General features: G+C 67.9%; 41 protein-coding genes and 12 pseudogenes. 27 read left to right on the top strand and 26 right to left on the bottom strand.

The annotated features are described in order from the left end of the window. Window positions 1–496 precede the first annotated feature (496 nt). Window positions 497–1,324, top strand: coding sequence for an alpha/beta fold hydrolase (locus ACFYY1_RS40660; protein ID WP_388594917.1), 828 nt, complete (start codon window positions 497–499; stop codon window positions 1,322–1,324). Window positions 1,325–1,814: 490 nt separating this feature from the next. Here ACFYY1_RS40660 and ACFYY1_RS40655 read toward each other — a convergent pair whose 3' ends face one another. After that, window positions 1,815–2,315 (bottom strand): helicase associated domain-containing protein, encoded by a 501-nt coding sequence (locus ACFYY1_RS40655; RefSeq protein WP_388594915.1) that lies wholly within the window; start codon window positions 2,313–2,315, stop codon window positions 1,815–1,817. Between the two features lie 310 nt (window positions 2,316–2,625). Between ACFYY1_RS40655 and ACFYY1_RS40650 the strand changes: the two genes are divergently transcribed. Further along, entirely contained in the window at window positions 2,626–3,192 is a 567-nt protein-coding gene (locus ACFYY1_RS40650; protein WP_388594914.1) for a hypothetical protein, read from the top strand. Window positions 3,193–3,334: 142 nt separating this feature from the next. Here ACFYY1_RS40650 and ACFYY1_RS40645 read toward each other — a convergent pair whose 3' ends face one another. Beyond that, window positions 3,335–3,634 carry a hypothetical protein gene (locus ACFYY1_RS40645; protein WP_388594913.1) on the bottom strand — a complete coding sequence of 100 codons (300 nt, stop codon included), beginning with the start codon at window positions 3,632–3,634 and terminating at the stop codon, window positions 3,335–3,337. 93 nt (window positions 3,635–3,727) lie between these two features. Here ACFYY1_RS40645 and ACFYY1_RS40640 point away from each other — a divergent pair. Continuing rightward, window positions 3,728–4,168, top strand: a pseudogene (locus tag ACFYY1_RS40640) (transcriptional regulator); the annotation flags it as partial. 353 nt (window positions 4,169–4,521) lie between these two features. Here ACFYY1_RS40640 and ACFYY1_RS40635 read toward each other — a convergent pair. Beyond that, window positions 4,522–6,708: a tetratricopeptide repeat protein gene (locus ACFYY1_RS40635; RefSeq protein WP_388594912.1), complete on the bottom strand. Its 2,187-nt coding sequence runs from the start codon at window positions 6,706–6,708 to the stop codon at window positions 4,522–4,524. A gap of 182 nt (window positions 6,709–6,890) precedes the next feature. Beyond that, window positions 6,891–7,319 (bottom strand): hypothetical protein, encoded by a 429-nt coding sequence (locus ACFYY1_RS40630; protein WP_388594911.1) that lies wholly within the window; start codon window positions 7,317–7,319, stop codon window positions 6,891–6,893. A gap of 732 nt (window positions 7,320–8,051) precedes the next feature. Between ACFYY1_RS40630 and ACFYY1_RS40625 the strand changes: the two genes are divergently transcribed. From ACFYY1_RS40625 to ACFYY1_RS40610, 4 genes and pseudogenes are all read left to right on the top strand, one after another. Beyond that, the gene (locus ACFYY1_RS40625) at window positions 8,052–8,219 is read left to right on the top strand and encodes a hypothetical protein (protein ID WP_388594909.1); all 168 of its coding nucleotides are present in this window, start codon (window positions 8,052–8,054) and stop codon (window positions 8,217–8,219) included. 20 nt (window positions 8,220–8,239) lie between these two features. Further along, window positions 8,240–8,764 carry an MOSC domain-containing protein gene (locus ACFYY1_RS40620; protein ID WP_388594908.1) on the top strand — a complete coding sequence of 175 codons (525 nt, stop codon included), beginning with the start codon at window positions 8,240–8,242 and terminating at the stop codon, window positions 8,762–8,764. Between the two features lie 83 nt (window positions 8,765–8,847). Beyond that, window positions 8,848–9,646: pseudogene (locus ACFYY1_RS40615) on the top strand (helix-turn-helix domain-containing protein); the annotation flags it as partial. Window positions 9,647–9,897: 251 nt separating this feature from the next. Then, window positions 9,898–10,182, top strand: coding sequence for a hypothetical protein (locus ACFYY1_RS40610; protein WP_388594906.1), 285 nt, complete (start codon window positions 9,898–9,900; stop codon window positions 10,180–10,182). Between the two features lie 368 nt (window positions 10,183–10,550). Here the strand turns inward: ACFYY1_RS40610 and ACFYY1_RS40605 are convergent. From ACFYY1_RS40605 to ACFYY1_RS40590, 4 genes and pseudogenes are all read right to left on the bottom strand, one after another. After that, window positions 10,551–11,225, bottom strand: a pseudogene (locus tag ACFYY1_RS40605) (pentapeptide repeat-containing protein); the annotation flags it as partial. A 117-nt stretch (window positions 11,226–11,342) separates the two neighbouring features. Then, on the bottom strand, window positions 11,343–11,549 hold the full coding sequence (locus ACFYY1_RS40600) for a hypothetical protein (RefSeq protein ID WP_388594905.1): 207 nt from the start codon (window positions 11,547–11,549) through the stop codon (window positions 11,343–11,345). A 129-nt stretch (window positions 11,550–11,678) separates the two neighbouring features. Next, window positions 11,679–12,599, bottom strand: coding sequence for a helicase associated domain-containing protein (locus ACFYY1_RS40595; protein ID WP_388594904.1), 921 nt, complete (start codon window positions 12,597–12,599; stop codon window positions 11,679–11,681). 91 nt (window positions 12,600–12,690) lie between these two features. Then, complete coding sequence (locus ACFYY1_RS40590; RefSeq protein ID WP_388594903.1) at window positions 12,691–13,098, bottom strand: MerR family DNA-binding protein; 408 nt, start codon at window positions 13,096–13,098, stop codon at window positions 12,691–12,693. Window positions 13,099–13,183: 85 nt separating this feature from the next. Between ACFYY1_RS40590 and ACFYY1_RS40585 the strand changes: the two genes are divergently transcribed. The 3 genes and pseudogenes from ACFYY1_RS40585 to ACFYY1_RS40575 all read left to right on the top strand — a co-directional run. Next, window positions 13,184–13,528 carry a hypothetical protein gene (locus tag ACFYY1_RS40585; RefSeq protein ID WP_388594901.1) on the top strand — a complete coding sequence of 115 codons (345 nt, stop codon included), beginning with the start codon at window positions 13,184–13,186 and terminating at the stop codon, window positions 13,526–13,528. Continuing rightward, window positions 13,516–13,647 (top strand): annotated as a pseudogene (locus ACFYY1_RS40580) (IS3 family transposase); the annotation flags it as partial. The gene ACFYY1_RS40585 and the pseudogene ACFYY1_RS40580, both read left to right, overlap by 13 nt. Before the next feature lies 1 nt (window position 13,648). Continuing rightward, window positions 13,649–13,981: pseudogene (locus ACFYY1_RS40575) on the top strand (transposase family protein); the annotation flags it as partial. A gap of 29 nt (window positions 13,982–14,010) precedes the next feature. Here ACFYY1_RS40575 and ACFYY1_RS40570 read toward each other — a convergent pair. From ACFYY1_RS40570 to ACFYY1_RS40555, 4 genes are all read right to left on the bottom strand, one after another. Continuing rightward, window positions 14,011–14,772, bottom strand: a complete 762-nt coding sequence (locus tag ACFYY1_RS40570; RefSeq protein ID WP_388594900.1) for a hypothetical protein — start codon at window positions 14,770–14,772, stop codon at window positions 14,011–14,013. Window positions 14,773–15,063: 291 nt separating this feature from the next. After that, window positions 15,064–15,747, bottom strand: coding sequence for a DUF899 family protein (locus tag ACFYY1_RS40565; RefSeq protein ID WP_388594898.1), 684 nt, complete (start codon window positions 15,745–15,747; stop codon window positions 15,064–15,066). A gap of 495 nt (window positions 15,748–16,242) precedes the next feature. Next, window positions 16,243–16,683, bottom strand: a complete 441-nt coding sequence (locus tag ACFYY1_RS40560; protein ID WP_388594897.1) for a hypothetical protein — start codon at window positions 16,681–16,683, stop codon at window positions 16,243–16,245. Next, window positions 16,683–17,045: a hypothetical protein gene (locus tag ACFYY1_RS40555; RefSeq protein WP_388594896.1), complete on the bottom strand. Its 363-nt coding sequence runs from the start codon at window positions 17,043–17,045 to the stop codon at window positions 16,683–16,685. Before ACFYY1_RS40555 ends, ACFYY1_RS40560 begins: the two co-directional genes overlap by 1 nt. 15 nt (window positions 17,046–17,060) lie before the next feature. On the opposite strand from ACFYY1_RS40555, the gene ACFYY1_RS40550 reads away from it, so the two are divergent. Together ACFYY1_RS40550 and ACFYY1_RS40545 are read left to right on the top strand one after the other, a co-directional pair. Then, window positions 17,061–17,435: a hypothetical protein gene (locus ACFYY1_RS40550; protein WP_388594895.1), complete on the top strand. Its 375-nt coding sequence runs from the start codon at window positions 17,061–17,063 to the stop codon at window positions 17,433–17,435. Window positions 17,436–17,703: 268 nt separating this feature from the next. Then, window positions 17,704–18,210: a hypothetical protein gene (locus ACFYY1_RS40545; RefSeq protein ID WP_388594893.1), complete on the top strand. Its 507-nt coding sequence runs from the start codon at window positions 17,704–17,706 to the stop codon at window positions 18,208–18,210. Window positions 18,211–18,363: 153 nt separating this feature from the next. On the opposite strand, the gene ACFYY1_RS40540 is transcribed toward ACFYY1_RS40545, so the two are convergent. Together ACFYY1_RS40540 and ACFYY1_RS40535 are read right to left on the bottom strand one after the other, a co-directional pair. Then, window positions 18,364–18,711: a hypothetical protein gene (locus ACFYY1_RS40540; protein WP_388594892.1), complete on the bottom strand. Its 348-nt coding sequence runs from the start codon at window positions 18,709–18,711 to the stop codon at window positions 18,364–18,366. Window positions 18,712–19,051: 340 nt separating this feature from the next. Then, a complete protein-coding gene (locus ACFYY1_RS40535; protein WP_388594890.1) occupies window positions 19,052–19,705 on the bottom strand; it encodes a TetR/AcrR family transcriptional regulator in 654 nt (217 codons plus the stop codon). 423 nt (window positions 19,706–20,128) lie between these two features. On the opposite strand from ACFYY1_RS40535, the gene ACFYY1_RS40530 reads away from it, so the two are divergent. Next, complete coding sequence (locus ACFYY1_RS40530; RefSeq protein ID WP_388594888.1) at window positions 20,129–21,421, top strand: MFS transporter; 1,293 nt, start codon at window positions 20,129–20,131, stop codon at window positions 21,419–21,421. 202 nt (window positions 21,422–21,623) lie between these two features. Here the strand turns inward: ACFYY1_RS40530 and ACFYY1_RS40525 are convergent, their stop codons facing one another. Continuing rightward, a complete protein-coding gene (locus tag ACFYY1_RS40525) occupies window positions 21,624–22,232 on the bottom strand; it encodes a TetR/AcrR family transcriptional regulator (protein WP_388594886.1) in 609 nt (202 codons plus the stop codon). Window positions 22,233–22,464: 232 nt separating this feature from the next. Beyond that, window positions 22,465–23,223 (bottom strand): IS6 family transposase, encoded by a 759-nt coding sequence (locus ACFYY1_RS40520; RefSeq protein WP_388594920.1) that lies wholly within the window; start codon window positions 23,221–23,223, stop codon window positions 22,465–22,467. A 233-nt stretch (window positions 23,224–23,456) separates the two neighbouring features. Here ACFYY1_RS40520 and ctaD point away from each other — a divergent pair, with 233 nt between their 5' ends. Then, window positions 23,457–25,100 carry a cytochrome c oxidase subunit I gene (ctaD, locus tag ACFYY1_RS40515; protein ID WP_388594918.1) on the top strand — a complete coding sequence of 548 codons (1,644 nt, stop codon included), beginning with the start codon at window positions 23,457–23,459 and terminating at the stop codon, window positions 25,098–25,100. Continuing rightward, window positions 25,097–25,486 (top strand): cytochrome c oxidase subunit 4, encoded by a 390-nt coding sequence (locus ACFYY1_RS40510; RefSeq protein ID WP_351265461.1) that lies wholly within the window; start codon window positions 25,097–25,099, stop codon window positions 25,484–25,486. Before ctaD ends, ACFYY1_RS40510 begins: the two co-directional genes overlap by 4 nt. Window positions 25,487–25,495: 9 nt before the next feature. On the opposite strand, the gene ACFYY1_RS40505 is transcribed toward ACFYY1_RS40510, so the two are convergent. Beyond that, window positions 25,496–27,136, bottom strand: coding sequence for a cytochrome bc complex cytochrome b subunit (locus ACFYY1_RS40505; protein WP_388594885.1), 1,641 nt, complete (start codon window positions 27,134–27,136; stop codon window positions 25,496–25,498). A gap of 303 nt (window positions 27,137–27,439) precedes the next feature. Then, window positions 27,440–27,763, bottom strand: a complete 324-nt coding sequence (locus tag ACFYY1_RS40500; protein ID WP_388594883.1) for a DUF6479 family protein — start codon at window positions 27,761–27,763, stop codon at window positions 27,440–27,442. 639 nt (window positions 27,764–28,402) lie between these two features. On the opposite strand from ACFYY1_RS40500, the pseudogene ACFYY1_RS40495 reads away from it, so the two are divergent. The 5 genes and pseudogenes from ACFYY1_RS40495 to ACFYY1_RS40475 all read left to right on the top strand — a co-directional run. Continuing rightward, window positions 28,403–28,588: pseudogene (locus ACFYY1_RS40495) on the top strand (MFS transporter); the annotation flags it as partial. A gap of 292 nt (window positions 28,589–28,880) precedes the next feature. After that, a complete protein-coding gene (locus ACFYY1_RS40490) occupies window positions 28,881–29,837 on the top strand; it encodes a type II CAAX prenyl endopeptidase Rce1 family protein (protein ID WP_388594882.1) in 957 nt (318 codons plus the stop codon). Further along, window positions 29,786–30,079, top strand: coding sequence for a tetratricopeptide repeat protein (locus ACFYY1_RS40485; RefSeq protein WP_388594880.1), 294 nt, complete (start codon window positions 29,786–29,788; stop codon window positions 30,077–30,079). Before ACFYY1_RS40490 ends, ACFYY1_RS40485 begins: the two co-directional genes overlap by 52 nt. Window positions 30,080–30,265: 186 nt before the next feature. After that, a complete protein-coding gene (locus ACFYY1_RS40480; RefSeq protein ID WP_388594878.1) occupies window positions 30,266–30,577 on the top strand; it encodes a hypothetical protein in 312 nt (103 codons plus the stop codon). 138 nt (window positions 30,578–30,715) lie between these two features. After that, window positions 30,716–30,961 carry a hypothetical protein gene (locus ACFYY1_RS40475; protein ID WP_388594876.1) on the top strand — a complete coding sequence of 82 codons (246 nt, stop codon included), beginning with the start codon at window positions 30,716–30,718 and terminating at the stop codon, window positions 30,959–30,961. A 92-nt stretch (window positions 30,962–31,053) separates the two neighbouring features. Here ACFYY1_RS40475 and ACFYY1_RS40470 read toward each other — a convergent pair whose 3' ends face one another. Further along, window positions 31,054–31,251: a hypothetical protein gene (locus tag ACFYY1_RS40470; RefSeq protein ID WP_388594874.1), complete on the bottom strand. Its 198-nt coding sequence runs from the start codon at window positions 31,249–31,251 to the stop codon at window positions 31,054–31,056. 214 nt (window positions 31,252–31,465) lie between these two features. Further along, on the bottom strand, window positions 31,466–31,669 hold the full coding sequence (locus ACFYY1_RS40465; RefSeq protein WP_388594872.1) for a hypothetical protein: 204 nt from the start codon (window positions 31,667–31,669) through the stop codon (window positions 31,466–31,468). A 279-nt stretch (window positions 31,670–31,948) separates the two neighbouring features. On the opposite strand from ACFYY1_RS40465, the gene ACFYY1_RS40460 reads away from it, so the two are divergent. Next, complete coding sequence (locus ACFYY1_RS40460) at window positions 31,949–32,455, top strand: RICIN domain-containing protein (protein ID WP_388594871.1); 507 nt, start codon at window positions 31,949–31,951, stop codon at window positions 32,453–32,455. A gap of 242 nt (window positions 32,456–32,697) precedes the next feature. On the opposite strand, the gene ACFYY1_RS40455 is transcribed toward ACFYY1_RS40460, so the two are convergent. Next, on the bottom strand, window positions 32,698–33,084 hold the full coding sequence (locus ACFYY1_RS40455) for a hypothetical protein (RefSeq protein WP_388594870.1): 387 nt from the start codon (window positions 33,082–33,084) through the stop codon (window positions 32,698–32,700). Window positions 33,085–33,112: 28 nt separating this feature from the next. After that, window positions 33,113–34,323: pseudogene (locus ACFYY1_RS40450) on the bottom strand (IS110 family transposase). 231 nt (window positions 34,324–34,554) lie between these two features. Between ACFYY1_RS40450 and ACFYY1_RS40445 the strand changes: the two are divergent. From ACFYY1_RS40445 to ACFYY1_RS40435, 3 genes and pseudogenes are all read left to right on the top strand, one after another. Beyond that, a complete protein-coding gene (locus tag ACFYY1_RS40445) occupies window positions 34,555–35,310 on the top strand; it encodes an SDR family NAD(P)-dependent oxidoreductase (RefSeq protein ID WP_388594869.1) in 756 nt (251 codons plus the stop codon). Between the two features lie 44 nt (window positions 35,311–35,354). Then, a pseudogene (locus ACFYY1_RS40440) lies at window positions 35,355–36,184 on the top strand (IS5 family transposase). A gap of 216 nt (window positions 36,185–36,400) precedes the next feature. Further along, the gene (locus ACFYY1_RS40435) at window positions 36,401–37,192 is read left to right on the top strand and encodes an SDR family oxidoreductase (RefSeq protein ID WP_388594868.1); all 792 of its coding nucleotides are present in this window, start codon (window positions 36,401–36,403) and stop codon (window positions 37,190–37,192) included. A 289-nt stretch (window positions 37,193–37,481) separates the two neighbouring features. On the opposite strand, the pseudogene ACFYY1_RS40430 reads toward ACFYY1_RS40435, so the two are convergent. Continuing rightward, window positions 37,482–37,733, bottom strand: a pseudogene (locus tag ACFYY1_RS40430) (IS630 family transposase); the annotation flags it as partial. A 205-nt stretch (window positions 37,734–37,938) separates the two neighbouring features. Here ACFYY1_RS40430 and ACFYY1_RS40425 point away from each other — a divergent pair. After that, a pseudogene (locus tag ACFYY1_RS40425) lies at window positions 37,939–39,306 on the top strand (alkaline phosphatase D family protein). Between the two features lie 138 nt (window positions 39,307–39,444). Here the strand turns inward: ACFYY1_RS40425 and ACFYY1_RS40420 are convergent. Further along, entirely contained in the window at window positions 39,445–39,765 is a 321-nt protein-coding gene (locus ACFYY1_RS40420; RefSeq protein ID WP_388594867.1) for a hypothetical protein, read from the bottom strand. 5 nt (window positions 39,766–39,770) lie between these two features. Here ACFYY1_RS40420 and ACFYY1_RS40415 point away from each other — a divergent pair. Next, a pseudogene (locus ACFYY1_RS40415) lies at window positions 39,771–40,136 on the top strand (IS5/IS1182 family transposase); the annotation flags it as partial. Window positions 40,137–40,341: 205 nt separating this feature from the next. Here ACFYY1_RS40415 and ACFYY1_RS40410 read toward each other — a convergent pair. After that, window positions 40,342–41,058: a hypothetical protein gene (locus ACFYY1_RS40410; RefSeq protein WP_388594866.1), complete on the bottom strand. Its 717-nt coding sequence runs from the start codon at window positions 41,056–41,058 to the stop codon at window positions 40,342–40,344. Window positions 41,059–41,359: 301 nt separating this feature from the next. On the opposite strand from ACFYY1_RS40410, the gene ACFYY1_RS40405 reads away from it, so the two are divergent. Next, window positions 41,360–41,527: a DUF6225 family protein gene (locus tag ACFYY1_RS40405; RefSeq protein WP_388594865.1), complete on the top strand. Its 168-nt coding sequence runs from the start codon at window positions 41,360–41,362 to the stop codon at window positions 41,525–41,527. 247 nt (window positions 41,528–41,774) lie between these two features. On the opposite strand, the pseudogene ACFYY1_RS40400 reads toward ACFYY1_RS40405, so the two are convergent. Next, window positions 41,775–42,274: pseudogene (locus ACFYY1_RS40400) on the bottom strand (IS5 family transposase); the annotation flags it as partial.

Raw genomic sequence — 42,274 nt, 5'->3', positions numbered from 1 at the left:
CAACCTGATCATCAGCATGCACGGACACATCGTTCCAGACGCCCCGAACTCACACCCGACCAGCTTGACCAAAGACATAGGGGCACCCCCCCCGGGCCGAGACCGCCCGGGGCCGCCCAGTATCCGGATCCGGGAGGCCGCTCTCGCAGCAGGCCCCGCAGATCAGGAAGCGCACGAACTCCGTGCGGCGACTGCGACCCATTCCAGGTGGACCATCGGCCACCTCCCGTCCCCTTCGAGGGCCCAGGGCACACGGGGGGAAACTCTCCGCGTGGCCGACCGGCTTCGTGTCCTCCGCTTCCCGGCCGCATACCGGGATCTCCCGCGTGGGTCGAAATGCAGGCACTCCGGGCCTGTGAAGAATGATCTGTGGGGGCCGAGCGAAAGGCGTCGCACGTCGCCGCACGCACCACGGCAGTTGGCGGTGATCGCGCGAGATCGTGTGCCCTGCCACGCCGTGGCCGGGCTGTCGCAGACCAGGAGGAGGACGCACGCCATGCCCATCTGCACCACACGTGACGGTATCGAGATCTTCTACAAGGACTGGGGCCGCGGACGGCCGGTGGTCTTCATCCACGGTTGGCCGCTAAACGGTGACGCCTGGCAGGACCAGCTCAAGGCCGTGGCGGACGCAGGCTTCCGGGGGATCGCGCATGACCGGCGTGGTCACGGGCGGTCAACGCCGGTGTATGACGGGTACGACTTTGACACGTTCGCGGACGACCTGCATGACCTGATCACCCAGCTCGACCTGCGCGACGTGACCCTGGTCGCCCACTCGATGGGTGGTGGCGAACTGGCCCGGTACATCGGCCGCCACGGAACCGACCGCGTCAAGTCCGCCGTCCTGCTCTCCGCAGTGCCGCCGCTGATGCTGCAAACGCCGGACAACCCCGAGGGCGTGCCGCAGAGCGTCTTCGACGACATCAAGAAGGGCATCCTGACGGAGCGCTCGCAGTTCTGGAAGGACACCGCCGTCGGCTTCTTCAACGCCAACCGGGACGGCAACAAGGTCACCCAGGGCAACAAGGACGCCTTCTGGTACATGGCCATGGCCCAGACCATCGAGGGCGGGGTCGACTGCGTCGACGCCTTCGCGTCCACGGACTTCCACGAGGACCTGAAGAAGTTCGACGTGCCGACGCTGATCGTGCACGGCGACGATGACCAGGTCGTCCCGATCGACGCGACCGGCCGTAAGTCCGCGAAGATCATCCCGAACGCCACCCTCAAGGTCTACGAGGGCGGCTCCCACGGTATCGCCCTGGTGCCGGGCGACAAGGACAAGTTCAACCAGGACCTTCTGGAGTTCCTCAAGAGCTGACTCCGCCGCAGGCCACCGGCAGGTCGGATGAGGGGTCTGCCTCGCCGCCCTGCCGGTTCTCGGCGGGTTCCTGACCGCAGGCATCCTGCTTGAGGTCGGTAGCCCGCCGGCGGTTGTTCCAGCATGTGGTGCCGGAGGCACCCCCGCGGCCTCAGGGGGGGGCGGTCGGCGTCGGCATAGCGACCGTGCCCTGGGCCCGCCGATGTCCCGGAGCCAGAATTTCCTGCGGCACCTGTTGCGTCATGCCCCACGGGTTCTCCTCCGGTATCTGTTGCACCCACTTTTCGTGGCGTCGGGTGTTTATGCAGGTGAGCCGGCACAGGTCAGCGCACCGGCGCGCCGGGCCCAGTGGGATCCCGCCAGGCTCACCCCACCAGGAACGCCAGGCCGGTCGGTGGACTTTCGCGATGCACACCCCCAGGGGCGGCTGCCTACGGTTACCTGGGACAGGGGGAGCCCGTTCGTCCCACTCAACCGTAAACACCGCAGGTCAGAGCACCACCAGGCCCACGGTTACCTGGGACAGGACAAGAGAGGCCTGTTCGAGGTCTGCCCGGCGTTGTTCGGGGAGTTTCGCGGCGCGTTTGCGGGCGTTGTCCAGCCACGTGCCGAGCTTGACCACCACAGGCCCGTCGGCGCCGCCCTGACGGCCTGACAGTGCGTCTTCCGTCTCCAGAGGGTGCTCGACGTGCTTGCGCGGGACTCTCAGGTGTCCTTCACAGGCGTGGAACTGCCGTGCTGCCGCGAGGTTGAGGGCCCACATGGTGTCCTGCGTCCGCCTCACCAGCCGCACACCATCCCCGGCCGCCCGGAGCCCAAGGGTGTTCTCCGGCAGCCACTGCTGTACGGGCAGGAGCTGCTCCCACCCGATCCGCTGCGCCGTGACCCAGCGCCCGATGTCCTCACCCTGGACGACGATGTCGCCGTCGGCTGTGGGAAGCGTGGCACCGGCCTGGACGTGGTGCTGGACCAGTCGTAGCAGCGCTGCCACCTGGTGTCCCGCACCGGGCACCACCCCGGATCGATCGCGTCCAGCTCATCCCGACGCGCCTTGGCCATGGCCCCGGTCGCCGAGGGGACGGGACGGTCGGCCGCGCGTCCAGCATCCGCCGTGCCGTGTGTGCTCTTTCAGCCTGGTCAGTGCCTGTTTTCGGTCATGGGCTCCGTGGTGTGCCACTCGATCGGGTGGCCCGGTACGAGAAGCCCACCGCCCGGGGGTGCGGGGTGCGGATGATCGGTCGGGCCGCTTGCCTCGCGGGCGGCTCCGCATACTCACCTCCTCAGGATTGAAGGACTCTTTCATGGCTGAAGCACTGAAGTACGGCGACCGGGTCCACCTGCAGAACGGATACGGCACCGGGGGTGGCGGTTACCTCGACACGAACGGAGCGAGTTCCGCGAACGGGGCCGTCTACGGGGTCTCCACCGCAGACAGCCCGAACCGTGGTGCCGGGACAGGGACGTGGGAGATCGGCTCCGCGCAGGGCAAGGCAACCGGCACACCGGTGGCCAGCGGGGATCTGATCACCCTGCGGAACCTGTACTCGGTCGGCAGCTACCTGGACACCAACGGGCACGCCACAGAGGCCCAGAAGAAGGCCGGCGGCAAGTACGACGTCCTGACCGCCAAGAACGCCGACCGCGGCACCGGCACCGCCGAGTGGCGCATCTTCGCCCAGACCTCCACCCCGCAGGACACCGTCGTCCACATCGGCGACACCGTCCACCTCTGGAACACCTACGGTGGCAACGGCGGCTTCCTGGAGACCAACGGTCACGGCCCCACCGGCGGCAAGTACGACGTGTGCACCAACGCCTACTACAACCGCACCGGCAACGTCGCCGACTGGCGCATCACCACCGCCTGACTCCACCCCAGCCGGCCTCTCGAACCACCACGGTTCGAGAGGCCGGCTGACACCGCCAACCCATCGATGCCATCCACGGGTAGACACCACCGGGCGGCTGCCTTTCCGCCGCTAGGCGGCGCCGGCCGGGCTGGTTGGTCACCTACGGGGCAGGGATTTCCCTGATGAGGCGCGAGGTCCAGTCGCACCAGACCAGGCCGGGCAGGAAGGCGCCGCCGGCTTCGTCGAGGTTGTCTTCGACGTACGGGATGGTCGCGTCACAGACTTCGAAGGCCTGGTCGAAGAATTCCGTGATGTCGGGGTTGTTGTGGTAGCTCCAGCGCGGGTTGTAGGGGGCCTGCCGCTTGAGAATCCGCGTGATCGGGTGGGGAAGGTCGGTGGTCTCCCCGCTGACGAGGCCCCGGGCGTGCTCGATGTCCTTGGGCCTAGTCGGCTTGACCATGAACTCCCTCCCGAGTGATGTCGGTCATCACGAACGTAGTGATTGTGTTGAGGTGCGGCCCGCGCCGCGGCGGTTGAGGACAGCGCGAACGCCGTGGCCCGCTTGCACTACCTGACGAGGACGGACCACAGCCGTAGGGCGGCCAGGGACGCCGGGCTGACAGTGACCGACCAGACGTTGAAGGCGTGGCTGGAGGAGCGGCGCCGGCTGTCGAAGGCCAACCTGGAGCGCATCGACGCCGCCTACCGTCAGGTGCGTCGCCAGAACGTCGCCCGGTATCTCCTGCGGCGTCTGAACGCCGCTGGCGGGACGCGGGTGGAGATCCACCCGCTGAACCAGTCTCAGGTGCCGCGCTCGCTTCAGCGGCTGGTGGAGTACCGCACGATGAACGTCCGACGCTGGGACCGCATCGTCGAAGCCTGGGCAGCCGGCGATCACCAGGGCCTGGACGATGCCTGGGAGGACGTCATTGTCGACCTGGGGTCGCAGTGGGGGCAGTACGAGTACGTCCCCAACACCGGGTTCGCCGCCTAGAACCGCCTTGTACGGCCTCCTGAGCGCTGTCAGCTGCCCCGGGTCTACCAAGAGAAGGCCCGGGGCAACTCGCGTTCGCGCCCCAGAGGGGCGCATATGAGACTTCAGGTCCGTCAGATGCCCGCCGAGGCTGCGCCGTGACGGCCCGTCGCCACTGGACCTCGCCGAGGTCTTTTCGGACAGTCATGGCGTGCCTTGGGGCGGCTGTTGCCCCCGAGGCACGCCGTGCGGGCTCATCCGGCCGGAGGGCTTGGCCCTGCGGGCAGCCGCAGAAGAGGGTGAGCGTTACGTAGGCGCGTACACGGCCTGCGTGACAGTCGCGGCTTGCGGATCATTGAGGCGTTCTTGGTGTCTCACGAACGGTCGTTACGTACGTCCGGCGTCCCCTCCGCTTCCCTCCGCCAGTGGTCGAGGTTGTGTCGAACCATCCGCGCGCGGGGGTGGTCTTCGCCCAGCACCCGCACCGTGTGATCCAGTAGGTCGGCGAGGGCCTGCGCGGCCCCCGCCGCATCCCCCGTCCGTCCCCGCATGGTGGCGAGGTTGTTCCGGGTGGTGAGGGTGTCGTGGTGGTCTTCGCCCAGTACCCGCTGCCGGTCGGTGAGCAGTTCCGCGAGCGCGCTGGCGGCGCCGGCCGCGTCCCCTGCTTCTCCCTGCCACTGGGCAAGCTCATGCCGGGTGGTGAGGATTCGGGAGTCGTCGTGCAGTACCCGCACCCGGTCGCGCCACCCTTGCTCGATCTTCTGCTCAATCCGCAGGGCGGTGAGGCCCCACGCTCCGCCGCAATCGTCAACGTACGCGGGGCGGTTAGCGTCGCGGCGGGCATCGTCCAGCTCGTGTTGCCAGTTGTCCACCAGTTGTTCGAAGGCCGTCACAGCGCCGGTCGCGTCCCCCGACTCCCCCCGGAAGCGGATCAGACCGATCTGGGTGGTGAGGGTGTCGTGGTGGTCATCGCCCAGCACCCGCCTTCGGTCGGCCAGAAGCTGTTTGAAGGCCATCACGGCGCCGGCTGCGTCCCCCGCTTCCCCCTGCCACCAGGCGAACTCGTGCCGCGCGGTGAGGGTGTCGGGGTGGTCCGGGCCCAGGCGGTGGCGGTTGGTGGCCAAGCGCTGGTAGTGGTCGCGGGCGGCGATGGCCTGGCCGGCTTCGCCAAGGCTTTGTCCGGTTCGATACAACACCGGGTGCGTGTCTGGCTGGAACAGGGCGCCTTCGGCATGGGTGGTGAGGGAGTCCGTGTTGGTGCGTAGTGTGCTGGCCAGTTCGCGCTGGGTGTGGTCGGGGTCTGGCCAGATCTCGACGAGGGCGTCGGCGGCGGTTACGGCGGTCGCCGGCTGCTGGTCCTGAGGGATGGTTTCGCGTACGGCCCGGGCGGTGAGCGCGTGGATACGCACCGCGCGGAGGTTGTCGGTGGAGTCGTACGTGATCAGTCCGTACCGGTCGAGGAGCCGCAGCGCTGCGGCTGCCTCGTCACCCGTGACGGCCCGTGCCGCGCTTCTGCGCCGTCGGCGCAGGCCGAGGTTCCGCCAGGCCGGGACGGCGGCGCGCTGCTGTTGGGTGAGGTAGGCGAGGAAGGCGTTGGTGGTCCATAGGGCGGCGGGTTGTCCGGCGGGGTCGAGGTAGGCGGTGATGCGGAGGGTGGTGCGGGCCAGGGGTCCGTGGGGGTCCTGGTCGGTGGCGTCGAGGGCGAGGAGCAGGGTAGTGGTGACCTGCCGTCCGTAGCGTTCGGTGTCCGCCCAGTGCGGCAAAAGCTCGTCCAGACGGGCCGCGCGGTCGGTGAACCGTTCCAGGTAGGCGCTGCAGGGGGTGTTCTCGCGAAGCATGTACGCGGCAGCGTGTCCCAGCGCCAGCGGCAGGTGCCCGAGTGCCTCGGCGAGGGCCGGGGCCCGGTGGTCGGCCAGGTGGGCTTTGTGGTCGTGGGCGAGGCGGGCGGTGAGGTAGCCGGTTGCCTCGGCCGGGGTGTAGACGTCGACGTCGATGCGGGCCCGGCCGCCTCCGGTCAGGCGCGGGTCCTTGAGGCGGGTGGTGGCAAGGGTCCAGCCGGTGCCGCGCTGGCTGTCCGGCCACCAGGGCACGATCGTCTCCGGATCGGTGATGTCGTCCAGGACGACCAGCCACCGCCGGTCGGTGGCCGCCAGCCAGCTGACGAAGGCCCGCGCGTCCGTTTCCAGGTCCCCACCGGTACGGCCGGGCGCCTGCACGAGCGCAGCGGCCTGCGCATAGACGCTCAGAACCTGCTGGACATCGGTCGCCGACGTCCACACCACCAGATCGGCGCCGCCTTCGACCGCTTCACGGGCGTAGGCGGCGGCCAGCTGCGACTTGCCCACCCCGCCACCGCCCGACATCACCTGCACAGACGCACGCGTACCGGATTGCGACGGCTCACCGTGCGGGGTATCACTCGCCAGCACGACGCTCCGGCCGTGCCCGCGGGCCTCGTCGACCGCCTGACGCAGCACCTCCCGCGGCTGGAACGCGGACGCCAGCACCGGCACCGTCCCCACCACCACCGGCCACCCCACCGGCACTTCGTTCTGCACCACGTACTGCTTATCCACATACGTGACCCGGCTGTGGTCACCCAGCGCAGAACCGATGATCGCCCCGCCCGCCGCAACCGAACCCGCCCCGGCAGACACCCGGCGCGCCGCTCCTGTTGCTGGGGGAGTCGCACCGTCTCCAGAGCTGCCGGGCTTGCCTCCGCGACGGGCCCAAGGGAACAGGCTCACCGCTCGCTTCCCTCACCCAGGGCACTGTCGGTGATGTCGCCACCAGCCGCCACCCCGTCCCGCCCGGCCCGCACATCATCCCCGTCCCGCCGCGAGGAACCCCTCCTCGACGGGGTGCGGGGACCGGTCACCTTCGAGTCCTTCCCGAGAGCGGAGCCCGTGATGTCACCACCGGCCACCACCGCACCACGACCACCACGCACACGACGCCCACCTGCGGATCCACCACCACGGAACAGCGCGACCACCGACACCAGCAACGCCACCAGCGTCACCACCGAGCCCACCACGCTCGCAGCCTGACCAGCCGTATCCAGATCAGCCAGGACCGCCACCAACACCAACCCCACCGTCCCCAGGAACGCCACCACCGCCGTCACCCACACCCACACCCGCGCCACCCCCGCCGAAGCCACCAAGCTCACCGACCTTCCCGCAACAGACCACATGGACAGAGCAGTTCAAGACTGAAGAGCCGAGAAGCCGACGCACCGTCAGCTCTACTGAAACCGTAACGGCCCAGCACACCTTCCCCCCAACCAAGCACGAAACTCGCGCGACCACGGGCCGGCGCAGGCCAACCACAAGCCCGACCACCGCAGGCCAGGGCCACGCTGCCCCTGGACCACGATCCCGGCATCCACGCCGGCACCCCGTTGCACGGGAGCCCGGCGGCCAGCAGGTCGGTGAGGCGCTGCCCGTACGATGACCGGCGTGACCGTCCGCCGTGCCCTTGGCTCCGGCCCCAGGCCCCCGCGCCCAGCATCCGCGCCGCCCAGGCCGACCTGCTCGACACTCTCCCCGGAGAGCGCCTGTCCGACCTCGATGAACTGCGTGCCCGGGGCGTACTCGGCACACGCCCGGCTGCGCCGCCGTCCCCGCGGCGGACCCTCGGAACCGGCGGCCGTGCGGACGAGGAACTGCCCCTTCGGAACGCATCTTCCAGAAACGCTGCGCCGTCCGGCGTCACAGCGTGGTCAGCTGAGACTCTTCCAGGACCTCGGCGTCCTTCAGCTTGCCGCGATCCGCAGCGGCAGATATCCGTCCAGTGAGGCGGCTTCAGGTGGTCGTGCGTCTGTGGTGATCGGGTCGTGTGGGTGCGTAGGGTCTGAGGCTGCGTGCGGGATCGTCCGTAGAGGCAAGGAGAGATGCTGGAAATGGACAGTGTGGGAACAGCGCGGCTGCTGATCAGCAATGGCGGTGAGGTCGCGGTGGAGCTGACCGTGCATGAAGGCCACGCCCTGAAGGTCCTGGCCGCCTTCCAGGCCGGCCTCGCCGCCCTGCGCGAGAGGGTCCTCGCCCAGACCGCCCTGGAGGGGTCGTGACTGCAGGCCGAATCACCGCGGTGAGCCGCAACGCCTTGTACTCGTTCAGCAAACCCAACCACGCCTCCATCACCCTGCTCGCCGGCCTCGGTGTGGAGGGGGATGTCCATGCGGGCGAGACGATCCGCCACCAGTTCCGCATGACCTACGAGCCTGACCTGCCCAACCTGCGCCAGGTCCACCTGATGCACGAAGAGCTCTTCGAGGAACTTGCGCTCAAGGGCTTCGAGGTTTCCGCTGGCCAGCTGGGCGAGAACATCACCACCCGCGGGGTGGACCTTCTCGGCCTGCCCACCGGGTCCCTGCTGCGGCTTGGAGCCGACGCGGCGGTCGAGGTGACCGGACTGCGCAACCCGTGCTCGAAGATCAACGACTTCCAGACAGGTCTTCTGGGCGAGATGTTCGCCCTGGACCCGCTCTCTGACGAGTTCACCTTCAAATGCGGCGTCATGGCCGTGGTCCGTCAGACCGGGACCATCCGGCCCGATGACCCCGTAGTGGTGGAACTCCCAGCCCGTCCGCACCGCGCGCTGGAGCGCGTCTAGTGCTCTGACCGGGAAGGTTCGCCGGGGTGTCGGTTGGAGCGGTTGGATGGGCGGCAACGTCCGTTCCGACCGTTGGAGGTGTTGTGGCCGAGCCTGTGCGGGTGCGCAGAATGACCGACCGGGAGGGGCAGAAGTTGCAGCAGGTCGTGCGCCGGGGCAGCACGAGTTCGGTTCGCTACCGGCGTGCGATGATGCTGCCGGCGTCGGCGGGCGGGAACCGGGTGCCGGTGATCGCCCGGCTGGTGCAGGCCGACGAGGACACCGTGCGGGACGTGATCCACCGGTTCAACGAGATCGTCCTGGCCTGTCTGGACCCTCGATGGGCGGGAGGCCGTCCCCGCCTGCTCACCCCTGACGACGAGGACTTCGTCATCCAGACGGCCACCACCCGCCCCACCAGGCTCGGCCAGCCCTTCACCCGCTGGCCGGTCCGCAAACTCGCCGCCTACTTGCGGAAAGTCCACGGACGCGTCATCCGGATCGGCCGCGAGGCGTTACGGTGCCTGCTCCGGCGCCGCGGCATCACCTTCCAGCGCACCAAGACCTGGAAGGAGTCCCCCGACCCGGAACGCGACGCCGAGCTCGACCGCATCGAGCACGTCCTGAAGCACTTCCCGGACCGCGTCTTCGCCTTCGACGAGTTCGGGCCCCTCGGAATCCGCCCCACGGCAGGTTCCTGCCGGGCGAAGCAGGGCAAGCCCGATCGCCTGCCGGCGACCTACCACCGCACCCACGGCGTCACCTACTTCCACGGGTGCTACTCCGTCGGCGACGATCGGCTGTGGGGCGTCAACCAACCTCTCCGCCCACACCGGCCAGGACATCCGCCGCTGGGCGAAGAGGAACAAGGTCGAGTTGTGCTTCACTGGGGTGTTCGTTGCCCAGCAGCCGCTCACCTTCGGCGACCATGTGTTCCCAGTACGTCGAGGAAGCGCTGTGCAGGTGTGCGTTGAGGAGGCTTGCTCCCGCGCGGTAGAGCACGGGGTGGGCGGTGGGCGTCCATAGGGACTCTCCGGCATGGGCGGTGAGGGAGTCCGTGTTGGTGCGTAGGGTGCTGGCCAGTTCGCGCTGGGCGTGGTCAGAGGCTGGCCACAGAGGCTGCGGGTCAGCGCCGGTGGGTGAAGGTTCGGCACGTGGACACGGTCGACGCCCTGGTGCTGGGGTTCACCGGACCCCGGCTCAGGCCGCACCATCTGGTCCTGGCGGTGGGGGACGAGGGCGGGCCGGCCAGAGTGTCCGCACGCCTGGAGCCTGTTCTCGCGGCTCGTGTCGGTGAGGCCTTGAGCGGCGCGGCCGTGGTGGTGGGGGAGCGGCTGGCGGAGGGCGAGCCGTACACACGGGTGGAGCCGGACATGGTCGTGGAGGTGCTGGCAGGGTCCGGCCAGCACGGCACCCTCACCGTGACCCGGATGCGGTGAGGATCCCGTGCCTGACTGCTGGCCAGAGGACGACCCCGTATGCACGGACACGAGCCCGGCTGCGGCGCCCGGTACGACTTGGATTTGGCAGACAACTTCGGCATCTCCATCCCGGTATCGACAAGTACGGGAGGCGGCGCCCACGGAGACATCCACGCTGGCAACGGATCCGGCCCGCCCGGACACCTGACCCCGTAGCCAACATCTTTGACTTCGGCTCGCTTCAGTGCGCCGCCGCACAGACGGCAGCCGGTCGCACCGGCCCCGGCAGGTGCCGTCCGGACTCATCGACATTCGGGCCCACTGGAGTGCGTACGTGCCTCCCGAACTGCCTGAGAAACGCTGCTCCTCGTCATCCACCGAGCCAATCATTGTTTGATGCGTCCGCGGATGGCGAGGACGCCGAGGGCGAGGAGGGCGGGTTCGAGGAGGCGGGAGACCATCTCGATGTAGGTGCCGACGGTGGTGAGGTTCTACCCGGAGGAGCGGAAGACCACCGAGTTGACGGCGACACGGGTGGCTTTCTCCGCGCGGGCCCAGGCCATGCGCTTTGACCATGTGTCGTGCAGGGCGGGGTCGGGGTCATGGGTGGGCAGGCCCACTCCCATGAGGAGCAGCACGGTCAGCGACATGGCGGCGAGTAGCCAGGTGAAGGCGCGGGAGGCGCGCAGGCCGTAGCCGGACAGCAGCCAGTAGGCCCACAGCAGGCGGCGTTCGCCCTTCGGGGTGTCGGTGCGGTCGTGGCGGCGCATCTCGCATTCGCCGTAGTAGAAGTCGGCGGCGCCGGGTTCGTTCTTGCCGTCCTCGAAGGCTTTGCGGAGCTGGCGGTAGAGGGCGGCGACGTCTTCGGGGTCGGGGGTTCGGGCGGGGTCGGGGTGGTACGGGCCGGGGCGCCACTGGCGGGGCGAGGGGGTGTGGTCTGGGGGTGGTGCGGGCTGGCCGGCGGTCTGTGCGCGCCAGTGGTGTTCCTCGGCGAGGATGCGTCGGCGGGTCCACCATGTCAGTCGTATTCCGTGGCGGTTCCAGCCGGTGGGTGTGGGCGGGAAGATGGTGCGCCTCGCCGAACCTGGTGTTGCCGGAGAACTGCGCCTGGCTCAACTGGACAGTGTCCATATGGGGTTTTCCGGTGGTGGGGTCGCGGAGCGCGCCGAAGAGCTGGTCTAGCAGGTCCTGGGTGAAAGGGTACCGCGGTGGTCGATGTCGGCGCCGGGGGACAGCGAAGCCAGGTAGGTGGCACGGTCCGTGTCGGACAGGTGGGCAAGGCATGCGGTGCGGCCGGGCACGCGGATGCCGCGGCAGTCGATGGGATCGGCGGTGGGGTCCGCGCCGCGTGCGCAGTACGTCCAGGGCGGCGGGGGTGTGCTCATGGCGTGGCTCCTCCGCTGTCATGTACCAGTTCCGGTTCCGGTTCTCGGCCAGGCAGGACACACGTTTGGTCGCGGTCAGTTCCCCCTGTGGTGAAAGGGGTCGTACGCCATGTACGGGCTCTCGTCGAATCACTGAGTGAGGAAATACGTGGTCAGCAGTGCGGGAGTTCCAAGAGAGGTGGGCCCCGGCATCAGCCGGTCACGGATGTCCCGGCTACTCGACGTCGCGCACGCCCTGGGCGGCCTCCAGGCCGCCGTGGCCGCAGGAGTCCCGCGTGCGAGACAGCGGCGTGACGACCTTTCAGGACGGTGTCGTCCAATGTCCCGTCTCATTTGATCTTGCCTGTGGGTAAGGCCGTGACAAGCAGTGATGCAAGGCTGGGTGAGAAGGGTCCTCGCCGGAGTCTCGGCTGGCGCCCTGCGTGCCGCCGCCCTCGCGTTCTTTGCCCACACCCCGATCGGATGCCCCTCCCACGTTGCGGTGGTCGGTGGGAGGAAGTGGCCGTGGGCTGCGGCGTACTGCTTGGTGACGGCGATCCCGTCGGCCCAGGCCGCGTCCTGCTCCGACCACACCATCCCGAGCTGCTCCAGTTCGGCGACCCGTCCGGCTTCCAGGGTTCCGGCCGTGTAGGCGCGGCGCTGGTCGGCGATCCACTGCCCGAGCGGATACCCGCCGACCGCGCCCCAGTCCTCCGGTGTGACGACGGTGTACGGCACCCGCAGTACGGTGTTCCCGGTCTCGCGCAGCCACCGCCCGGCCGCCTCGACCCCGCGCGGCCAGTAGGCGCCCTCCGGATCGACGACCCGCAACCGCACGAACCGGGCGGGCACGGCTGGGTCGCGTTCCTCGCCGAACAGCAGCACCCCGCCCGCCGCCCCACTCACCCGCACCCCCGCCCCGTCCCCGTCCACCAGGACGTTTATGGTGTCCTCGCCGAGGTAGGCGTCACGAGCGGGAGGCACGGCGTCCTGGTGGGCTTCGGCGACCTTGCGCAGCAGCGCGAACAGCTGGGCGACGTCGTCGCCGGCGAGCCGGTAGTGGATGCGCACGCCCTCGCGGCGGGTGGCGACGAAGCCGGCCTGCTTCCCCTGGGCCGAGGCGTGGTCTCGGTGAGTCGCATTCTCGGCGGCCGTTCGACCTCTATTCGTGGTCGTGATTCGGTGTGCTGATGATGCGGTAGATGTCGGTGTCGGCGCACGAGGGGGCTTTCGCGACCCGACGAGCCAGCCCGCGCAGCGCGGTCTGGGTCTTACGGAGTCCGGTCAGGCGCCGGTCGATCTCGGCGAGGTGCTGCTGGATCAGGTTGCCGACGTGATCGCAGGGGGCTTGTCCGCTGTCGCGCAGGGCGAGAGCGGAGCAGCTCTCGGCGAGGGTGAGTCCGGTGTGCTGGGCATCCCGGATTAGCGCGAGGCGGGTCGCGGCCTCGTCCGGGTAGTCGCGGTAGCCGCCGGGCGTGCGGGGCGGTTCCGGCACCAGGTCGGCTTGTTCGTAGTAGCGGATGGCCTTGGTCGGCGCCCCGCTGACGCCGGCCAGTTCTCCGATGCGCATGCCATCAGACGAGTCCCTGACCTTCCAGTGCACTGGAAGGTCTACCGTCGATGGCAGAAGCGCTGAACTGGAAGGACGAGGAACCATGCGGATCACGGTGCTGGCGGTGCCCGGCTGCCCGAACGCTCCGGTCGCGTACGAACGAGTCCAGGGTGCGCTGGCCGGGCGTGCTGCCGAGGTCGAGCTGGTCGAGGTGCACGACGAGACGGAAGCGGTCCGACGGGGCATGGCCGGCTCGCCCACCGTCCTGTTCGACGGCGTCGACCTGTTCGGGCGGGACGGAGCAGCGCCGAGCCTGTCGTGCCGGATCTACCGGCACGCCGACGGCACTGTGGACGGCGCACCGAGCGTGGACGAGCTGTGTCATGCGCTGAGTTCCGCGGATGGGTCCACGCCGATGGCTGCCAGGGCGCATCCGCCCAATATATGAGTCGGGTCTTCGCTGAAGTCTGCAGGTCGGAAGGCATACGGCAGAGCATGGGCGCGATCGGGTCCAGCGCGGACAACGCCGCAGCGGAGAGCTTCAACGCAGCCTTCAAGAGAGAGACCCCGCGCAACGCCGGGCCGCACCCACGACCTGACCGCGGCCCGTGCCCACGGCATCGTCCAGGTTTGCCTGACCCGGCAGATCCTCATCCTGGCCGACCGCGCCTACCAGGGCGCCGGCGCCATTGTCTGCACCCCGTACTACCGACACAGCGAACAGCCCGCCCACTACCAGCAGTTCATCCGAGACCACGCCCGACTCCGAGCCCCGGGCGAACGGGCCTTCGCACAGCTCAAGTCCTGGCGCATCATGCGCAGAGCGCATTGCTCGACCCGACGCATCAGCCGCATCGTCCGAGCCGTCCACACCCTGCTGACCTGCAACTATTCAGGATGAAAGAGGTTCAGTAACCTAGCGGCGGGGATCTACCAAGTCCCTAGCGAACTAACGCGATCCCCCCACCCATATTGGTGGAGATTCCGCTCTTCATGGTAGTAATCACCTGTTGGCGAGTATGGCAGGATCTTCGACCATGTCTGGCCCATGTAGTCCACATGCTCGAAGAGTTCGGTTACCTGGGTTCCAACCATCATGAATGACGATATTTCGTCATTGTCGCCGCCCAGTCTTGTGCGCCCCCAATTTCTTTTCACGTTGAACAGATGGCCCTCCAAGTTGATGTCTTCATAGAAGCCGGTCAACGGGTTGGGTGGGCCAAGCAATGTATTGGATGTCGAGGCGTCGTCGACCCTGGGGAGGAATCGTTGGTTTTGCAGGTACTGCTCAAGGCGTGTGACCTGACGCCAGCGCGCGTATAGCTGCCGATCGTCGACGGCCAGCATGTGGTCACCGGTCAACGACGCCACGAAGTGCAACTCCTGGCCGTTGAAGCGCACAATGTCTTCGGGGTCGTACATCGTGCCGTTGAGGATGAATGGCACCTGTGGGGCCCTCTGTACAATGGCTTTGACCAGGTCCTGTGGTGTCTCCTCCGGGATGTTGTCAAAGTTCAGTTCCGCACCGGCGTTTTGCGCGGTTCTAAAGCCCTCGCTCAGTGTTGAGAGAAGGTCGCCTGTGGACTCGATTCCGTACCTCTCCAGTTCGGCAACACTGTCTTGAATACTCGCATCACCATCCACGATTGCAGAAAGCAACGTAAATGCCTTGTTGCCAGCTGGACCGGCCATTGTGGCACTCCCTTATGTGGTGCGCTGAAGCGTACTATCTACGCCGCACAGCCATGCTGCGGGACTGGTTTCACAGCAATAGTCACGCGCGCGTATGTGGACTGCAACCGAAGTGCTAATCCAGCAGGCAATTATTGACTGCTTGACAGCTATCGCCGGTCGGTGGGTCTGTGTAGGAAGGTTTTCTGTGGGCTGGGGTTTCGCGGGTTGACTGGGTGATCTTCCGTTGCCAGCCGCCACGGGCAGGGCCCCACTGTCATGCTTCGAGCCAGCACTGCCAGTCGTCGGGGGTCAGTAGTCGAGGCTCGCGTACCAGTCGTCGCGGCCCTGCGGCGTCAGGTCGAGGAGGTGCCAGACGGGCGCCAGGAGGTCGATGCCGCGCTGGTCGATGTCGTCGGCCATGCGTGGGTGGGTGGAGTAGAAATGGCGGACCGTGCCGTCTCCGTCGCGGGTGAAGACGGAGACGGTGGAGTCCTGTTCGCCGTCCTTGTCCTCGCTGCCCAGGTCGTACTTGAACGTGCTGTCGCCGCAACTCAAGAGCCGTAGCCGGTGCCAACCGCGGTTGCGGGCGTGCTGTCGGAGGGTGGGCAAGTCGGCGGCCGCGGCGATGGCGAAGTCGGCGTTGCGGGCGATGTGGTGGGCGATGCCGTTGAAGCCGTCGATCCACAGGGTGCACATCGGGCACGGGTCGGTCTGCAGCTTGCCGTACATGAAGTGGTAGACGATCAGCGGGCGGTCCGTGGTGGTGAACAACTCACTCAAAGCAACTTCGCGGGCCGGTGCGTCGCCGGCGTCGAGGTCGGCGGGGCCTTCGATGAAGGCGTAGTCGTCGACGGGTGGCCCCTGAGGGAGTGCCCGTCGTTGGGCCGCGACCTTCTCTCGGTGGCGCATGAGGTCGATCTCGGCCAGGCGTAGCTCTTCGCGGGCGTCGAGGTAGTCCGCCGATTCACCGGTCAGTCTGGTATGCCGCAACATCGCGTCCTCCTGGGGTGGCCGTCCCCCCGGTCCCCAGTCCGGATCACGAGCTCCCAAACGGGGTTCTTTGAGTCTATAGCGTCCACGTCCGCCGACAGTTGAGGTGAGGTCCGGCTCTGTGCTAATCCGCAAGTGGACCAAGGCATTCGCGACGACGTCGATGGAGTGCCGCCGTGCCACAGCCGCCGATGCCTCTCGTTGATTCCCAGCTCAGCAGCTTGCTTCGGCTGGCAGGATCGAGGCCGTGTCGATGGATCCGTTGGTGGCCCGAGCCCGTGGGCTCTGGGAGGACCTGGCCCGGGCGCCGGTGTCGTTCGCCCCACCGGGCGGCGGACCCTCGGAACCGGCGGCGACGCCACCGGGAGGCACTCCGCGACGCCGACGGAGCGAGAATCACCGCCATCTGAATAGCGGCATCGATCAAATACCGCACACTGAAAGGTCCCTCGAATTCGCCTCGGAGGGGCCTTTCAGACTTTTCGAATGGAATCAGCCTTACCCTTCCGCCTCGGCCTGTTGCTCCTGGCTGTGGCGGGAGGCAAGTTCTGCGCCCCGGGCAATGATCTTCTGTTCCAGGGCGTTCATTTCGGCGGGGGTGTACTGGCGCTCCTGGACGACGGCCCAACCGATCGCTCCGTCGATGGCTGCGGTGGTGATCCGGGGTTCGGCGGTGTCGGGGCGGGCCAGTGCGTGACGGCCCTGGTGGACGATGACGCCGTTGCGGGTGATCGTGAGCCGGTCCGGGCCGGCCTCCATCCACGGCGTCTCGACCGGGTCGGCCCCGTACAGCTCGGGCGGACCGGCATACCAGCCTCCCTCGGCCCCCTCGGGCGCGATGTCCACCAGGCGCAGCTCCATGCCGTCCGCGCCGCCCCCGACGACTTCGTACAGCTCCGTCGTGCGTGGGGTGTGCTCGGTGGCCTCCAGCGTGAGCATCAGCCGGTCTGGCGGACCGAGTCCGGGGCCAGGTTGCTGCCCAGGAGGAGGTGGAGGCCGCTGTAAACCTGCTGCCACTTGCAGAGGAGGTCCGCCACCGGGCAGTCCCAGTCCGCCACGCCCGACTCCCGCGCTGTCTCCGCCAGGGACATCGCCGACTGGAGGTACGCGAAGGCCGTCACCACGTTCGCGCGGTCGGCAGACAGAGCCACGTCAATGTGGTTCTTGCCGCGGAGGTAGAACTCCTGCCACCGGTTGCCGCCCAGCGTGGCGAGGTAGTGGGCCTTGTTGCGGCCGCGTGGCGGGCACTGGACCTGCTGCGCGCCTACGCCGCACGCGACCGTGCCGGAGTCGTCGAGCATCTCGCGCACCTGGAGATGGACCAGCTGGAGTACGCCGGAGGCGTGCTCATCACGATGTACAACGACACCCGCCAGGTCCTCAACGACACCGGCCAACCCTGCAACCCGGCGACCGTGGTGCGCGAGGTCGACGCGGTGGCCCGATTCGCGTCGGCCGAGCACGAGTTCGCTGTCACCGAAGCCGCCCGGCGCCTGGCCCGCGGCAAGGTGAAGACGCAGGACGTCGTGGACACCATGGAGATCCGCGATCGCATCCACACCATGGCCGTCTACAGCCTCGCCCTTCAGCTCGCCGTCTTCAGCCGCGAGGGCGTCCAGCGGTCCCTCGACCAGGCCGCGTTTATGAACGTGTCGATCGGCGGACGCCCACGGCCGTACAGCATCGCGTAACGCGCCCGCAGCTATGCAGCGAGGCGGAGCACCGCGCGCAGCGCTTCCGCGACGTGCGGGGCAACCGTGACGCTGACCGTCGTAAGCGTCACCGGGAGGCCGGCCCTTGGCTTCCTCTGCGGCGACCTCACCGCCTCTCCCGACATTCTTTCCGTACCGGATCGGTGGGCGAGGTATGCATCCCGTCCCCGACTCGGGCTCCCATACGGTCCGGGTTCCGGCCCCGACCGACCCCGGTGACACAGCGCGCGTCGCCGGGCAACGGCACTTGGGCGAATTTCCCCGCGACGACGCAGGAGCCGCCAGCGAAGCGGCCCGCCAGGGAATTGCCGCCTGGGCCCAGGGAGACCTTGCCGTCGCTCGTGCCTGGGCCGATGTCGCTCACCTCCGCGCCTGCCTCGCCGAACCAGTGCCGCTCACGGCCGCGCGCTCGGACCTGGCCACCGCCCGGCTGAGGGCGGACACCGCACGTGCCGAAGCGGCCGCCGAGGCTGCTGACGATTACGCCCGGCTCACACCGCGCCAGCGCTCGGCACGCCGGGTGGCACGCATGCTGCTGGCCGCGCAGCCGGACCTGCCGGCCGACAAGATCGACCACGAGGCCGTACCGCTGACCGTGGTGATGGAGCGGCTCGACGTCTCCCAGAGCACCGCCAGCGACATCCGCAAGGACGCAATGGCGCTGCTGCTGTCCGGCTACGGACGCCAGGACGCCGCTGCCGATGCGGCCTACGAACCCGCAGGCGAAGGATCCACCAATGTGAGCGAAGGATGAAGCCGCTTCGACCAGCTCGTCCGAGAACGGCCGCAACTGCTGCTCGTCGTCCAGCCCAACCGATGGGGCCGCGTCCTTTGCACTGATTCCTCATCCGCTCGGACGCGCAGAACGACGTAGAGCAAGCGGCCGGCGACACAGCACTGTCCGGCGTCACGCGGTGGCCAGTTGCGGCTCCTCCAGGACCTCTGCGACCTTCCGCGCCAGCACCGCGACCCGCGGCAGCAGATAGCCGTCCAGCGAGTCGATGTCGTCGCACAGCCTGGCCCTCAGCCCGTGCAGGCACGCCTCGGTGAACAGCTGCTGCTGATCGACCTCGGCCATCAGCCCGCCCTCGGCATAGCCCTGACCACACCGGTACGAACGCTGCCCCTCGGCGTCAGATTCCGGGGGCTGAGGGTCGCTGAGCATCCCGGCGATCTCCTGCCGGTCCGACTCCCGAGGACCGGCCGCTCGGCTGCGCTGCTGCCGGGTCTGGAGGTAGGGGGCGAGCGTGTCCATCTCGATGTCGGTGTGCTGCTGGCAGTACGCATGGACGCCATGTCCATGGTGTCGGAGACGTCCGTGGCCCGGATCAACGTCATCCGCTTCCAGTCGCGTGCGATATCCGGTTCGGTGTAGCGCAGGACCTCCTGGCGCGAGAGGGCTCGGGTCCGATAGCGAATCCAGGCCGCCCCGGTGCCTTCAGGGGCGGATGCGCCGGCTGGCGGTTGGCCGGTGCCGTCGACCGGATCCGTTCCGGTACGGACGAGAGGCCCGTACCGGAACGGCAGGAGCGGGTTCCGGTGCTGGGCTTAAGTGGGGGAGCTATCCGGCCGGCCGGCGCCCTGAGCCCGCGGGCTCAGCCTTCGATGCCGCGTCTGGCGAGATCGGCTGCGATGCCGTCCAGCACACCGGCGAGTCCGGAGGCGAACAGGGCGTCGAGAGCCCATGGGTCGGCCCCCGCACGCATCGCGCGGGTGAGCCGGGGGTAGGCCACCGGGTCGGAGAGCGGATCGTGGGCAGGGGCCGTGGTCTGCTTCCCGGCGGTCCTCGCTCGCCGTTCCGCCTCCAGGTCACTGACGTAGGTCAGTGCCACGCCCTGCACGTAGGAGGCGAACATGAACATGTACCGGAACGCCTCGACGGGTTCGAGGGCGAGACCGTCGAAAGCGGCGAAAGCACTCTCACTGTCCACCGCGACGGCCGAGCTGTGACCTCCGCGGGTCGACACGATGACCCTCGGCAGGATCCACGGATGGAGATGGTAGAGCTCCCAGTCGCGGAACGCGGCACGCTCTAGACCATGACGCCAGTTCCGCGGTGGTGACTCGGGCAACGGCACGTCTGCCATCGCGGCCTCCACCATCAGCGTCACCAGATCGTCCTTGGACGCCACATGCCGGTACAGTGACATGGTGGCGGCGCCGAGAACGTCGGCAACCCCGCGCATCGACAGGGCGTTGAGCCCCTCCGCGTCAGCGACGGCGATACCGGCCCGCACGATGCGATCCACGGTGAGTGGGGATGCCTCGTCGCCGTCCAGGAGGGCTTCATCCGGCGTTCCGGCCCTGCGTGCCCTGTATGCCTTCGCCTGGCACGCGCGGGAGCAGTAGCGCCTCGGGCGTCCCTGCCCCGAGGACTTCACCGGCTCCCCGCACGTCTCACAGGTCTGCCGCAACGCCATCACCGACCCCATTTCGTCACAGATCTCACTGTGTGACGAAAGCCTAGTCCATCGATACGGGAAACGCGGACATGGCGAGGAAACATCGAAGGTGCGTATCTTGTACGCCGTCGATGCGTACGGAGTACGCGTCGCGTGTACTTTTCGACCCGTCGCACAGAGGCAGAGAGCATGAACGAAACACAGACGCGCGCCGGAGCCAGAGAATGGGTGGGACTCGCCGTCCTCGTACTGCCCTGAGTGCTGGCAGCCATGGACATGTCCGTCATGTTCGTCGCACTCCCGACCCTCACGACCGATCTCCGGCCCAGCAGCTCCCAACTGCTGTGGATCATGGACTCCTACGGATTCCTCCTCGCCGGCCTCCTCATAACCATGGGCACCCTCGGCGACCGGTTCGGACGACGGCGCGTGCTGCTCGCCGGGGCCGCCGCCTTCGGTACCGCCTCCGCCCTGGCGGCATTCTCGGCCAGCCCCGAGGCGCTCATCATGGCCCGCATGCTGCTCGGGGTCGCCGGGGCGACGCTGGCGCCGTCCACGCTCTCCCTGATCCGGAACATGTTCCGCGACGAACGACAGCGGGCGACCGCGGTCGGCGTGTGGACGGCGGGTTTCGCGGGCGGCGCCGTGCTCGGCCCGATCGCCGGCGGCCTGCTGCTCAAGTGGTTCTGGTGGGGGTCGGTCTTCCTGGTCAACGTGCCCGTCATGGTCCTGCTCCTGGTCCTCGGCCCTCTTCTGCTGCCCGAGTACCGCGATCCCCGGCCCGGCCGCTTCGACCTGCTCGGCGCCCTCCTCTCCCTCATGGCCGTGCTGGGCGTCATCTACGGCATCAAGTCGATGGCGGAGCAAGGTTTCGGATGGCTTCCCCTGGCGTACTGCGCCGGTGGTGTCGTGGTGGGAGCGGCGTTCCTGCGACGTCAGCGCGTAGGCAGGAACCCGATGATCGACGTCGCGCTCTTCCGCACACGCCGGTTCAACGTGCCGCTTCTCATCGACGCGTTGGCCACGCTTGCGCTGGTCGGCTTCAACCTCTTCTCCTGGCAGTTCATGCAGCTCGTTCTGGGCCTGGACCCATTCGAAGCGGCCATGTGGTCGCTGCCCACCTTCCTGGTGATGCCGCTCGGCATCACGCTGGCCACCGTGCTTGCCCCTCGCGTCGGCAAGCCGAACGTGATCGCCGCCGGCCTGTTCGTCGCGGCCATAGGTTTCATCGTGCTGTTCCTGATGCGCGACGATTCAGGGATCGTCCGTCTGGCCGCCGGCCTGACGGTCGTCTCGCTCGGCATCGCCGCAGTCTCCGCCGTGGTCACCGAGGTGATCCTTTCAGGGGTGCCTGCGGCGCAGGCTGTCGGGGCTGGTGGGGCTGGCATGAGTGACGAAGCGGGCCGGCCGGGGCCCCCGAGGGCCGTGTGGTCGTGCCGCCGTGGTGGCCGGGGCCAGCCCGGCGGGGTCAGTGAGTGGGGGCGGATTCCGGGGTGTCCATCGGAGCGGCCACGGTGTTCTGCGAGATGGTGGAGTGTCGGAGGCGCGGGATCGCGAGAGTGAGAAGGAGGCCGAGGGCCGCGGCGAGCATCGCCACGACGTAGGTCATGCGGAAGCCGTGTTCGGTCGGTACGGAGGCCGACCGAGTCGCAGCATCAGGCTGTTTCCGGGCGCGGAAAGTCGTCAGCAGAGGCGGACAGCGCAAGGCCAGGGCTGCACCCCGGCCGGGGCCGTGGTCCGGTGTACCGGGATTCAGGTCACCAGGTCATACGGTGGCGCGTTGCGCTGTGAGGGCGGGCAGGAGAACGGTGTCGACGATGGTCTCCATCAGCTCCTGGGTGGCCGGAGTGCCGTAGATGATGCCGTGCGCGACGTACGGGCCGAGCAGAATCTGCTCCGCCAGATCGATGATCGGGTTGCCCGCAGCGATCTCTCCTCTGTCCACCGCACGCTCGAACAGCCGGGCCAGGTCGCGCACGGTCGGATGGATGAGGATCTCGCGGACGACCTCCATGAGGCTCTCGTCCTGCGCGACGGCGGGAGGGACCGACGCGAACGTGTTCTTGTCCGGGTCCTCGGCCACCAGATGCCGCACGACGCCCATCAGGTCGTCGCGCAGACTGCCCGTATCAATCTGCGACAGGTCGCGCCCGTGATCACTCCAGGCTTTCCATGCCGAGATCACGAGCCGGGGTTTGCTCTCCCACTGCCGGTAGAGCGTGGCCGTGCTGCACTTCGCCCGCTGTGCGACCGCCGCCATGGTCACCTGGTCGTATCCGACCTCACCGACCAATTCCGCCGTCACCCGCAGCAGCTCCCGCTCCCGCTCAGGGGTGAGTTTGCGACGGCGCGATGCCACCGGTGCCTCGGTCATGACTGCTCCTGCTCCGGCGTCCGTTGCTGACACCAGAACTGTAGCCACCCCACCTATCGAAACTCAAGTTTTCGAAAACGATGTTTTCGATAGATGGGGCGCTCACCCACACGCTCCAGGACGGAGCCCGTCGGCGGCCCTCAGGGCGTGCCGAGGGCGTTGTCACGTTGTCGAGGGTGTTGGCGCTTGGTGGGGCGTCGGGGCGTGCTGGGGTCGGGTTCCGGCTCCGCGCTCAGGCCGTGGCGCGCAGGCCGGCGGTAACGGTGATCTCCTCCCAGATCGCGAAGCGGACGGTCATTTCGGCGCGGTGGTCGGTGGCGGTCATCAGGTGACGTCGGGGTCGGAAGTGGGGTGAGATGCCGCTGAATGCGGCCAGGAACCGTTGGGCTCCGCCAACGCTGCGGAAGCCCTTCATGGCGCGTTCTCGTTGACGGGTCGGCTGGTGGGAGTTCTCGGCCCGGTTGTTGGGGCCTTTGTGGGAGCGGTGCTCGACGGAAGGCATCACTTCGCGGTGGGCAGCCCCGTAACTGCGGAGCTTGTCCGTGACCACCACCCGCGCCACCGAGCGGGTCTTCTTGAGGAGCTTGCGGAAGAAACGCCTGGCCGCGGCCTTGTCGCGTCTGTTCTGCACGAGGATGTCCAGCACGTTGCCGTCCTGGTCCACCGCGCGCCACAGGTACTTCAGCTCACCGCTGATCTTGATGAAGACCTCGCCCAGGTGCCATTTGTCGCCGGGACGGGGACGTCGGCGACGCAGCGCGTTGGCGTAGGCCTGACCGAACTTCAGGCACCACCGCCGGACGGTTTCGTAGGAGACGACCACGCCGCGCTCGAGCATCAGTTCCTCGACCTCGCGGAACGACAGCGGGAACCGGTGGTACAGCCACACGCAGTGGGAGATGACCTCGGCCGGGTACCGGTGCCCCCGGTACGACGGTGACACGTACGACACGCGCAGGCCCCTCCCCGATACGACCTCCACGAAGATCATCCCACGCCGGTCAGCCAACGTGACAACGTCGGCAGGGCCCCTGGGACACCCGATCGGAAATCGGTGAACTGGTGAAACTCGAGGTGTCACCGCCAGTCGTACGGGCCGTCCACGGTGGCAGGCTCCACCATCGAGTCAACGGGATGGACGGAGAACTGATGGCGCAGAACCTGCAGGAAGCCGCGTCGGCCGCGCCGGTGGCCAACAAGCGCATCAATGCCGGCGTGAGACTCATGGGATGGCTAACAACCACCGACCACAAGGTCATCGGCAATCTTTACATGGTCACCGCGTTCGGGTTCTTCCTGCTGGCCGGAGTGCTGGCCATGCTCATGCGCGCGGAGCTGGCCCGGCCGGGGCTGCAGATCGTCAGCGCGGAACAGTACAACCAGCTGTTCACCGTCCATGGCACCATCATGATGTTGCTGTTCGCCACGCCGATGTTCGGCGGCTTCGCGAACGCCATCATGCCGCTTCAGATCGGCGCGCCCGACGTCGCCTTCCCGCGCCTCAACGCGCTCACCTACTGGCTCTTCCTCTTCGGCGGAATCATCGTGGTGTCCGGATTCGTGGTGCCCGGCGGCGCGGCGCACTTCGGCTGGTTCGCCTACGCACCGCTGAACAGTGCCGTCTTCTCTCCCGGCGCCGGCGGAGACCTCTGGATTATGGGCCTCGTGCTGTCGGGGATCAGTACGACCCTGGCATCAGTCAATTTCATCACTACGATCGTCTGTCTGCGTGCGCCGGGTATGACCATGTTCCGGATGCCGATCTTCACCTGGAACGTACTGTTCACCTCGATCCTCGCGCTGCTTGCGTTTCCGGTGCTCGCCGCCACCCTGCTCGCCCTAGAAGCCGACCGGAAGTTCGGGGCCCATGTTTACGACGCCGCGAACGGCGGTGCGCTGCTGTGGCAGCATCTGTTCTGGTTCTTCGGTCATCCCGAGGTCTACATTGTCGCGCTGCCCTTCTTCGGAGTGGTGAGCGAGATTATTCCCGTGTTCAGCCGGAAGCCGATGTTCGGGTATTTCGGAATGGTGATGGCCACGATCAGCATCACCATGCTCTCGGCGGTTGTCTGGGCCCACCACATGTTCGTGACAGGAGCCGTTCTCCTTCCCTTCTTCTCCGCCATGTCGTTCATCATCGCCGTGCCCACCGGTGTCAAGTTCTTCAACTGGATCGGCACCATGTGGCTCGGCAGTATCTCGTTCGAGACACCCATGCTCTGGGCGATCGGCTTCCTCGTGACTTTTCTCCTCGGCGGCCTCAGTGGAGTGCTGATCGCCTCACCCCCGCTGGACTTCCATCTCACCGATTCGTACTTCATCGTCGCCCACCTCCATTACGTGCTCTTCGGAACAGTAGTCTTCGCGATGTTCGGCGGATTCTACTTCTGGTGGCCCAAGTTGACCGGACGCATACTGGATGAACGCATCGGATGTATCCATTTCTGGACCTTGTTCATCGGCTTTCAGCTGACCTTCCTGGTCCAGCACTGGCTGGGGGAGGCCGGAATGCCCCGGCGTTACGCCGACTATCTCGCGACGGACGGCTTCACCTTGTTCAATACGATCTCGTCCGTCGGCTCCTTTCTGCTGGGCCTGTCGACACTGCCGTTCCTGTACAACGTGTGGCGCACCAGCAGTCATGCGCCCAAGGTCGAGGTGGACGACCCGTGGGGGTTCGGCCGTTCCCTGGAGTGGGCGACCTCTTGTCCGCCGCCGAGGCACAATTTCCGGGCTTTGCCCCGCGTGCGTTCCGACTCGCCGGCCTTCGACCTGCACCATCCCCTCACGCCGGAGAAGCAGAAGCCGGGCCTCGGCCGAGGCGGGTCCCGCTCCGCATCGGGCGCTGAAGAGGAGTCGGGCGAATGAAGACCGAGGCCATTGTCTTCGCCGGGGTCGCGGGGTTCTTCCTCGTGACCGATGTTCTCTACGCCGTGTGGTCCCGTGATCCGACAGGCACGGCGGCTCTCACTGTCTCGTTCCTCATGGCGTTGCTGGTCACGTTCTTCTTCGCCACCAACTACCGGAGGAAGGGCCTGCGCCCCGAGGACCGCGGGGACGGGTACATCCACGAGCGGTCCGGTCCGGTGGACTTCTTTCCTCCGCACAGCATCTGGCCGTCACTGACAGCCGCGGGGATGGCCCTGCTCGCCATCGGTGTGGTGTTCGGCCTGTGGCTGTTCCTGATCGGGCTGGGCTTGGTCCTGGCGGGGGTGTTCGGAATGGTCTTCCAGTACGTGCGTGTCCAGGACTGAGGGTGGTTCTCAGTCCTCGCGTTCGCGGACCGGCTCCGGCCGTGTCGTCCGCTCCGCGATCCGGGACCGTTGCTCCTCCGTGACGGGCAGTTCCACGAGGTCCCCGTAGTACCAGCCGCTCAGTACGGTCCGAAGCCGTCGCCGACTCGAGATCGGGCCCTGCGCGGGGAGCTCCAGGGGCGTCGGGACATCACGCATCAGGATGCGGTAGCGGGCTGTCGGGTTCAGGCCGCGGCGGCTCTCAGAGAGATCGCCGTTCACCGACTGTGTCACCTGGCCGGTCTCCTCGCCTTCGGTCAGCCGATGGAGGTCCCGCATCTGAAGGGCGAGGCAGAGGCGTTTGGTCAGCGCGAAGGCCAGGAGTGGGGCGGCGATCAGCGCGGTTCTGAGGATCCAGGTCATGACCTCGACCGAAACCCGGAACGAGAAGGCTACGACGTCGTTGCCGCCGGCGACCAAGAGAACGGCGTAGAAGACGATGGCCGCCACGCCGAGCCCCGTACGGGTCGGCCGATTGCGCGGCCGGTCGCACAGATGGTGTTCCCTGTGGTCGCCCGTCACCCATTTCTCGAAAGAGGGATAGAGGAACAGCACTGTGAAGACCACGCCTGGCAGCACGATCGCCGGAATGAACACATTCCACATGACGGTGTGGCCCGCAATGTCGGTCTCCCATGGCGGCATCAGCCGGAGCGCGCCCTCCAGGAACCCGACATACCAGTCCGGCTGTGCGTTACCCGAGACCTGGTTGGCGCGGTAGGGGCCGTAGTTCCATACGGGGTTGATCTGGGCGAGCGCGCCCAGCAACGTCAGTACGCCGAACACCATGAGGAAAAAACCTGTGGTCTTCGCGGTGAAGTGAGGAAAAGCCGGTGAGCCGACGGCGTTTTCGTTGGTCTTCCCCTGACCCGCCCAGTGGGTGTGCTTGAGATAGATCACCAGGATGAGATGAGCGGTGATCAGCGCCACGATCAGGCCGGGCACGAGCAGGACATGCACGGGGTACAGACGGGGGATCACGGCATCGCCCGGGAACTGTCCGCCGAAGACAAACAGCTCCAGGTACGTTCCGACGAAAGGGATCGACCCCACAATGGTGGCCGCCGTCCTCAGGCCCGTACCGGACAGCAGGTCGTCGGGCAGCGAGTAGCCCGCGAATCCTTCGAGAAGCGCGAGTACGAACAGTGTCACGCCCACGATCCAGTTGGCCTCCCGCGGTTTACGGAAGGCGCCGGTGAAGAAGATCCGCAGCATATGGACGGCGATCGCGGCGACGAACACGAGTGCCGCCCAGTGGTGGATCTGACGGATCAGCAGGCCTCCGCGCACGACGAAGCTGATGTTGAGGGTGGTGGTGTAGGCCTGCGTCATCCTCACCCCCTGAAGGGGCACATAGGAACCGGTGTAGACGCTCTCCATCATGCTCGGGTTGAAGAACAGAGTGAGGTACACGCCAGTGAGGAGCAGGACCACAAAGGAGTAGAGGGCGATCTCACCGAGGAAAAAGGACCAGTGGTCGGGAAAGGCCTTGCGCAGCAACTGCCGGGCCAGCTCGCTGACGGGCAGGCGCCCATCCACCGCACCGTATCCACTGACCGCCGTCTTCCCGGCCCGGGCCTTCAGCTTCGCCTTACGCCTCCGCAGGGGCATGCACCACTCTCCCGTCGATCTTCCTTCCACCCCCGCCCCTTATTGTTACGGTTCGCTCGTTATGGGTAGCGCATTACTCGAAGGGACTACGCAGAATCGCGGAATCTGCACCTGATCGGCCGCCCTGGCCCTGACGTGCCGGGTGGCGCCGCGCGGGTACGTCGGCCCCACCCCGCGAGCGAATCAATCTCCTCCAGCACTGCCCTTAACAAGGGATTAGGCAGGACAAGCTAAGGACGGGTACAGAAAGCAGATCTTGACCGCGCGGTGATCTCGGCAAGTGCCGCCGATGTCGCCGACCCGTCAGCCACCGGGTCTTCCACTGCCAAAAGCCCCACCGTTTTCATCCTTGGGTACGTCCATTGGCGAAGAGGGGCGGTTGATCTCATACGGGCTGAGACCTTCCCCGAAATCATCTGCAGCCCTCAAGTTTTCGCTACTTCGGGAGGGATGTTCGGGCCGTGGTCCCTGCTGTCGTGCCCGAGACCGACGGCGCGCGTCCCACCAGACGAGGCCAAGCAGAACAGCGACTACGACCACTGCTATACCGAGGGGGAATATCCAGCGCACAGCCGAAGCGGCCAGTGTGATGTCACTGATGGGCGCCTGGCTCACAAGGTGGCTCATCTGGCCCACGTCCTTTCTGAGGGGATTCCACCGCTCACAAAGCGAGGCAGAAGATTCCGCTCATTAGAGAGAGCCCGCATTGGCCGGAGCCGCGAGAAACTCCAATCCCGCCGCCCTTCGCGGGATCAATCTCGCGGGGCCCGCCTGAACTGGACGTCTGGCAAGGCTCAAGCTCCCTGATAAGTCTACGGCGGGGAGTGTACGGGGGACCGCTAAGGGCTGTCCCGTAATCCCTGATGGGCGTGCGACGACGGCCACGGCACCTCGCCGCGTTGTCGGAACGCCCGAATACGTCCAGTATTCGGGCGTCCCTCCGCCTTGCGATGCACCGCGTCCGACGCCGCACGCTGATCCACCAGGGATTACGGGACAGCCCTTAGGTGTACTCGGCCGTTACTCGCGTCGGTAGTTGATAAGAGGCAATACCGTTAGTACCTGTGGCGGGCCGTGGACCAAGACGGGATGGTGCTCGACATTTCCGCAGCATTGGCGGGGCGCAGCGGTTCCTGTCCGCATTCACCGGGTTCTCCTCCCACTTCCGACCCGACCGCCACCACATGATCGTCGGCCGCCACCGCCTCGAGATGACCATCCGCTTCACCATCTGGAACCACATCACCGGCAGCACCGGCCTGCCCGGGAGCACGTGCGTGTGTGCTTGCCGGCATCGGGTTCACCGTGGCCGCGATGGCCGTGATCGCGCTCGTCTCGGCCTTGCAAGCAGGCGGGGTGGCGATGATCCCGGCCATGCTCCTGATTGCGGCCGGGATGGGGTTCGGCATCGTGGGGCTGCAATACGTCGCGGTCAGCGGCCTGCCCGACGACCCTGACCCATCCGCGCGACCTCTGAAGAAAGTGGACCATTCTCCGAGCCGCATTGCCCCGTCGATCGCCCAGGCGGTGGAGCGGCAGTCGCATGAGCGCGAGCACTCGGCCTCTGGGTGTTCCCGGAGCGGGAGCCGGTGGCCAACGGCCGTCCGTCCCTTATCGTCCACTGCACCGAAGGATGTACAGGGGGGTCGTCCGCGCGGACGACGCCCCTGGCTGGTGGTCGGGCGAGCCTGGAAAGCACACGGGGTTGTCGACAGGAGTCGGCCCCACCGCCACCAGGAGCGCTATGACCGAGCTACGCATACGACAACCCACCCCCTCACCCGCGCCCACGGCCGCCGGGGCCATGGGCCGCGCGTTGGCCGGTGGCCTGATCATGGCGGTGGCGCTCGGTGTCGGCAACGGACTCGGACCCGTACTGGCGGACGCCGCCGGAGCCAGTGGCTGGGCCGCTCGGCTGATCGCTGCGGCCCTCGTCACCGTCGTGGCCGTGCCGTTCGTCCTGCGGTTGTCACGCCCCCGGACGGTTGGCTTCGGCAGTCCGGGCGCGAGCCTGCGGGCGTTCCTCACCGGCGTTGCGGTGACGGCCGCGGCAGCGGCGCTGGTCCTGGGCGCGGGCACGGCCGTGGGGTTACTCGTCTGGCAGCAGCTGGACGTCGTCACCCTGGTTGGCTTTCTCATCACCAACGCCGTCGTCGCGTTCCTGCTCGAAGCCTTGCCCGAGGAGACGACGCTGCGCGGCTACACGTGGACATCGCTGCGCAGACGGTTCGGGCCCGCCCTGGCGGTGCTCGGCACCACGACGGTCTTCCTGCTCGTACCGGGCACCTCGACGCTGGTGACGGTTGGCATCGCCCGGCTGGCCGGTGACGAGCCGGGCCGCATCGGCATCGCCCCGCAGGGGCAGCACCCGGTCGACTACCTCATCCTCTTGACGGTCTTCAGCCTGACCTTGATCGCCGCCCGTGCGGCCGTGGGTCACGCCCCGTTGTGGGCGGCGATCGGCACGCACCTGACCGTCCTTACCGTGAACCGCATCATGCTGCAGGGCGAGGACCGCGGCGCGGGCGTGACGGTGGAGCAGGCGTCCGGTAACGCGGTGCTGCTCGTACCGCTGTACCTGGTGGTCGTCGCGGTCGCGTTCCTGGCGTACCGCCGAGTCACACATCGGCACCCGCCCGGCGAAAGCGCGTGCTCGCCGACCGCGAACGACTCCTCGGCAACGAACACCCCCACACCCTGAACGCCCGCGCCAACCTCGCCATCTCCTACCAGCAGGCCGAGCGCACCAACGACGCCATCGAAATCGAAAAGCACGTCCTCGCCGACAGCGAACACCCCGACACTTGTTCTGCTCGTGATGCGCTGTCCCGGTGGCGGTCGGCAGGCCGAGGCGTCGGTGGTGCTTGCTCCGTACGTCGCCACGGGCTGGTGGCCGGCCGCCCAGGCTCAGGCGGAACGCGCGGAGACCTGCCACACATGTAACCGCGCCCCGGCTTGACCGTGGCCGGCCCGACCGGCTGCCGAAGAGTAGTGGCTCCAAGGCGCTCGCCGACCGGATCGGTGCCCGCATGTTGAGGGGTGTGACGGGTACGGGTATCGGCTACGAGTGAGTATCACGTGCAGTGCGACGCCGGGCTGGGCTGATGCTCCGGTGGGGAAGAGGGCAGCATGACGGGGGACGGGTTGCGTGCCAGGCGCCTCGCGCGGCGGGTGGGTCAGTGGGCGTCGCACCGGCCGCGCCTGGTGGGGGCGGCGCTGGGCCTCGGCATGGCGCTGGTGGTGGCGGGATGTGGGCTGGCGTTCATCGTGAACGTGCAGAGCAGGCCGCTCGTCGCGCTGCCGCTGTTCCTGGTGGCGATCGTTGTGGGGGTCACGCCCACGTTCGTGAGGAAGGGCATGTGGTCGCTGGCTCTGGGACTCTGCCTGATGCTCCTCCTGCTTGTGGCGTCGTGGGGTGTCGGTCAAGCCATATTGAACTGACGCGGCGAAGAGGTGCCCGCGACGGTCACCAAGGTCGTCCACATTGAGCGTTCGGCAGGCACAGGTGAGAAGTACCACTGCACGCTCCGTCTCCCCAACGGCCGCACGAGGTTCTTGACCGACAGGGAGGCCTGCGGCGTGTCCACCCGCGTCGGTGACCGCGTCCGCGTATACGTCGACCCCTACAACCGCCTGGACTTCCTGAACGCGACGCCGCCCTGGCCCTGGCTCACGCCCGCCGTCGTCGGGACGGCCCTCGGACTGCTCACGCTGATGGCGGTCGTGATGGCGTCCCTGGCGATGGGAAGCAGGCAGCGCACCCTCGACCAGTCACCCGGTTCGAAGTCATCCGTTGGGTACGAACGCGGTGGAGGAGCTGAGTGAACTCGACGTTCTCGATCAGGCCGGTGGGCCCAGGACGCGTTCACCGCCGCCCCGCCCAAGCCAGGCCCAGATCAACTTCCTGATTGAGCAGCTCAAGACGACCAAGGTCGCCGCAGGACCTCGGCAGTGTGCTTGCTTCTGGCCCTGGTCTCGGGAGTGCGCGGCACCCAGATGAGGATGTCGGTGCCGACCCGGAGCACGACGTTCGAGAAGCCCCAGCCGACGATCTCGACCGAATCCTCGGTCCACGGGAACGGCAGGTCCCGCAGGCTTGATGCGACGGCCCTCACGGACCCAGGTCGAGGGCTTGAGGTCCGCGGCGACCTCCGGAGTGACGTTCGGGTTCTGTGCGAAGTCAAAGTCCTCCGGCCGCTTGGGTCTGGGGAAACGCCAGCGCAGCACAGCCGGCGCCTGGATGCACCGGCCCGGGCACACGCATCACCGGCACGAGCTACAGCTCGTGCGGCCGGAGACCGGCCGGCACGCCTGCCTTCCCCGGCCCGCTCAGTCGGCGCGGCCGCCGGTCCCGCGGGTGCGCCGCGGGGATGGAAGCGCAGCCGGGCGTGTGCCGAGGACGCCTCGGGCGCGCAGTTCGTCGAGGTCGGACAGGCGCTCTCCGGGGAGAGCGTCGAGCAGGTCGGCCTGGGCGGCGCGGATGCTGGGCGTGGGAGCCTGGGGGCCGGAGCCAAGGGCACGGCAGGCGTTCACGCCGATCATCGTACGGGCAGCGCATCGCCGATCGCCCCGGCCGCCGGGCTCCCGCGGAACGGGGTGCAGTCCGCCGGTGGTTTGGGTCGCCGGGGAGACGGTTCGGACCGCGAGTCGCTGGCCTGGAAGAAGCTCAACTCGTAAACACGGTGGTGGCAGATCACTCTCCTATGAAGGAGTGTTCCCCCTATTCAGGCAACTTGCGGGGCATTGCGCGTGCTCGGAACGGGTGGCGCCTGTATCACTTGGGGGCAAATCCATCCTCGTATCTGGAGCGTCATGAAGATCTCCCGTTGGGCCGTGGCCCTCGCCCTTGTAGTGGCTGCTGGCCTGCTCACGACGGTTCAGGCTTCCTCCGCCACCGCCGCGACGTTCACCGCGGAGCTGATTGCCCGCCACAGCCAGAAGTGTGCGTCGGTCAACGGCCAGAGCACCGCCAATGGTGCTGCTGTGGTCCAGTGGGACTGCGTGAACTACCCCAACCAGCAGTGGCAGCTGACGGCCACCAGCGCCGGCTACTACAACATCCGCGCCGTGAACAGCGGCAAGTGCCTGTCAGTTGCCGGCGCGAGCACCGCGAACGGCGCCAAAGCCGTCCAGTGGAACTGCGCGAACACCCCCGACCAGGAATGGAGGCTCGTGCAGAAGGACAGCGGCTACTTCTCAATCGAAGCCCGCCACAGCGGCAAGTGCCTGTCAGTCGACGGCCAGAGCACCGCCAACGGTGCCGAACTGGTCCAATGGGACTGCGTGGAGTACACCAACCAGCACTTCCGCCTCGGCTGAGCCCAGCACCGGAACCCGCTCCTGCCGTTCCGGTACGGGCCTCTCGTCCGTACCGGAACGGATCCGGGCGACGGGCACCGGCCAACCGCCAGTCGGCGCCCGACCCTGAAGGCACCGGGGCGGCCCGGTTTCACTACGTGGCGAAGCCGATGTTGGTGACGTACTCGTAGGGCCCCCACCATATCCGTGTAGCTCGCTCGGTGGAATCCGCAGCTGGGCGCCCTTCGCGCCGCGCGGCTTGTTCACGGGGTGCGTGTGGTGCGGAGCAGAGTGGCGATGAGGAGGGCGGCACCGGCCATCAGCGCGGCACTGACCGCGGCAGCGATGCGCGTCTCCCGGGCGAAGGCGTCGAATGCCGCGTCCCGAAGAGCCTCGGCGGTGCTGTGCGGGAGGGCCGAGGCCGTGTCGAGGGCGCTGCCGAGGGTGTCGCGTGCGGACTCCAGTTGCCCGGTGGTGAGCGTGTCGGGGGCCTCGGCTGCCATCTGCGCGCGGTAGACGACGGTGCCGATGCTGCCCAGGACGGCGATTCCCAGCGCCCCGCCGAGCTCGGCCGAGGTCTCCGCCAGCGCGGAGGCCGCCCCGGCCCGCTTCGGAGGCGCGGCAGAAAGGATTCCCAATGAAGTTGTCAAGCCCGGCTGGTGACTCGCTGTGAGCGTGTCAGCCCAGCGCGACTGGGCTCGGCGGCGCGGTGATCTCGAAGGTGCGGCCGTCGCGTATGAGGGCCCACAGGACGTTCAGGCGGCGGCGTGCGAGGGCGATGATGGCCTGCCGGTGGGCTTTGCCCTCGGCTCTCTTGCGGTCGTAGAACGCCTTCGAGGTGGGGCAGCATCGGGCGGCGACCATGGAGGACATGTAGAAGACCCGCAGCAGGCGCCGGCAGTAGCGCCGTGGTCGGCGCATGTTGCCGCTGATGCGTCCGGAGTCCTTCGGGACGGGGCCAGGCCGGCGACGCCGGCGAGGCGGTCGGAACTTCCGAAGACGCTCATGTCGCCGCCGGTGTGAGCGATGAACTCCGCGCCCAGCACAGGGCCGAGACCGGGCATGCTCAGGATGACCTCGGCATGCGGGTGGTCGCGAAACCGGCCCTCGATCAGGGCGTCGGTCTCGGCGATCTCCTCATCGAGGGCCATCACCTCCCTCGCTAGTTTGGCCACCACGGCGGCGGCGAGCTTCTCCCCGGCGACGGCGGTGTGCTGGGCCTCGGCGGCCTGGACGGCGGTGGCCGCGACGAGCTGGGAGTTGCGGACCTTGCGGTTCTTCAGCCAGGTCGCGAGCCGGTTCTTCCTGATGCGGCGGAGTGCGGCCGGGGTCTGGTATCCCGTCAGCAGTACGAGGGAAGCCTTGGAGGTCTTGTAGTCGAAGGCCCGCTCCAGCGCGGGGAAGTACTCCAGCATCTGGGCCCGCAGCCGGTTGATCGCCCTGGTGCGGTCAGCGGCCAGGTCCAGCCGACGCGAGGTGAGGATGCGCAGGTCGACGGCGATGTCATCGCCGCGGTGGACCTCCTGGAGGTCACGGCGCATGCGGGCCTGGTCCGCGATGACGAAGGCGTCCTTCGCATCGGTCTTCCCGTCGCCCCGGTAGGAGCCGGAGGCGTGGTGGACGGTGCGGCCGGGGATGTAGAGGACCCGCTGCCCGTTGTCCGTCAGCAGCGCGATCATCAGTGCGGCCCCGCCGGCGTTGAGGTCGATCGCCCAGGTCACCGGCTCCCCGTCGCTCAGCTCCAGCACGTCACTGATCAGCTGGAACAGGGCCGTCTCGTCGTTGGCCACCCGACGCGACAGCTTCCGCTTGGCGTCGGTGTCGATCACCACGCAGTGATGCTCGGCCTTGCCCGCATCCGTACCGGCCCACAGTTCGGGCACGGCCACCTCCGAAGTCGTATCTGTTCGAGTCCCAGCAGACGACCTCGCCAGCGTGTCCTTACCAAGCGATCTTGTCGCGCGCATCCCAATGAGTGGTCGAGTCGTCGCGGGATGCCGGGCGGCCAATCCTTTCAAGCCACCAAGGGCTGAACACCCACAGCCACACCCGGCATCCCTGGGTCTCCCGATCCTACGAGTGACCGGAATCAACCCACCAACAACGTAAGGAAGTACCCCATGAGTCCCCTTACCCTGCACGGCAAGTCCGCCATCGTCACCGGAGGAGCCTCCGGCATTGGCGGCGCCATCACGAAACTGTTCGTCGCACGCGGCGCCCGGGTCGTCGTCGTCGACCTGCAGCAGGACGCCGGGGAGACCCTCGCCCGTGAACTGGGCAACTCCGTGGTCTTCCTGCGCGGTGACGTCTCCGACCGGGCCGTCGCCGACCAGGCTGTCGCAGCAGCCGCCGAACATTACGGAAAGCTCGACGTCCTGGTGAACAACGCCAGCGCGTCCCGCCAGAAGCCCTTCGAGGAGCAGACGGACGACGACTGGAACCTCGCCATGGACACCAGCCTCTACGCCATCCGCAACTTCATGCTCGCTGCCCTGCCCGAGCTCAAGAAGACCGGCAACGCGTCGATCATCAACTTCGGTTCCGGCGCCGGCCTCGATGGCCAGCCCAACCAGGCGTCCTACGCCGCCACGAAGGAGGCCATCCGTGGTCTGAGCCGCGTCGTCGCCAACGAATGGGCGCCGCACAACATCCGCGTCAACGTGGTCTGCCCCATGGCGCTGACCGCAGGCGTGGCCGCGTGGGCCGAGGCGCGGCCCGAGCAGTACGCCCAGTCCGCCGCCAAGGTGCCCCTGGGACGCTTCGGCGACCCCGACCGGGACGTCGCCCCCATCGTCGCCTTCCTCGCCGGCGACGACGCCCAGTACATGACCGGACAGACCGTCATGGCCGACGGCGGAGCGATCAAACTCCGCTAGGCAGCGTCTTCAAATGATCACCACTGGTGGATCATGGTGTCGTGATACGTCGCCATGAACTGTCGGACGCCGAGTGGGAGTTCGTCCGGCCTCTGCTGCCCGAGTCGTTGCGGGGGCGCAAGCGGCTGGACGACCGCAGGGTCCTGAACGGGATCGTGTGGAAGTTCCGGACCGGGACGGCCTGGCGGGACGTGCCCGAGCGCTATGGTCCGTGGGCGACGCTGCACACCCGTTTCCGCAGGTGGGCGGCGGACGGCACGTTCGACCGGATGCTGCGGGCCGCCCAGGCGAAAGCGGACGCGGCGGGCGACGTCGAGTGGCTGGTGTCGGTCGACTCGACCGTCGTCCGGGCTCACCAGCATGCGGCCGGGGCTCGAAAAAGGGGCTCCGGGACCCGGCCCTCGGCCGGTCCAGGGGCGGTCTGACCAGCAAAATCCATCTGGCGTGTGACGGCCGGGGCCGTCCGCTCGCTTTCGTCGTGACGGGCGGCAACACCAACGACTGCACCCGGTTCACCGCCGTGATGGAAGCGATCCGGGTGCCCCGGGTCGGACCCGGGCGGCCCCGGGTCCGGCCCGATCACGTCCTGGGCGACAAGGGCTACAGCTCGAAGGCGATCCGCGCCTGGCTCCGCCGGCGCGGCATCCCGCACACGATTCCCGAGCGGGCCGACCAGGTCCGCAACCGGGCCCGGCGAGGCAGCCGAGGAGGCCGCCCGCCGGCTTTCGACCGCGAGGCATACAAGCACCGCAACGTCGTGGAATGGTGCTTCAACCGCCTGAAGCAGTGGCGTGGCATCGCCACCCGCTACGACAAGACCGCCCAGTCCTACAAAGCAGCCGTCACCCTCGCGTCACTCCTGATGTGGGCCTGACATTTGACGACAGAACCTAGACCGCGCACCCGGTTTCCCCGGACGCACCGGAGTGAACGGGCCCTACCAAGCGGTGCGAAGCCGCCTCCACACGGCTCGGCCGTCACTCGTCCAGGGACCCGGCCCGCTCAGGCGCTCCAGTCCGGGGCCGCCGGGGCGACCCCTTCAACCACTGAGACCCGCACCACACACTGAACCACCCAGGAGAGCACCGTCATGGGAACCATCGCCGTCACCGGAGCCGCCTCCATCGCCGCCCGGCTCACCGAGCAAGGACATCGCGTCATCGGCGTCGACCTGCGCGGCACCGACGTGGAGGCCGATCTCGGCACCTCCGAGGGCAGGGCCGCCGCGGCGGTCGAGATCACCCGCCTGAGCGCAGGACGCCTCGACGGCTTCGTGCCATTCGCCGGGATATCCGGCGGAGCCGGCCGCCCCACGAGCCTGCTGGTGTCCGTCAACTACTTCGGCGCCGTCGGCCTGCTGGAACAGCTGCGCCCCTCGCTGGCCGCCGCAGGGCAGTCCTCCGTGGTGTTCGCCTCCTCCAACTCCATCACCACCCAGCCCGGCTGGAACCCAAAGCTGGCCGAAGCGTGCCTGACCGGCGACGAGGACACGGCCCGAGACCTCGCCGACTCACTGGGCGACGACGGCGGCGTCCTCACCTACCCGGCCACCAAGGCCGCCATCGCCTACTACACCCGCACCCGCGCCGCTGACTACATCACGGACGGCATCCGCCTCAACGCCATCGCGCCGGGCTTCATCGACACCCCGATGACCTGGGCAGGCCGGAAGGATCCGCGGATCGCGGCCGGTATCGAGACATTCCTCAAGTCCATCCCCGCAGGCCGGGCGGGCACCCCGGAAGAGGTCGCGGAACTCGTGCTCTTCCTGCTGTCCTCCAAGTCCGCCTACTGTGTCGGAACGGTGATGTACAGCGACGGCGGCCTGGACGCCCAGCTGCGCGGTCTCGACTGGCCCAAGGTGTGGACACCGCAAGCCTGACCCGACCGCACCGACGGGCTGCCGGGCCGGTAAGCACGGCAGCACCATGCCCACCGGAGGACCCGAGCGCGGCGCCGTTCCAGCGTTCTGGCCACGGGGGTGGCTGGCTGGACGGCCCGGCGCCCCTTCCGGTCCTCCCTCTTGGCGTTGTCGCTGATGATGGCCGCAGCCCCAGCAAGCCCCGATGCCAGTGCTGGGCGCTGCGCATCGTGCACGACCGATCACGCAGACGACTATATGGTTCTGGTATGGCTGAACTCGGCGCCGAGCAGTCGTCGGCCTCCGGAGATCAAGAACCTTCTGCCTGGTGACCTGAGTCAGAGATTCGGTTGCAGTAGGCGGCGACCTTGTCGAGGATCTCGTCGGCTGTCTTCGCCCAGACGAAGGGGCGGGGATGCTCGTTCCCGTCGGCGAGCCAGGCCCGGATGTCGCGTTCGAGGGCCTGGACCGAGCGGTGGACTCCACGCTTGAGCTTCTTCTGCGTGAGCTCGGCGAACCACCGTTCCACCAGGTTCAGCCACGACGAACTCGTGGGTGAGTAGCGTCGGGCGCATGACAGCCCCCGTACTTCACCGCTGCCAGTTCATCCGCATCGCTACCGCCGCTTCGAGCGGCGCAGCCATCGGCGCGGCTCACCTGCCGGAGGCCTCGGCGGCGGAGCCCGCCATCCGCTCAGGGCACCTCGACTCGATGGCGGGTCGGGTGTTCGTGCACGGCGTCGCTTCCGGAGATCCGCTGGACGCCCCGTGGTCATCTGGACACGGGGCACCCCCACCTCGGAGTGTCTGCCGGGGTGGAACCGTGGGCCGGCGACGGTTGTGCGGTGGGAGGTTTCCGAGGGCCCCGCCTTCCGGCGCATCGTGCGTGGGGGAGTGGTGCGCACCGATGCCCGGCATGATCACACGGTACGTGTCGACGTGACCACGTATCACTACCGTTTCCACGCGGGGCGCCACATCTCGCCGGTCGGCCGCACCCGGACCGCGCCCGCGCCGGACTCCCGGGCCGGTGTGCGGTTCGGCGTCGTCTCCTGTGCCAACTACTGCGCGGGGTACTACTCCGCCTACCGTCACCTCGCCGGCCGCCAGGACCTGGACGCGGTCATCCATCTTGGCGACTACATCTACGAGCAGGCGGCCCGGGACACGGATGTGCGGAGCCTGGTGCCGACGCATGAGTGTGTGAAGCCGGCCGACTACCGGAGTCGGTACGGCTACTGCCGTAGCGACCCCGACCTGCAGCCCCTTCATGCCGCCGCGCCGTTTATCCCTACCTGGGACGACCACGAGGTGTGCAACGACATGTGGTCCGGCGGAGCGGGAGACCACGAGCCCGGAACGGACGGTTCCTGGGCCGAGCGGGTGGCCGCGGCGAAGCAGGCGTACTTCGAGTGGTTGCCGATACGCCAGGTCGTGACCGGCTCGACACAGCGGCGCCTGCACTTCGGCAAGCTCGTCGACCTGACCATGTTGGATCTGCGGAGCTTCCGGTCAGAGCAGGTCGCGCCGACGGACGCCGCCGGTATCGGCGACCCGTCACGGACGCAGCTCGGCCGCTCTCAGATGGCCTGGCTCAAGGACGGGCTCACGCGGGGCGGCTCCATCTGGCATCTGATCGGCAGCTCCGTCATCGCCGCACCCTGGCTCCTGCCCACCGGCCGACCCGCTCCCGCCGCGGTGGTCAACACGGACGGCTAGGCCGGCTACCAGGCCGATCAGCGTGAACTGTTCACGCATCTGCGCGACCACGTTGTGCACAACACGGTGATTCTGAGCGGGGACGTGCACCCCTCATGGGCGGGGCAGGTCCCCGCCGCCGGTGGCGGAGCTCCGCTCGCCTCGCAGTTTGTCGTCTCCTCGATCACCAGTCCGACACTCGCCAGCTTCCACGATGGCCTGACGGCGAGTGCCGTCCTGGCTGTGAATCCGCACCTGTCGTGGGGTGATGTCGCGGCGAACGGCTGCGGGATCGTTGACGTCACCACTGACCGGGTGCAGTTCGACTGGTACAGGACGGCTGACTGGACCCGGCCCGACAGCCCGGTGACCCATCTCAAGTCCTATGCGGTGGACCGGAGGAGCGAGCGGCTCACCGCTGTCGACGCGCCGATCTGAACCTCGGTGCCCACGGGCTCGTCGACACCACGCACGCGATGTCGACGAGCCCGGTCACGGCCCACTGTCACGCCCTGCCGGACAGGCGGGCACTCACACGAACAGTGCTCGGTGGCGCCCGAACGTTCGGTCCTGCCGTCACTCGACGGTTTCCGCGGGGCCGGTGAGCGAAGGCCGGACAGTGACCGGTTGGGCGGTGGGTGCCGTCCGCCGCCGTGTCCGGAGCAGCGGCACGAGGGGGAGGACGGTCGCTGTGAGGCCGTTCGGGGCGGATCCGGTCGCCTGCTCGACGGCGCCGGAGGCGAAGGGTCCGGCGAAGGCGCCGAGCGCGCCGAAGGAGTTGATGGCGGCCAGGGAGACGGCGGCGCCAATGCCGGAGGTGGCGGTCATCGCGTACGCCCAGATGACCGCCGTGATGCCGACGGTGAGGAGCATGGCGACGCCGAGCAGGACCGACACCGTGCGACGACGCCGCCGGCACCGCCCTGCTCGACCAGGCCGCCGAGCGGTGCGGGATGCGGCTGGAGAAAGCCCTGGTGGACCAGGGCTTCAAGGACGAAGTCATCATCCACGGCGCCCTGCTGGACACCGACGTCGAGGTCGTCCGCCGCAATCCTTCTGACCAGGGAAAGGATTTGTCCCGCAGTCGAAGCGGTGGGTGGTCGAGCAGACGAACGGCACGTTGATGCTGCACCGGCGTCTCACCCGTGAGTACGATCACCAGCCCGACACCTCCGCTTCATGCGTCTACTGGGCCTCCACCGCGAACATGGCCCGCCGCCGCGCCCCCCGCCCCGCCCTGGCGCGACACCCTCGGGCTGGCGGCGTGAACGTCTCCGAGCTCCTGGCCGACCTTCAGGCCCAGCAGGACGAAGCCACTGCCCGGGCCGCAGAACTACGCAGGAAGATCGAGCACCTCACCGCTGCCCTGGCCGAGAGCGAAGCGCGACTCACGGATCTGGCCAGCACTCGAGAGATCATCATGGAGGTCGCACCAGCAGAAGCCGAACCCGACCCACCCGAGGTGAACACCGCCTACCAGGACATCGTGGTGAGTTCGCGGGGTTGGAGGCTGAGCCGACGGCGGTTGCTGCGGGCGCTGGTGCTGTGGTCCTTGGAGGGGCAGGAGATGCAGTCCAGGGCGGCGAAGGACACGACGGTCTTGGCCATGCTTTCTTGAACGACATCGTTCCAGGTGGTGCTGGTCTTCCCGGCCGGGCAGACAACCTGCTGGTTGTCCCAGTCGATGGTGAAGTCGTGTGCAGCAGAGCCTTCTTGGGCTTTGGCTTGGCGGGAGGTGTCGAGCAGGGCCGGGGTGATCAAGGCGACGGCGTAGGCCTGGGCGGAACTCACGATCAGGTCGGCACTGGGGTAGCCGGAGTCGAGGTAGTGCCGTGCGGGCAGCAGCCGACGACGGTCGAGGGCCTGGTGGATTGGCTCCAGGGCCTTGGTGTCCGGGAGGGTGGAGGCGGTGGTGGCCACGTTCGTGATGACGTTCGGCTGGGCGGGACGGCCGCCGTCGGCCTGTGGATGGCAGGTCTCCGACACGTGCGGCTTGAACCCGTTCCAGAACAGGTCGCGCTTGGCGGACCAGCGGGCGTCGGTGTCATACGGGGAGGCCAGGCGTATCGGGCCGGGCGGCAGACCGTCACCCCCGTCCTCGGCGCGCTCGCGGCGCCGGATCCGCAGCCTGCCGCCCCCACCCGGGGTACGAGTGTAGTTCTGCACCAGCACGATCCGCAGGGTCTGCACTGCGGGCAGTCCACGCAGTCATGCTGGGGAAACCGGGGCGTAGAGGGCCTCCAGCAGGGTGTAGCCGTCCTTGGCGCAGGGGCGCCGAGCGGACCCGTACGCTCAGCCTGCCGCAATCGACGTCGGGCGCACGGTGCTCTGCGCCATGCGCTGTCCCCGCGCGGCCGCAGCGGGCACGTCCTGGCCCTCTGCTTTGTGAGTGCTCGGAGGCGCACCGCCCACGTGCCCGGGATCAGCACTCTGGCCCAGGCACAGCCGTGTCTTCACCACCAAGGCGGAGCGGCCCGGGCATTCTGTTTGCATGACCGACATCTTTGAGTACGCTCCGCAAGTCTGGAATGCCGCGCAACTCCGCGACGCACTCAAAGACCTGCCTGCCGACGGCCGCCCTGCTATCAAGGTGCCGCCGCTGATGGGGATCGCTTCATCAGCGGCCGACGGCAGTGCGCCGCGGGACGTGCCCTTGTAACGATCCGTCCGTTCCGCGATAGTACGCATGTTTGTGTTCCGCAGGGGAGTTCAGGTGCCCTGGCCGCCGACACCGTCGTCCTGCACAACCGGCCGCTGCGCGCCGGAACCGACTGACCCGGTCTGGCGCATCAAGCCGGCTCATGCGCCGACCTGTCATGCCCCTGGCAACCTCCACGGCCGCCTGCAGTCACAAGAACATCCCAAAACACCAATTACCTAGATCAGATGCCCTCGTGCTGATCGTTTCAGAATGCGGTTCGGAGTCGTCTCAAGCAGATGATGCTGCAGGCGAGTTGGAGCAGACCGAGATGGAGGTCGGCGCGTATCTCGTAGCGGATCCGGAGGCGTTTGAACTGGTGGAGCCAGGCGAAGGTCCGCTCGACGACCCAGCGGGTCTTGCCCGGGCCGGAGCCGTGCGGGGTGCCGCGACGGGCGATCTTCGGTGTGATCCCACGAGCTCGGACGAGGCGGCGGTACTTGTCGAAGTCGTAGCCGCTGTCGGCGAAGAGCCGCCGGGGCCGGTGGCGGGGCCGGCCTCGCAGGCCGCGGATGTGCGGTATGGCGTCCAGCAGTGGAACGAGCTGAGTGACGTCGTGGCGGTTCCCGCTGGTCAGGGCGACGGCGAGCGGGGTTCCGTGCCGGTCGACGACGATGTGGTGTTTACTGCCGGGGCGTGCCCGGTCGACCGGCGAAGGTCCGGTGTGAGCCCCCCTTTGAGGGCCCTGACGTGCGAGCCGTCGATCGC

It is taken from the genome of Streptomyces sp. NPDC001890 (assembly GCF_042891445.1).
Classification (GTDB): Bacteria; Actinomycetota; Actinomycetes; order Streptomycetales; family Streptomycetaceae; genus Streptomyces.
This window is presented reverse-complemented; position numbering and strand designations above follow the sequence as displayed.

What these genes read in the sequence shown, in the direction of transcription:
- ACFYY1_RS40650 (WP_388594914.1), top strand. Translation starts at nt 2,626, where the DNA reads ATGGCTGAAGCACTGAAGTACGGCGACCGGGTCCACCTGCAGAACGGA.
- ACFYY1_RS40660 (WP_388594917.1), top strand. Translation starts at nt 497, where the DNA reads ATGCCCATCTGCACCACACGTGACGGTATCGAGATCTTCTACAAGGAC.
- ACFYY1_RS40555 (WP_388594896.1), bottom strand. Translation starts at nt 17,045, where the DNA reads ATGCTCGACGACTCCGGCACGGTCGCGTGCGGCGTAGGCGCGCAGCAG.
- ACFYY1_RS40525 (WP_388594886.1), bottom strand. Translation starts at nt 22,232, where the DNA reads ATGACCGAGGCACCGGTGGCATCGCGCCGTCGCAAACTCACCCCTGAG.
- ACFYY1_RS40645 (WP_388594913.1), bottom strand. Translation starts at nt 3,634, where the DNA reads ATGGTCAAGCCGACTAGGCCCAAGGACATCGAGCACGCCCGGGGCCTC.
- ACFYY1_RS40570 (WP_388594900.1), bottom strand. Translation starts at nt 14,772, where the DNA reads ATGGCCGGTCCAGCTGGCAACAAGGCATTTACGTTGCTTTCTGCAATC.
- ACFYY1_RS40500 (WP_388594883.1), bottom strand. Translation starts at nt 27,763, where the DNA reads ATGAGCCACCTTGTGAGCCAGGCGCCCATCAGTGACATCACACTGGCC.
- ACFYY1_RS40625 (WP_388594909.1), top strand. Translation starts at nt 8,052, where the DNA reads ATGGACAGTGTGGGAACAGCGCGGCTGCTGATCAGCAATGGCGGTGAG.
- ACFYY1_RS40490 (WP_388594882.1), top strand. Translation starts at nt 28,881, where the DNA reads ATGACCGAGCTACGCATACGACAACCCACCCCCTCACCCGCGCCCACG.
- ACFYY1_RS40560 (WP_388594897.1), bottom strand. Translation starts at nt 16,683, where the DNA reads ATGCTCACGCTGGAGGCCACCGAGCACACCCCACGCACGACGGAGCTG.
- ACFYY1_RS40445 (WP_388594869.1), top strand. Translation starts at nt 34,555, where the DNA reads ATGAGTCCCCTTACCCTGCACGGCAAGTCCGCCATCGTCACCGGAGGA.
- ACFYY1_RS40480 (WP_388594878.1), top strand. Translation starts at nt 30,266, where the DNA reads ATGACGGGGGACGGGTTGCGTGCCAGGCGCCTCGCGCGGCGGGTGGGT.
- ACFYY1_RS40565 (WP_388594898.1), bottom strand. Translation starts at nt 15,747, where the DNA reads ATGTTGCGGCATACCAGACTGACCGGTGAATCGGCGGACTACCTCGAC.
- ACFYY1_RS40520 (WP_388594920.1), bottom strand. Translation starts at nt 23,223, where the DNA reads ATGATCTTCGTGGAGGTCGTATCGGGGAGGGGCCTGCGCGTGTCGTAC.
- ACFYY1_RS40590 (WP_388594903.1), bottom strand. Translation starts at nt 13,098, where the DNA reads ATGCGCATCGGAGAACTGGCCGGCGTCAGCGGGGCGCCGACCAAGGCC.
- ACFYY1_RS40435 (WP_388594868.1), top strand. Translation starts at nt 36,401, where the DNA reads ATGGGAACCATCGCCGTCACCGGAGCCGCCTCCATCGCCGCCCGGCTC.
- ACFYY1_RS40600 (WP_388594905.1), bottom strand. Translation starts at nt 11,549, where the DNA reads ATGAGCACACCCCCGCCGCCCTGGACGTACTGCGCACGCGGCGCGGAC.
- ACFYY1_RS40540 (WP_388594892.1), bottom strand. Translation starts at nt 18,711, where the DNA reads ATGGACACGCTCGCCCCCTACCTCCAGACCCGGCAGCAGCGCAGCCGA.
- ACFYY1_RS40505 (WP_388594885.1), bottom strand. Translation starts at nt 27,136, where the DNA reads ATGCCCCTGCGGAGGCGTAAGGCGAAGCTGAAGGCCCGGGCCGGGAAG.
- ACFYY1_RS40530 (WP_388594888.1), top strand. Translation starts at nt 20,129, where the DNA reads ATGGACATGTCCGTCATGTTCGTCGCACTCCCGACCCTCACGACCGAT.
- ACFYY1_RS40460 (WP_388594871.1), top strand. Translation starts at nt 31,949, where the DNA reads ATGAAGATCTCCCGTTGGGCCGTGGCCCTCGCCCTTGTAGTGGCTGCT.
- ctaD (WP_388594918.1), top strand. Translation starts at nt 23,457, where the DNA reads ATGGGATGGCTAACAACCACCGACCACAAGGTCATCGGCAATCTTTAC.
- ACFYY1_RS40585 (WP_388594901.1), top strand. Translation starts at nt 13,184, where the DNA reads ATGCGGATCACGGTGCTGGCGGTGCCCGGCTGCCCGAACGCTCCGGTC.
- ACFYY1_RS40510 (WP_351265461.1), top strand. Translation starts at nt 25,097, where the DNA reads ATGAAGACCGAGGCCATTGTCTTCGCCGGGGTCGCGGGGTTCTTCCTC.
- ACFYY1_RS40405 (WP_388594865.1), top strand. Translation starts at nt 41,360, where the DNA reads ATGACCGACATCTTTGAGTACGCTCCGCAAGTCTGGAATGCCGCGCAA.
- ACFYY1_RS40550 (WP_388594895.1), top strand. Translation starts at nt 17,061, where the DNA reads ATGGACCAGCTGGAGTACGCCGGAGGCGTGCTCATCACGATGTACAAC.